We start from the raw sequence: 57671 nt of genomic DNA, 5'->3' as shown, positions 1-57671 counted from the left end.
TGCGCATTTACAGCGCCTTGTTAACTTTCCGCCCTGTCGATTATTACCTGGTGGCGTCGCATCGGCATGACGGTTTCCGGCAATTTACCGTTATTTACCCGCTTCAGGTTCCGGCGTGCGAAAACGAATACACACCTGCGTCCCGCCATTTTGCGGCTGCGAAAAGCCGAGCGTGCCGCCCAGTCGCTCCGCACGTTCGCGCATAATGTTCAGACCGTAGTGTCCTGGCGGTTCGCTGGCGTCGCCGATCCCAATGCCATTATCCCGAATATAGACCGTGTGCTCGCCATCCGGTGCAGTCACGCAACTGACCGTAATCACCGTCGCGTCGGCGTGTTTGATGGCGTTCAGCACCGCCTCACGCACGATCTGCAGCAGATGAACCTGCTTTTGCGCATCCAGCGCCAGGGACGAGAGGCGACAGTCCAGCTCCAGTTTCGCACGGGTCTGGCTTTGTAGCCCTTCGAGTGCCTCCTGCAAAGCCGCGGGAAGATTGGAGTGGTTCAGCGTCAGGCGGAAAGTGGTCAACAGCTCGCGGAGCTGGCGCCAGGCGTTGTTCAGCTCGCGTGAGAAGTCGGTGATGATGGTCTGCGCCGGGACGTTATCGTCCGGTACCGCACGCTTGAGCAGCGCCAGCTGAATGCGCAGGTAGGAGAGCACCTGCGCCAGCGAGTCGTGCAGTTCGCGGGCAATGGTGGCGCGCTCTTCCATCAGCAGCAACTGCTGGAAATGCTTTTGCGCCTGATTGAAATAGAGCCCGCGCCCAAGCATCGTCGCCACGTTTTTCATCAGCGGCTCCGGCACGATGTTTTCGCTCTGCCAGCGCAGCTCACCGAAGCGCGTCTCCTGCATAACTACCGGCAGGGTGAAGGTCTGCTGTTCCGCTTTTTTCACCCCTTCACACAGCTGCCAGTTGTCGCTGGCCTGCAGTTCCAGATAGCTCATTCCCGTATATTCCTGAACCATCTGGATGATATGGCGGAAACTATGGGGGTCTATCTGGCTGGTATTCAGCGCCTGAGAGCACTTGAACAGCATTTCGAGCTGCTGGTGGGCTTCGTTCAGGTGCCGGGTCTTCTCTTCGACCGTAATTTCCAGCGAGCGATAGTGTTTATGTAGCTCGGCGGACATATGGTTGAAGGTGCGCGAGAGCAGCCCCAGCTCGTTGGGCAGGTGCGTGTCCTCGGCCTGAATGTCGAAATTCCCCTGTTCCATTTTCTGGCTGGCGAACACCAGATGATTGAGCGGTGCGACCACCTCCCGGCGGATCCCGCGGAGGGTCATAACCACCAGCAGCAAAATCCCCACGCCGCCCGCCAGGGAAATAGCGACCACCAGCTGCATTTTATGTTCTGCATAGTGCTGAAGAGCCAGCACGAAGGTGTCTATACGCTCCACATATTGCTGAATATGGTCCTGATACCAGGTTTTATCTCCCGCTTCGAGATGGTCGTCCATCTCAGCCCACGCCAGCTGCAGCTGCTGATATCCCGTTTTCACCGACGCCGGTACATACCAGCGATCGAGTTCTTGCAGGACGGGCAAGTTCAGGGTGTTTTGCCAGTGGAGGCGGTGGGCGGAAAAATCAGCGCTGTTGCGCTCCAGATCGTAGCCGAGCCGGTAACTTTGCATGCGTAAAGAGCCTGCAATATTAATGGCTTCGGCATCGCGCAGACTGCTGGCAAGCGTCATCAACGCAATGCCGCTGGTCAGAACGGAGAGCAAAATAATGGAGATGAAAGCCCGGGCCAGGCTTCCTGATACAGGACGTTTAACGATCACAACTCGGCTTCCTGAATGTAACTGAAACGCAATTTCACCTGCGATGAAATAAATTGATCTGCCGCAGGGATGTCGTCATTAGTCCCATAACTTGGGCAAATGACCATTGCCTGGGACTATCGGGGTCGTCAATATTCTTATAAAAAATAGGGTTAATGCTACCAGAACAGGTGCCTTTATGAATCGTTTTATTATGGCCGATAACCTGCAATGTATTGGCTGTCACGCCTGCGAAGTCGCCTGCGTGATGGCGCACAATCATGAACAACATGTCTTAAGCCAGCGCCAGTTTATCCCGCGCATTACGGTGCTGAAAGAGGGGAAACGGCGCAGCGCGGTCACTTGTCATCACTGCGAAAACGCCCCCTGCGCGCAAAGCTGCCCCAATGGGGCGATCGGCAAAAGCCACGACAGCGTACAGGTGAATCAGCAAAAATGCATTGGTTGCAAAGCCTGTGTGGTCGCCTGTCCGTTTGGCACGATGGAGATCGTAGTCACACCCGTGTCCGAAGGACAGGTCAAAGCCACGGCGCACAAATGCGATTTGTGCCACGACAGGCCGCAGGGCCCGGCGTGCGTGGAGAATTGTCCGGCAGATGCCCTGACGCTGGTGACGCCAGACGTGCTGCATCGTCTGGCGAAAGCCCGCCGTTTGCGCGCTGCCTGCCAGGAAGCTCAGCCGTGGCACAGCGAGGCAACGCTGGTTGCGTCACCGCACACCAAAATCCAGCAAATGCAGGCACTCACGGCGCGCGGCGAGCCGGATAAGCTCAGCCCGCAGGCGCGTGCAGACAATTTCGATGAAATCTATCTGCCGTTTCGCGCAGAGCAGGCGCACCGCGAGGCGGCACGCTGCCTGAAATGCGGAGAGCACTCCATCTGCGAATGGACCTGTCCATTGCACAACCACATTCCACAATGGATCGAGCGCGTAAAAGCCGGGGATATCGACGCGGCGGTGGAACTGTCCCATCAGACCAACTGTTTGCCAGAAATCACCGGACGCGTCTGTCCGCAGGACCGGTTGTGCGAAGGGGCCTGCACGGTACGCGATGAATCCGGCGCGGTAACCATTGGCAATATCGAACGCTACATCTCTGACCAGGCGCTGGCGGCAGGCTGGCGGCCCGATTTGACCGGCGTCGCGCCCGTCGATAAGCGTATTGCGATTGTTGGCGCAGGCCCGGCGGGGCTGGCCTGTGCCGACGTGCTGATCCGCCACGGCGTGAGCGTCACGGTCTACGACAGGCACCCGGAGATCGGCGGATTACTCACCTTTGGCATTCCGGCGTTCAAACTGGATAAATCCCTGCTGGCACGGCGACGGGAGATTTTCACCGCAATGGGAATACAGTTCGAACTGAACTGTGAAGTGGGTAAAGACCTGCCAATGTCTCAGGTGCTCGGCGAATACGACGCGGTGTTTATCGGCGTGGGCACCTATCGCTCGATGAAAGCGGGCATTCCGCACGAAGATGCGCCGGGGGTGTACGACGCTTTACCTTTCCTGGTGGCGAATACCCGCCATCTGATGGGGCTGGCACCCTCAGCGTCCGAACCCTTTATCGATGTCACCGGATTAAACGTGGTGGTACTCGGCGGCGGGGATACGGCGATGGACTGCGTGCGCACCGCGCTGCGCCATCAGGCGGCAAAAGTAACCTGCGCCTATCGTCGGGATGAGGCCAACATGCCTGGCTCGAAAAAAGAGGTCAAGAACGCCAAAGAGGAGGGGGCGCACTTTGAATTCAACGTGCAGCCCGTCGAACTGGTTCTGGATGCGTCGGGCAAGGTGAACGGCATTCGCCTGCTGCGCACCCGGCTTGGTGAACCGGATGCGCAGGGGCGGCGGCGTCCGGTGCCTGTCGAGGGGAGCGAGTTTGTGATGCCTGCTGATGCGGTGATCATGGCGTTTGGCTTTAACCCGCACTCGATGCCGTGGCTACAGGCGCAGGGGGTGAACGTCGACGACTGGGGGCGTATCGTGGCGAGTGTGGACAGTCCCTATCGCTACCAGACCAGCCATCCGCAGATTTTTGCCGGCGGTGACGCGGTGCGCGGTGCTGATCTGGTGGTTACGGCGATGGCCGAAGGGCGTCACGCCGCACAAGGGATGATGGACTGGCTGCAAATCAAACGGCCAAACTCCCACTAATCAGCGGGGCGACAAAGCGGGCTTCTCGGCGTACTATGAATCACTCATTACGTCCTGGAGCCCGTATGAGCCTGAAAATTGAGATCATCAAAGATAAAATCCTCTCAGAAAATTATTTTGTCCTGCGCAACATTACCTACGATTTAACTCACCACGGCGACGTCGTCCGCCACAAGCGCGAAGTCTACGATCGCGGCAACGGTGCCACCATCCTGTTATACAGTCGTGAAAAGCAAACCGTCGTGCTGATCCGCCAGTTCCGCATCGCGACCTGGGTGAATGGCAACCCGGATGGACGCCTGATCGAAACCTGCGCTGGGCTGCTGGATAACGACGAACCCGAAGTCTGTATCCGCAAGGAAGCCATCGAAGAGACGGGCTTTGAAGTGGGAGACGTCACGAAGCTGTTTGAGCTGTACATGTCCCCCGGCGGCGTGACAGAGCTTATCCACTTCTTTATCGCCGAATACACCGACGCACAGCGCAGCAACGCGGGCGGCGGCGTTGAGGACGAAGCCATCGACGTGCTGGAAATTCCTTATACTCAGGCGCTGGAAATGGTAAAAACCGGTGAAATTCGTGATGGTAAGGCGTTGATACTGCTCCAGTATTTACAGCTGTCTGGCCTAATGTCTTGATTAATAAACTATCGCTAAATCATAATCCAGATAAATCTATCCGATAAATCCGATTGAGCAACCCCGGACAGAACACGAAGATACAGCCAGTTTTCGAGTTTCTGCTTCCGGGATTGTGCCTTCCATGCGTCACAGCATTCTTCTTTTTTTACTCCTCAGCATACTGCCTCTGCCACTGGTTTGGGCGGCGCCTGCACAGCAGTCGTTTTCTGACTGGCAGGTCACCTGCAACAACCAGAACTTTTGCGTCGCGCGCAATACCGGTGAGCATCAGGGGCTGGTGATGACGCTAAGCCGCAGCGCGGGGGCCAAAACGGATGCCAATCTGCGGATTGATCTGGGGGGGCTGGAAACGTCGCCGGTGAAAGAAGCGCCCATCGCGCCGCGTCTGCTGCTGGACGGTGCGCCGTTGACGCTGGATGCGCAGCGCTGGAAGTTGTCGCCGTGGCATCTGGTGACCGATGATACTGCGACTATCGCCGCGTTTCTGAAAACCATTCAGGAAGGGGAGGCGCTGACGCTTAAAGGCGGTAAACAGATTGTCTCTCTGGCCGGGCTGAAGGCGGCATTACTTTTTATTGATTCCCAGCAAAAGCGTGTGGGAAACGAAACCGCGTGGATTAAAAAGGGCGACGAACCGCCGCTGAGCGTGCCACCGGCTCCGGCGCTAAAAGAGGTCGCAGTGGTCAATCCGACGCCGACGCCCCTGACGCATGAAGAGCTGAACGATCTGCTAGATTACGGCAGCTGGCGCATGAACAACAGCCAGTGTTCGCTCGACCCTAACCGTCGCGAAGTGCGGGTAATGGCCTTAACGGATGACAAAGCGTTGCTGATGATAAGCTGCGAAGCGGGGGCCTACAACACGGTGGATCTGGCGTGGCTGGTGTCGCGTAAAAAGCCGTTTGCCGCCCGAACCGTGCGGCTGCGTCTGCCGTTTGTGTCGTCGAGCGAGAGCAGCGAGATGGAGCTGATGAATGCCCGCTTTGATGAGAAAACGCGTGAACTGACGACCCTGGCGTTAGGGCGAGGCATGGGCGACTGCGGTATCCAGACCCGCTGGCGTTTTGACGGCCAGCGTTTTCGTCTGGTGCGGTATGCCGAAGAGCCGAGCTGCGATAACTGGCATGGGCCAGATGCCTGGCCCACGTTGTGGATTACGCGCTAACCTGCTCGGTACGGTCTTACTGTCGTGCAGCAGCGCGCACTTCAGTAGGCACTACAGTACGCCGAGCGCCTTCTCGACCACGTTCTCAACCGTAAAGCCAAAGTACGGGAACAGCTTATCCGCGGGGGCCGATTCACCGTACCCCGTCATCCCGACGATAGCCCCTTTCAGGCCGACATATTTGTACCAGTAGTCGGCGATCCCCGCCTCCACCGCCACGCGCGCGGCGACGTTTGAAGGGAGCACGGATTCCCGGTAGGCCTCATCCTGCGCATCAAAAATATCCGTCGAAGGCAGAGACACCACGCGAACGGCGTGTCCTTCGGCGGTCAGCTTCTCTGCCGCTTTCACCGTGATTTCAATTTCCGAACCTGTCGCAATCAAAATCACATCCGGCTTACCGCCGCTGTCTTTCAGGATGTAACCCCCACGGGCGATATTTTTTACCTGCTCCGGCGTGCGCTCGATCTGCGCCAGATTCTGACGCGACAGGATCAGCGCCGTCGGCCCAGTGTGGCGCTCAACCGCCAGCTTCCAGCCGACAGCCGCTTCGACCTGATCGCAAGGCCGCCAGGTGCTGAAGTTTGGCGTCAGGCGCAGGCTAGCGAGCTGTTCAACCGCCTGGTGCGTCGGGCCGTCTTCCCCCAGACCGATAGAGTCGTGGGTGTAGACCATAATCTGCCGCGCTTTCATCAGCGCCGCCATACGCGCCGCATTACGGGCATACTCAACAAACATCAGGAAGGTGGCGGTGTAAGGGACAAATCCGCCGTGATGGGCGATACCATTCGCGATGGCCGTCATCCCGAACTCGCGCACGCCGTAGTGGATATAGTTTCCGGAGATATCCTCTTTCAGGGAGGTTGAGCCGGACCAGATCGTCAGGTTACTCGGGGCCAAGTCCGCCGAGCCGCCCAGCAGCTCCGGCAGGATCGGACCGATGACGTTAAGGGTATTTTGCGACGCTTTACGGGTGGCGATTTTCGCCGGATTGGCCTGGAGATCGTCAATCAGCGCCTGCGTTTTCGCTTCCCACTCGTCCGGCAGGCCGCCGCTCATGCGTCGTGAGAACTCAGCCGCCAAATCAGGATGCGCCTTTTTGTAAGCGCTGAATTTTTCATTCCACGCCTGCTGGGCTTTTTCGCCGTCCTCGCGTGCGTCCCAGGCTTTGTAAATCTCTTTCGGGATCTCAAAGGCCGGGTACTTCCAGCCCAGTTTCTGCCGCGTCAGCGCCACTTCCTCTTCACCCAGCGCCGCGCCGTGCGCCTCCTCTTTGCCCGCTTTGTTAGGCGAACCGAAGCCAATCACCGTACGGCAGATAATCAGCGACGGTTTGTCCTTCACGCTCTGGGCTTCGAGAATCGCTTTCTTGATCGCTTCCGGGTCGTGGCCGTCGATTTCATGCACCACATGCCAGTGATAGGCCTCGAAGCGTTTTGCCGTATCGTCGGTGAACCAGCCTTCGGTCTCCCCGTCGATGGAAATGCCGTTGTGATCGTAAAAACCGATCAGTTTGCCAAGCCCAAGCGTCCCCGCCAGCGAGCAGACCTCGTGGGAAATCCCCTCCATCAGACAGCCGTCGCCCATAAATACGTAGGTGAAGTGATCGACAATCTCATGATCCGGCTGGTTGAACTGCGCGCCCAGCGTACGTTCGGCAATCGCCAGCCCGACGGCGTTCGCCAGCCCCTGGCCGAGGGGGCCGGTGGTGGTTTCCACACCGGGCGTATAGCCCAGCTCCGGGTGGCCCGGCGTTTTAGAGTGCAACTGACGGAAGTTTTTCAGCTCTTCGAGCGGCAGGTCGTAGCCGGAAAGGTGCAGCAGGCTATACAACAGCATCGAGGCGTGACCGTTAGAGAGAATAAAGCGGTCGCGGTCATACCAGGTTGGGTCCGTCGGGTTGTGTTTCAGGAAGTCATTCCACAGCACTTCGGCGATATCGGCCATGCCCATCGGCGCGCCGGGGTGGCCAGAATTGGCTTTTTGTACCGCATCCATGCTGAGGGCGCGAATGGCATTGGCTAGCTCTTTACGGGACATAATTCACTCCATGGCATGATTAAAGTTTGGCGGCGAGAAGATCTTCCAGTTTGCGTTGGTCAACGGCGAAAAGGCGGATGCCTTCGGCCAGTTTATCCACGGCCATCGCGTCCTGATTATGTTCCCAGCGGAACTCGGCTTCGGTGAGCGGCTTCGGTTTTGGCAGGACGGTTGAGGTTGGGATGAGCTTACGCACCACCGGTTCTTCTTTTTCCTGCAGATCTTTCAGCAGATTAGGGGAGATGGTCAGACGGTCACAGCCTGCCAGCGCCAGGATCTGCTCGGTGCGACGGAAGCTGGCTCCCATCACGATGGTTTCATAGCGGTGCTGTTTGAAGTAATCGTAGATATTACGCACCGATTTCACGCCCGGATCTTCTTCCACCACGTACGGGTCCATTGGCTGTTTCGCCTGATACCAGTCGTATATACGGCCAACAAACGGCGAGACGAGGAACACGCCCGCTTCGGCGCAGGCACGTGCCTGGGCAAAGGAGAACAGCAGCGTCAGGTTGCAGTTGATCCCCTCTTTTTCCAGCACTTCGGCGGCGCGAATGCCCTCCCAGGTGGAGGCGAGTTTAATCAGAATGCGCGATTTATCGATATCCTGCTCCTGGTACAGCTCCACCAGGCGGCGCGCTTTGGCGATGCTCTTTTCTTTGTCGAACGACAGGCGTGCGTCCACTTCCGTCGAGACGCGTCCCGGGATGCTTTTCAGAATTTCCGCACCGATATTGACCGCCAGTTTGTCGCTGGCCTCCGCCACTTTCTGCTCCTGAGTTTTGCCGCGTTGTTTGCCGTAGTCGATGGCGTCATCGATCAGGTGGCTAAAGTGCGCAAGGCCGGCCGCCTTCAGCAGCAGTGACGGGTTGGTGGTCGCATCTTCCGGTTGATAGTGGCGGATGGACTCAATATCGCCGCTGTCGGCGACAACCGTGGTGAATTGTTTGATGCCGTCTAATTGATTCATGGAAATGACTCCTTAGAAATAACAGAGTTAAGCGAGTGCGTTCGTTCACACTTCTGCGAAATACATGACGTACTTAACAAAAAAGCATAGCAGACGGGGGAGGCATTGCTTTCGGGAGTGGGTAACATGGTTGTTATAAATTGATAACAAATTTTGCCCTGCGATGGTGAGAGTTTGGCTGCCTTCAAAGTTTGAACCGTCCGCAGGGGCGATACTATGCGCCACTCCAGGGTGAGCATCAGGAACGTGAGTACGCCACCCTTTTTGATCGATACGTGAAAGGAACAATAAGATGGATGATCAGTTAAGACAGAGTGCCCTCGATTTTCATCAATTCCCTGTACCGGGCAAAATCCAGGTTTCCCCCACTAAGCCACTCGCCACGCAGCGCGATCTGGCGCTGGCCTATTCACCCGGCGTTGCCGCGCCTTGCCTTGAGATCGAAAAAGATCCGTTAGCGGCCTACAAATACACCGCTCGCGGCAACCTGGTGGCGGTCATTTCCAACGGCACCGCGGTGCTCGGGCTTGGCAATATCGGGGCGCTGGCCGGTAAGCCGGTGATGGAAGGGAAGGGCGTACTGTTCAAGAAATTCGCCGGTATCGACGTGTTTGATATTGAAGTGGATGAGCTGGACCCGGACAAATTTATTAACGTTGTGGCCGCGCTGGAGCCAACCTTTGGCGGCATCAACCTTGAAGACATCAAAGCGCCGGAATGTTTCTACATTGAGCAGAAACTGCGTGAACGTATGAACATTCCCGTGTTCCACGATGACCAGCACGGCACGGCGATCATTAGCACGGCGGCCATTCTGAATGGACTCCGCGTGGTCGAGAAAAATCTCTCTGATGTGCGCATGGTCGTTTCCGGCGCGGGTGCGGCAGCGATTGCCTGTATGAACCTGCTGGTGGCGCTGGGCATGCAGAAACACAACATCGTGGTCTGCGATTCGAAAGGCGTTATCTATAAAGATCGCGAGCCGAACATGGCGGAAACCAAAGCCGCCTACGCGGTGGTGGATGACGGCAAACGCACGCTGGATGATGTGATTGAAGGAGCGGATATCTTCCTCGGCTGCTCTGGCCCGAAAGTGCTGACCCCGGAAATGGTCACGAAAATGGCGCGTGCACCTATGATCCTGGCGCTGGCAAACCCGGAGCCGGAAATCCTGCCGCCGCTGGCGAAATCCGTGCGTGAAGACGCCATTATCTGTACTGGCCGTTCCGACTATCCAAACCAGGTTAACAACGTGCTGTGCTTCCCGTTCATCTTCCGCGGTGCGCTGGACGTGGGAGCCACGGCGATTAACGAAGAGATGAAGCTCGCGGCTGTCCATGCGATTGCGGAGCTGGCCCATGCGGAGCAGAGCGAAGTGGTGGCTTCGGCGTATGGCGATCAGGATCTGAGCTTCGGCCCGGACTACATCATTCCGAAACCGTTCGACCCGCGTTTAATCGTCAAAATCGCCCCGGCCGTTGCCAAAGCAGCGATGGATTCCGGCGTGGCGACGCGCCCGATTGAGGACTTCGACGCTTATATCGATAAGCTGACCGAGTTTGTCTACAAAACGAACCTGTTCATGAAGCCAATCTTCTCGCAGGCGCGCGCCGACGCTAAACGCGTGGTGCTGGCCGAAGGCGAAGAGGCGCGGGTGCTGCATGCGACGCAGGAGCTGATCACCTTGGGGCTGGCGAAACCGATTCTGATTGGTCGTCCGAGCGTGATCGAAATGCGCATTCAGAAACTCGGTCTGCAGATCAAACCGGGTGTCGATTTTGAGATCGTGAACAACGAATCGGACCCGCGCTTCAAAGAGTACTGGAGCGAGTACTACAGCATTATGAAACGCCGGGGGATCACCCAAGAGCAGGCGCAGCGCGCAGTCATCAGCAACACCACCGTGATCGGGGCGATCATGGTTCATCGTGGTGAAGCTGACGCCCTGATCTGCGGGACGATTGGCGATTATCACGAGCACTTCAGCGTGGTGCAGGAGATCTTCGGCTATCGCGATGGCGTGCATACGGCGGGGGCGATGAATGCGCTGCTGCTGCCAAGCGGTAACACCTTTATTGCCGATACCTACGTCAACGACGATCCGACGCCGGAAGAGCTGGCGGAAATCACCGTGATGGCGGCAGAAACCGTTCGTCGTTTTGGTATCGAACCGAAAGTGGCGCTGCTGTCGCACTCTAACTTTGGCTCATCCAAATCCGCGGCGGCCTGCAAAATGCGCCAGACGCTGGAGCTGGTGCGTGAACGCGCGCCGGAGCTGATGATTGATGGTGAGATGCATGGCGATGCCGCGCTGGTTGAGAGTATCCGAAACGAGCGGATGCCGGACAGCCCACTGAAAGGCTCGGCGAACGTGCTGATTATGCCGAACGTGGAAGCGGCGCGTATCAGCTATAACCTGCTGCGTGTTTCCAGTTCTGAAGGGGTGACCGTGGGGCCGGTACTGATGGGCGTCGCAAAACCGGTACATGTGTTAACGCAGATTGCGTCCGTGCGTCGTATCGTCAACATGGTTGCGCTGGCGGTGGTCGAAGCACAGACGCAGCCGCTGTAAGCGCGGCGTCGTCTGTGCTGTCGAGTATTAAACCCACTCGCGGACTTTCAGAAACTCACTCAAGGCAGCCTCCGGGCTGCCTTCTTTTGGCTCGAAATTATACTCCCAGCGCACCAGCGGCGGCATCGACATCAGAATCGACTCCGTGCGCCCGCCGGTTTGTAGTCCAAACAGCGTGCCGCGATCCCACACCAGGTTGAATTCCACGTAACGCCCGCGACGATAAAGCTGGAACTCACGCTCGCGCACGCCGTAATCCATCCCTTTGCGCCGCTCGACAATCGGCAGGTACGCGTCCGTATAGCCTTCGCCAACCGCCTGCATAAAGCTGAACGCCGTATCAAAATCGGGCGCATTCAAATCGTCGAAGAATAATCCGCCAATCCCGCGCTGTTCGTTCCGGTGCTTGAGATAGAAATAGTCGTCGCACCACTTCTTGTACTTCGGATAAACCTCTTCGCCAAAGGGCTGACAAATATCGCGCGCAGTGCGGTGCCAGTGAACGGCGTCCTCTTCAAAGCCGTAGTAGGGCGTTAAATCGAAGCCGCCGCCAAACCACCACACCGGATCGGCACCCGGTTTCTCGGCGATGAAAAAGCGCACGTTGGCGTGGCTGGTGGGCACAAACGGGCTGTGCGGATGAACGACCAATGACACGCCCATGGCTTCAAAACTGCGTCCGGCCAGCTCCGGGCGATGCGCGGTGGCTGAGGCCGGCATGGCGTCACCGTGAACGTGAGAGAAGTTAACGCCTGCCTGCTCAAACACGCCGCCGTTACGCAGCACGCGGCTGCGCCCGCCGCCGCCAGCCTCGCGCTGCCAGTTGTCTTCCTGAAATTCGCCCCCGTCGACGGCGGCCAGTTTCTGGCAAATCTGATCCTGCAGTTGCAGCAGAAACGCTTTGACCTGCTGAGAGTTCGGTTTCATTTACGTCTCGTCGAATGCGCTTTTTGATTATCAAACCAGTTGAAGTAACTGATCACTCCGGAGGCGATGGCGTTGGCGATCTTCTGGCGAAATGCGGTGGTGCCGAGCAGACGCTCTTCTTCCGGGTTCGTGATGAACGATGTCTCGACCAGCACGGACGGAATTGACGGTGATTTCAGTACCACAAACGCCGCCTGTTCCGTGCCTTTACTGTGCAGGCGATGCACCGGTTTGATCTTCTTTAGAATATGCGACCCGAGCGTCAGGCTGTTTTTGATGGTGTCGGTTTGCACCAGATCGAACAATACCTGCTGCAGAAGATGGTCTTTATCGGTGGTTTTTTTACCCGCTACTTCATCCGCACGGTTCTCGCGATCGGATAAATATTTCGCCATGGCGCTACTCGCACCGCGGTTGGAGAGGGCAAACACCGACGCACCCGCGGCGCTCGGGTTGGTAAATCCATCGGCGTGAATCGACATAAACAGATCCGCGCCGTGCTGGTGGGCGATCTCAACGCGGTCATACAGCGGGATAAAGGTATCGCCGCTGCGCGTCAGCCGCGCGTCAATGCCGTTACTGCGCAGAATCGAGCGCACGTTTTTGGCGATCGCCAGCACCACATGTTTCTCTTTCGAGCCGTTGCGACCAATTGCGCCGGTGTCGATTCCGCCGTGTCCCGGATCGAGCATCACCACCCGTTTTGCCCCGGCTTTTTTTACCTTGGGCTTACTGTGTCCATTGCTGGTTTTCAGGGTGCTATCGTCTTTAGCCTGTGCCTGTGCGATGCCTGTTAACGTCAAGGCCGCCAGCCCCGCTTTGAGAACCTGACGACGCGATGTGAGTGTTTTTAAAGGTTTGAATGTGCTCATGCGGCCTGAATTGTAAAAAATTGGGGGTCCTGGTGTTATATCGTATCGCGTTTAGCGTGACGACAGTCCTTGTTGAGAATTGTTTTACTTTTCATTTCAATACGTGACAGAGTGACATTATGCCAAATTTTCGCACATTTTTCGCCGCTTATTGGCTATTGGCGGCGTTCGCGCCATAATCACTGTTTTTAAACCCAAAAAGGCGGTTAATACCATGGAGATACGCGTTTTTCGCCAGGAAGATTTCGAAGAGGTGATTACCCTTTGGGAACGCTGCGATCTGTTGCGTCCGTGGAACGATCCGGAAATGGATATCGAGCGTAAGGTCAATCACGACGTCAGCCTGTTCCTGGTCGCCGAAGTCAACGGTGAAGTGGTGGGGACGGTGATGGGCGGCTACGACGGCCACCGCGGCTCGGCCTATTACCTCGGCGTCCACCCGGAATATCGGGGTCGCGGCATCGCCAACGCGCTGCTCAACCGCCTGGAAAAGAAACTGATTGCCCGCGGCTGCCCTAAGATTCAGATCATGGTGCGCGAAGATAATGATGTGGTGTTGGGGATGTACGAGCGTCTTGGATATGAGCACGCCGATGTCCTGAATTTAGGGAAGCGCCTGATCGAAGATGAAGAATACTGAGTTTCACCCGGCCCACTACGACAGTCAGGGCCGCGTCAAATTGCCCTTATTATTCTGGTGTGTGCTGCTGCTTCAGGCGCGAACCTGGGTTTTGTTTGTGGTGGCGGGGGCGTCCCGCGATCAGGGAAGTTCGCTGCTGAATCTTTTTTATCCCGATCGCGATAACTTCTGGCTCGGGCTGTTGCCCGGCGTCCCGGCGGTGCTGGCCTTTTTACTCAGCGGACGGCGACAGCTTTTTCCGCGCATCTGGTACAGCCTGCGCTGGCTGTTGATTCTCGCCCAGGTGGTGTTGCTGTGCTGGCAGCCATTGCTGTGGTTTTACGGCGAGCCTCTCGGCGGAATCGGAATTGCGCTGGTCGTGGCGGATATTGTCGCGTTGCTGTGGCTGCTGACGCACCCGCGTCTGCGCGCCAGTTTCACGATAGAAAAAGATTAAAGGCACTTTTTATCGATGCCGGACTCCAACAAGCGTTGAATTAACAAGAAAGGACGTTTCAATGAAATCGCTGCGTTTAGTTTTATGCGCTTTGCCGCTGGTGTTAACCGGATGTTCAACGCTCTCGTCAATCTCCTCCATTAACTGGTCGGCGGCCTATCCGTGGAACTGGTTTGGCTCCTCATTCGAAGTGACTGAGAAGGGCGTCGGAAATATTAACGCGACAACGCCGCTGAATCAGGAAGCGATTGAATCCGCCTTAAGCAGTGATTACCGCCTGCGTAGCGGCATGAAAACGGAGAATGGTGCCATTGTGCACTACTTCGAAGCGCTGAAAGACGACAAGCTGGCGCTGATTATCAATGGCGATAAAGGCACGGTGAATCGCGTTGAAGTGCTGGACCGCGAAGTGGAGACTGACAGCGGCGTGAAAGTCGGTACACCATTTAGCGAGCTGTATCAGAAAGCATTCGGCAACTGTGAAAGCGCGGTTGCGGATGAGAAAGTCGCGGTGGAGTGTAAAGCCAAAGACAGCCAGCATATTCGCTATCTCTTCACCGGCGAGTGGAGCGGCCCGGAAGGGTTGATGCCTGCGGACGACACCCTCAAAAACTGGACCGTGAGCAAAATTATCTGGCAGCAGTAATTTGCGCCTGAACAAACCGCCTCGCTGAAATCCAGGTATAATAGCCGCCATCAATGCCACGAACGCGTGGCATCTTTTTTTTCAGGAGGAGCGATGTCTCAGGTTCAGAGTGGCATTTTGCCAGAACATTGCCGCGCGGCGATTTGGATTGAAGCCAATGTTAACGGGGATGTGGATGCCCTGCGTGCGGCCAGCAAAGTATTTGTCGATAAACTGGCCACCTTCCAGGCCAAATTCCCGGATGCGCACCTTGGCGCGGTGGTTGCCTTTGGCAACAACGTCTGGCGTCAGCTGAGCGGCGGCGAAGGCGCTGAAGAGCTGAAAGACTTTATCCCTTACGGGAAAGGCCTGGCGCCGGCTACCCAGTACGACGTGCTGATCCATATTTTGTCTCTGCGTCATGACGTCAATTTCTCCGTGGCTCAGGCGGCGGTGGAAGCCTTTGGTGACAGCATCAAGGTGCAGGAAGAGATTCATGGTTTCCGCTGGGTAGAAGAGCGCGATCTGAGCGGTTTCGTTGATGGTACCGAAAACCCGGCGGGCGAAGAGACGCGTCGCGAGGTGGCGGTAATCAAAGACGGCGTGGACGCAGGCGGCAGCTACGTGTTTGTGCAGCGCTGGGAACATAACCTCAAGCAGCTTAACCGCATGAGTGTTCACGACCAGGAGATGATGATTGGCCGTACCAAAGAGGCCAACGACGAGATCGACGGCGATGCCCGCCCGGTAACGTCTCACCTGACCCGTGTCGATCTGAAAGAAGACGGTAAAGGGCTGAAGATTGTGCGCCAGAGCCTGCCGTACGGAACGGCGAGCGGCACTCACGGCCTGTACTTCTGCGCCTACTGCGCGCGTCTGTACAACATCGAGCAGCAGCTTCTGAGCATGTTTGGGGACACCGATGGCAAGCGCGACGCAATGCTGCGCTTCACCAAACCGGTGACCGGCGGCTACTACTTCGCGCCATCCGTTGAGCGTCTGCTGGCTCTGTAATACTGTAGGCCGGGTAAGCGCATGCGCCACCCGGCACTCACCCTCACCCCTTATTCCCTTTTCTGCTGGTAAATCACCAAACGGTATATAAAACCGTTACTCCTTTCGTACTCGTTATAAATATTATGGCTATAAGAAAGAGCCATCCCATCAGGCTATTTTAGTTGTCAGTTTGGGCCCGGGCAGCGCTCAGAATCCTCACGCACACCGTGTATGCTCCGGTTCTTCCGCGCTGTCCATGCCCAACTGACTGCAACAATCACGCCTGATGGGATAGCTCTACGTCATCACATTTAGAAGGGTGCGCAATGGCCGTTACTGTACTGAAAAAGGGATATCTGGCGCTGGCAGCTTCGCTGTTGCTGGTCGCGCAGGCGCAGGCGACTGAGCTGCTTAACAGTTCCTATGATGTCTCCCGCGAACTGTTTGCCGCCCTGAACCCGCCGTTTGAACAACAGTGGGCGAAAGAAAACAACGGCGACAAGCTGATCATCAAGCAATCTCATGCTGGCTCTTCCAAGCAGGCGCTGGCGATTTTGCAGGGTCTGAAAGCCGATGTGGTGACCTACAACCAGATTACTGACGTGCAGATCCTGCATGACAAAGGCAACCTGATCCCGGCCGACTGGCAGAGCCGTCTGCCAAATAACAGCTCGCCGTTCTACTCGACCATGGCGTTCCTGGTGCGTAAGGGCAACCCGAAAAACATCCATGACTGGAACGATCTGGTGCGTTCAGACGTGAAGCTGATCTTCCCGAATCCAAAAACCTCCGGTAACGCGCGCTATACCTATCTGGCGGCCTGGGGTGCAGCCGACAAAGCGGACGGCGGCGATAAAGCCAAAACCGAGCAGTTTATGACTCAGTTCCTGAGAAACGTGGAAGTGTTCGATACCGGCGGTCGCGGTGCGACCACCACCTTCGTGGAACGCGGGCTGGGCGATGTGTTGATAAGCTTCGAATCGGAAGTGAATAACATCCGTAAACAGTACGAAGCGCAGGGCTTTGAAGTGGTGGTGCCGAAGGTCAATATCTTTGCTGAATTCCCGGTCGCGTGGGTGGACAAGAACGTCAAAGCCAACGGTACGGAGAAAGCGGCGAAGGCGTACCTGAACTATCTCTACAGCCCGCAGGCGCAAACCATCATCACCGACTATTACTATCGCGTGGCGAACCCGGACGTGATGAACAAGCTGAAAGACAAGTTCCCGCAGACCGATCTGTTCCGCGTAGAAGACCAGTTTGGCTCCTGGCCTGAGGTGATGAAAACCCACTTCACCACCGGTGGTGAGCTGGACAAACTGTTGGCGGCGGGGCGTAAGTGATGTTTGCAGTCTCCTCCAGACGTGTGCTGCCCGGCTTTACCTTAAGCCTCGGGACCAGCCTTCTGTTCGTCTGTCTGATTTTGTTGTTGCCGTTAAGTGCGCTGGTGATGCAGCTCTCTGAGATGAGCTGGGCCCAGTACTGGGAAGTGATCACTAACCCGCAGGTCGTGGCGGCGTATAAGGTCACGCTGCTGTCGGCGTTTGTGGCATCGATTTTCAACGGCGTATTCGGCCTGCTGATGGCGTGGATCTTAACTCGCTATCGTTTCCCCGGCCGCACGCTGCTGGACGCGCTGATGGATTTACCCTTCGCACTGCCGACGGCGGTGGCGGGTTTGACCCTCGCGTCGCTGTTTTCGGTGAACGGTTTTTACGGCCAGTGGCTGGCACAGTTTGACATCAAGGTGACCTATACCTGGCTTGGGATCGCGGTGGCGATGGCCTTTACCAGTATTCCGTTCGTGGTGCGTACCGTTCAGCCGGTTCTGGAAGAGCTTGGCCCGGAATATGAAGAGGCCGCGGAAACCCTCGGCGCGACGCGTATTCAGAGCTTCTGCAAAGTGGTGTTACCGGAGCTTTCTCCGGCGCTGCTGGCAGGCGTGGCGCTTTCGTTCACCCGCAGTCTCGGCGAATTTGGCGCAGTGATTTTCATCGCGGGCAACATCGCGTGGAAAACCGAAGTGACCTCGCTGATGATTTTTGTTCGTTTGCAGGAGTTTGACTATCCGGCGGCGAGCGCGATTGCCTCGGTGATCCTGGCCGCGTCGCTACTGCTGTTGTTCTCGATTAACACTCTGCAAAGTCGCTTTGGTCGGCGTGTGGTAGGTCACTGATGGCGGAAGTTACTCAATTGAAGCGCTACGACGCTCCTCGCATTAACTGGGGAAAATGGTTTCTGATTGGCACCGGCGTGCTGGTGTCGGCTTTTATTCTCGTTGTGCCGATGGTTTACATCTTCGTGCAGGCGTTCAGCAAAGGGATTATGCCCGCACTGCAGAATCTGGCCGACCCGGACATGCTGCACGCGATCTGGCTGACGGTGATGATCGCCCTGATTACCGTGCCGGTGAATCTGGTGTTCGGGATTTTGCTGGCGTGGCTGGTGACGCGGTTTAACTTCCCTGGCCGCCAGCTCCTGCTGACGCTGCTGGATATTCCCTTTGCCGTATCGCCGGTGGTTGCTGGTCTTATCTATCTCCTGTTCTACGGTTCTAACGGTCCGCTGGGCGGCTGGCTGGACGAGCACAACCTGCAAATCATGTTCGCCTGGCCGGGCATGGTGCTGGTGACGATTTTTGTGACCTGTCCGTTTGTGGTGCGTGAGCTGGTGCCGGTGATGTTGAGCCAGGGCAGCCACGAAGATGAAGCGGCGATCCTGCTGGGCGCGTCCGGCTGGCAGATGTTTAAGCGCGTGACGCTGCCGAACATCCGCTGGGCGTTGCTGTACGGCGTGGTGCTGACCAACGCGCGTGCGATTGGTGAGTTTGGCGCGGTGTCGGTGGTTTCCGGCTCCATTCGCGGTGAAACCCTGTCGCTGCCGCTACAGATTGAATTGCTGGAGCAGGACTATAACACCGTCGGTTCCTTTACCGCCGCAGCCCTGCTGACGCTGATGGCTATTTTGACCTTGTTTTTAAAGAGTGTGGTGCAGTGGCGTTTAGAGAATCAAGAGAAACGCCTGCAGCAGGAGGGAAATCATGAGCATTGAGATTGCCAATATTAAGAAGTCTTTCGGCCGCACCCAGGTGCTGAACGATATCTCGCTGGATATCCCTTCCGGACAGATGGTGGCGCTGCTTGGGCCGTCCGGCTCCGGTAAAACCACGTTGCTGCGTATTATTGCCGGTCTCGAGCATCAGACCAGCGGCCATATTCGCTTCCACGGAACCGATGTTAGCCGTCTGCATGCTCGCGATCGTAAAGTCGGTTTTGTGTTCCAGCATTACGCCCTGTTCCGCCATATGACGGTGTTCGATAACATCGCCTTTGGCCTGACCGTGCTGCCGCGTCGCGAGCGTCCGAATGCCGCGACGATCAAAGCGAAAGTGACCAAACTGCTGGAGATGGTGCAGCTGGCCCATCTCGCCGACCGTTATCCGGCACAGCTTTCCGGTGGGCAGAAACAGCGCGTGGCGCTGGCTCGTGCTCTGGCAGTTGAGCCGCAAATCCTGCTGCTCGACGAACCTTTTGGCGCGCTGGACGCGCAGGTGCGTAAAGAGCTGCGTCGCTGGCTGCGTCAGCTTCACGAGGAGCTGAAATTTACCAGCGTCTTTGTGACGCACGACCAGGAAGAGGCGATGGAAGTGGCCGATCGCGTGGTGGTGATGAGCCAGGGGAATATCGAACAAGTTGATGAGCCGGAACAGCTGTGGCGTGAGCCTGCGACCCGTTTCGTTCTGGAGTTTATGGGCGAAGTGAACCGCATGCAGGGCACTATTCGCGGTGGGCAGTTCCACGTCGGCGCCCACCGCTGGCCGCTGGGTTACACGCCTGCCCATCAGGGACCGGTCGATCTGTTCTTGCGCCCGTGGGAAGTGGACGTCAGTCGCCGCACCAGCCTCGATTCTCCATTGCCGGTGCAGGTGCTTGAGGCTAGCCCTAAAGGGCATTACACCCAATTAGTGGTACAACCCCTGGGCTGGTATACCGAGCCGTTGACGGTGGTAATGCGTGACGAAGAGGCGCCATCGCGGGGCGATCGCCTGTTTGTCGGCCTGCAGCATGCGCGTATCTATCACGGCAACGAGCGTATCGAGTCGCGCGAGGATCTTGCTCTGGCGGAGTCAGCCTGATAGGTTAAAGTGACGTGGTATTTGCCGGGTGGCGCTGCGCTTACCCGGCCTACAAAACGATCCCTGTAGGCCCGGTAAGCGAAAGCGCCACCGGGCTTTTTATTGGACAGAATTCGTGAACACATTAGAACAAACCATCGGCAACACCCCTCTGGTCAAGCTGCAACGCATGAATCCCGATAATGGCAGCGAAATCTGGGTCAAACTGGAGGGAAATAATCCTGCCGGTTCCGTTAAAGATCGCGCGGCATTGTCGATGATTGTTGAGGCGGAAAAGCGCGGAGAGATTACGCCCGGCGACGTGCTGATTGAAGCGACCAGCGGTAACACCGGCATTGCGCTGGCGATGATTGCGGCGCTGAAAGGCTATCACATGAAATTGCTGATGCCGGACAACATGAGCCAGGAGCGGCGTGCCGCAATGCGTGCGTATGGTGCTGAGCTGATCCTCGTCACCAAAGAGCAGGGGATGGAAGGGGCGCGCGATCTGGCTCTCGACATGGCCCAGCGCGGCGAAGGCACATTGCTGGACCAGTTTAATAATCCCGATAATCCTTACGCGCACTACACCACTACCGGGCCGGAGATCTGGCGCCAGACCGAAGGGCGCATCAGCCACTTCGTCTCCAGTATGGGCACCACGGGCACCATTACCGGCGTCTCCCGTTTTCTGCGCGAGCAGGAAAAACCGGTCACCATTGTGGGCCTGCAGCCGGAAGAGGGGAGCAGCATTCCGGGGATCCGCCGCTGGCCAGCGGAGTACATGCCGGGGATTTTTAATGCCCAGCTTGTGGACCAGGTGCTGGATATTCATCAGCGTGAAGCGGAAAATACCATGCGTGAACTGGCGGTGCGTGAAGGCATCTTCTGTGGCGTCAGTTCGGGTGGCGCGGTAGCCGGAGCATTGCGCGTGGCGCAGGCCTGTCCGGGCGCGGTTGTGGTGGCGATTATTTGCGACCGTGGTGACCGTTATCTGTCTACTGGCGTCTTTGGTGAAGAGAGTTATTCGCAGGGGGCGGGGATTTAAGCGTCATGGAGATGATTTTATTTCGGGATAAAACCCGTGCGCAGCAGACGGATATCGTCGCGGTGCAGTCGCAGGTGGTTTATGGCAGCGTGGGCAACAGCATTGCGGTGCCTAATATCAGACAACATCAGCTGACCGTGACAGCCGTTCCGACGGTGCTGTTCAGCAATACCCCGCATTACGACACCTTTTACGGCGGCGTGATCCCCGACGACTGGTTCAGCGGCTATCTGAAAGCCCTCGAAGAGCGCGATGTGTTGCGCGAGCTGAAAGCGGTGACCACGGGCTATATGGGCAGTGCCAGCCAGATTGCCATTCTGGCTGAGTGGCTGGTGGCCATCAAAGAAAAACACCCTGATTTGTTCGTGCTGGTCGATCCGGTCATTGGTGATATCGACAGCGGGATCTACGTGAAACCCGAAATTCCGCAAGCCTATCGCGAGCATTTACTGCCGCTGGCGCAGGGTATTACGCCGAACGTTTTTGAGCTTGAAGTATTGAGCGGTCAGCCATGCCGGACGCCGGAGAGCGCAATTACTGCTGCACAAAGTCTGCTATCTGACTCACTGAAGTGGGTGGCGATTACCAGTGCGCCGGTGGAATCTGATCCTGAAAATATTCACGTTGTGCTGGTGACGAAGGACGGTGTGACGGTGACGAATCATCCGCGCGTTGCAACCGACCTGAAAGGAACCGGGGATCTGTTCTGTTCTGAGCTGGTAAGCGGCATTGTGCAGGGCAGGGACGTCGCTGAAGCGATACGCCGTGCGGGCGACCGTGTGACAGAGGTGATGAAGTACACCCAGGAAAAAGGCTTTGATGAGCTTATCCTCCCCGCATAAACAAAAATGGCGCCCGAAGGCGCCATTTTTCTGTGCGGCAAGAATTACTTCTTGATGCGGATGACCGGAGTTTCACCCACGGTAACGCTGCCAGACAGTTTGATCAGTTCTTTGATTTCGTCCATGTTGGAGATAACAACCGGAGTCAGGGTAGACTTGGCTTTCTCTTCCAGCAGCGCCAGGTCGAATTCGATGACCGGATCGCCTACTTTCACACGCTGGCCTTCTTCAGCGATACGCTTGAAGCCTTCGCCTTTCAGCTCAACGGTGTCGATACCGAAGTGTACGAACAGTTCGATACCGCTATCAGATTCGATAGAGAACGCATGGTTGGTTTCAAAAATTTTACCGATGGTGCCGTCAACTGGCGCAACCATTTTGTTACCAGTTGGTTTGATAGCAATACCATCACCAACGATTTTTTCGGCAAAAACTACATCCGGCACGTCTTCGATATTGACGATTTCGCCAGACAACGGAGCAATAATCTCAATAGTTCCGGTGTCTTTCTTATCATCAGAAACCAGAGATTTCAGTTTATCGAACAAACCCATGATCTTCTCCTAAGCAGTAATTTGGGCCGCATCTCGTGGATTAGCAGATTGTTTTTTCTTCAATGAACTTGTTAACCAGCGTCATTAACTCGTCCGTTGTCGGTTGAGCAAGAGCCTGCTCTGCTAACACCTTCGCATCTTCGAAGTTCGTGTTACGGATAATCTTCTTAATGCGCGGGATGGAAATGGCGCTCATAGAGAATTCGTCCAGACCCATACCCAGCAACAGAAGTGTAGCACGTTCGTCGCCTGCAAGCTCACCACACATGCCAGTCCATTTACCTTCAGCATGAGAAGCATCAATAACTTGCTTGATTAGCGTGAGTACGGACGGTGACATTGGCTGGTAGAGATGTGAAATCATATCATTACCACGGTCAACTGCCAGGGTGTACTGCGTTAAATCATTGGTGCCGATACTAAAGAAGTCGACTTCTTTGGCCAAATGACGAGCAATCGTTGCTGCCGCTGGTGTTTCCACCATCACGCCCACTTCGATGGTTTCGTCAAAGGCTTTACCTTCGTCGCGCAGTTCCTGTTTGTAGATTTCGATCTCTTTCTTCAGTGCACGCACTTCTTCAACAGAGATGATCATTGGGAACATGATGCGCAGTTTACCGAAAGCGGAAGCACGCAGAATCGCACGAACCTGATCGCGAAGGATCTCTTTACGGTCCATGGCGATACGCACTGCACGCCAGCCCAGGAATGGGTTTTCTTCTTTCGGGAAGTTCATGTACGGCAGCTCTTTGTCGCCACCGATGTCCATGGTACGCACGATAACAGCCTGAGAGCCGCATGCTTCGGCAACCGCTTTGTATGCCGCAAACTGCTCTTCTTCAGTAGGCAGTGCGTCACGGTCCATGAACAGGAATTCTGTACGGTACAGACCAACACCTTCCGCGCCGTTGCGCTCAGCGCCATCAACGTCACGTACGGTACCGATGTTCGCGCACACTTCAACCTGATGTCCGTCCAGCGTGATGGCTGGCAGATCTTTCAGTTTAGCCAGTTCCGCTTTCTCAGTAGCAACTTGCTCCTGAACGGCACGCAGCTTTTCGATCTCTTCATTGGTTGGGTTGACGTAAACCAGATTGTTTACGGCATCCAGAATCAGATAGTCGTCGTTTTTCACCTGAGAGGTGACGCTACCGGTACCCACGATGGCAGGCAGTTCCAGAGAACGCGCCATGATAGAGGTGTGGGAGGTACGGCCACCGGCGTCGGTGATGAAACCCAGCACCTTGTTCAGGTTCAGCTGTGCGGTTTCAGACGGCGTCAAATCAGCGGCAACCAAGATAACTTCGTCCTGAATGGCGCTAAGGTCGATGATCGCCAGACCCAGGATGTTGCGCAGCAGGCGCTTACCGATATCACGTACGTCAGCCGCACGTTCTTTCAGGTATTCATCATCCAGTTCTTCGAGGGCAGTCGCCTGACCTTCGATAATTTCATGTGCAGCCGCGTCGGCCGTCATGCCCTTATCTTTAATCAGGGCTATGATTTCCTGCTCCAGCTCCTCATCTTCGAGCAGCATGATATGCCCTTCGAAGATGGCTTCTTTTTCTTCACCGAAAGTTTCGCCAGCTTTAGTTTTGATCGCTTCCAGTTGCGCTGATGCCTTGGCACGACCGCTCAGAAAACGTTCAACTTCCTGATCAACCTTGTCGGCAGAAATTTTTTTCCGGTCGATGACGATCTCGTCTTCTTTCAGCAGAAGTGCTTTGCCGAAAGCGATACCCGGGGATGCTAAAATGCCTGAAATCATAACCCTACCTTACTTGTGACTGATATTGAAAAGAACCCGTAACTTACTCGAGCTCAGCCATCAGTTTTACCAGATGCTCAACTGCTTTCTGCTCGTCTTCGCCTTCTGCGGAGATGGTCACGACGGTACCCTGAGTCAGGCCCAGAGTCTGCAGCTTGAACAGGCTTTTCGCGCTAGCGCTTTTGCCGTTGGAGGTCACAGTGATCTCAGAAGTGAAGCCTTTAGCTTCTTTAACAAACTGAGCAGCAGGGCGGGTGTGCAGACCGTTCGGAGCGGTAATGGTAACTTCTTGCTGGAACATTGTATTTCCCCAACTTATAGGTTTAGTGTTGTGGAACTAAAGTCTAGCCTGGAGGCTTAACTTTAGCCTGTCTTGTTAGCGCTGACGTTTCGCTCGTCATTAAACATTATGCAGTGAAAGCGAGACTTGAACCAAATCATAAAATCGATTCAGCTTCTGTATTTCCCACATTGATTAATTTCGCGCTTCAAAATAATTGTCAGGTTAAATACCAGACCCGACGGGGTGAATCAATGCCAGGAGGAGTAAAAGTTTGACGCAGGCCACAAAAAAGCACCCGTTTGGGTGCTTTTTTACGCGTTATTAACATGCTGGCATTACTGTTGCAGTTCTTTTTCTGTGAACAGATCGGCAAACAATGCAGTGCTTAAATAACGCTCACCCGAGGACGGTAGAATAACCACAATAGTCTTATTGGTAAAGGTTTCATCTTCCTGGAGCTTCAGGGCAGCAGCAACGGCCGCGCCGGAGGAGATACCGGCCAGAATACCTTCTTCGTCCATCAGGCGACGCGCCGTGGAGATCGCCTCTTCGTTGGTGATCGCAACGACTTTATCGATAAGCTTCAGATCCAGGTTACCCGGGATAAAGCCCGCGCCGATACCCTGAATTTTATGTGGACCGGGTTTGATCTCTTCGCCGGCCAGCGCCTGGGCGATAACCGGGGAGTCCGTAGGCTCAACGGCAACGGTGATCAGATCCTTTTTGCCTTTTGTGCCTTTAATATAGCGACTCACGCCGGTCAGCGTACCGCCGGTACCCACGCCTGAGATAAACACATCAACCTGACCGTCCGTATCTTCCCAGATTTCCGGACCGGTGGTTTTCTCGTGGATTTCCGGGTTTGCCGGGTTGCTGAACTGCTGCAGCAGCAGATATTTCGCCGGATCGCTGGCGACAATTTCTTCCGCTTTCTGAATGGCACCTTTCATGCCTTTCGCGCCTTCGGTCAGCACCAGATTCGCGCCCAGCGCTTTCAGCAGCTTACGGCGTTCGATGCTCATGGTTTCTGGCATTGTCAGGGTCAGTTTGTAACCGCGGGCAGCGGCGACGTAGGCCAGAGCGATCCCGGTGTTGCCGCTGGTCGGTTCAACCAGTTCGACGCCAGGCTTCAGAACACCGCGTTTTTCGGCATCCCAAATCATGTTTGCACCGATACGGCATTTTACGCTGAAGCTCGGGTTACGTGATTCTACCTTCGCCAGAATGCGTCCATTACCGATACGGTTCAGTCGAACCAGGGGCGTATGACCGATAGTCAGCGAGTTGTCTTCGTAAATCTTACTCATGGCCTGTCCTTAACTGTATGAAATTGGGATACCGTCCCAGCATACCTGTTGGATAAGTATGGGGAAGTAAGGAAATCGCATATCTATATGCTGCAAGGAAATAATGGCTATCAGTATGGAATAAGGATGGCATAAGCCACCCTTTGTTTACACAGTTTTGCATTACTTCCATAACGCGTGCTTAGCACGATAGCAATCTACCCACATCGCCGTGGCGCCGCAGACCGCGACGGGCATGATGAACAGGTTCAGGACAGGGATCATGGTGAAGAGACTAGTCAGGGCACCAAACTGCATATTGGTGACTTTTTGCGTGCGCAGGGCCGTGCGCATCTCTTTGAACGGCACTTTGTGGTTATCGAACGGGTAGTCGCAATACTGGATAGCCAGCATCCACGCGCTAAACAGGAACCACAGCACAGGCGCCACGGTCTGGCCAATTCCGGGAATAAAGTAAAGGATGAGCAGAACAATGGCGCGCGGCAGATACCAGGCAAATTTCTGCCATTCACGTTTCATGATACGCGGTACGTCTTTCATGATGCCAAGCACGCCGGTGTCTGGCGGCGTTGCGCCCGTCAGACGTGCTTCGAGCTGCTCCGCCAGCAGCCCGTTAAACGGCGCGGCTATCCAGTTGGCGATGGTCGAGAAGAAATAGCCAAAAACCAGCAGCACGGAGAGGACCACTATCGGCCACAGCAGATAGCTTAGCCACTGTAGCCAGTCAGGCACGTGGCTCATGATAGAGGGAACCCAGCTTTCGAGTTGGGTAAACAGCCACCAGAATGCGCCCCCCATCAGCAAAATGTTGATCAGTAGAGGCAGAATCACAAAGCGGCGGATCCCAGGCAGGGTGACCAGCTTCCATCCCTGAGAAAAATAGCCGATACCGCTGCGCGGAGTCGTTGTTGATGTCGAAACCATAACCAGGCTGTACTCCTTTTTTCACAACCAGTGGAATTACACGCCTATATTATCGGGTTGTGGACCAATAACCAGTTCGGAAATGTTCGAAAAAACAGCAAAAAGCACGATTTCGTTCATCTTTATGCTTTGAATGCTCTGCACGCACTTGCACTTGACGTAATCGGCAAATACTCTTAGTGAGTAAATGTTTGCCGTGGTGGCAAGGTGTTAGAACAACAGAGAATATAATGATGCAGGATTTGCGTCTGATATTAATCATTGTTGGCGCGATCGCCATACTCGCTTTACTGGTGCATGGTTTCTGGACCAGCCGTAAAGAACGCTCCTCGATGTTTCGCGATCGCCCACTGAAGCGCATGAAGTCCAGTCGTCACGACGATGATGGCGATGACGTCATTGACGATAACGACGACGAAGGCGTAGGTGAAGTGCGCGTTCATCGCGTCAATACTGCTGCGCCTGCCGCAGGCCATGGGGAGCATGAAGCACCTCGTCAGCCTCCGCAGCATCAGTATCAGCCGCCGTACGCGTCAGCTCAGCCGCGCCAGCCCGCGCCACAGCCTGTGGAAGAGCCGGTGCGTCAGCCGCAACCGCAAGCGCCTGTACAGCAACCCGTGCAGCAGCCGGTGCAGCCTCAGCCCGTTTCGCAACCCGTGCAACCGCCGCGTCCTGCTCAGCCGCTGACGCCAGAAATGCCGCCGCAGACTGTTCATACTCCACCTGCGCCGCAGCCGGAACCGGAGCCATTTGTTGAACCGGAACCGGTGATCGAAGAAGCGCCAGTGGTCGAAAAACCGCAGCGTAAGGAAACGGTCATCATCATGAACGTGGCCGCGCATCACGGAACTCAGCTCAATGGCGACGTGCTGCTCAACAGCATCCAGCAGGCGGGCTTCAAGTTTGGTGACATGAACATTTTCCATCGTCATCTTAGTCCGGACGGAAGTGGCCCTGCGCTGTTCAGTCTGGCGAATATGGTTAATCCGGGGACCTTTGATCCGGAAATGACCGGTGATTTCACCACGCCGGGCATCACAATCTTTATGCAGGTGCCGTCCTACGGCGACGAACTGCAAAACTTTAAGCTGATGCTGCAATCCGCCCAGCATATCGCCGATGAAGTCGGTGGCGTGGTACTCGACGACCAGCGTCGAATGATGACGCCGCAGAAACTGCGCGAATATCAGGATCGCATCCGCGAAGTAAAGGAAGCTAACGCGTAATCTCTGCGTTCTCTTCCACGTCTCCTCAACCCCCGCCTGTCGGGGGTTTTTCTCATTGATGGTGCGCTATGGACTCAATCGAACAAAAAATTACTCACCTAAGAACCACACTTCGCCATCATGAATACCTGTATCACGTGATGGACGCACCGGAGGTTCCGGATGCGGAGTATGACCGCCTGATGCGCGAACTGCGCGAGCTGGAAACAGAACATCCCGATCTCATCACCCCTGATTCACCGACGCAGCGCGTCGGCGCCGCTCCGCTGGCCTCTTTCAGCCAGGTGCGCCATGAAGTGCCGATGCTGTCGCTGGATAACGTCTTCGACGAAGAGAGCTTTCTCGCGTTTAACAAGCGCGTTCAGGACCGCCTGAAAAGCGCCGACGTTTTGACCTGGTGCTGCGAGCTGAAGCTCGACGGCCTGGCGGTGAGCATTCTTTATGAGAACGGCATTCTGGTGCGTGCCGCTACGCGCGGCGACGGCACCACGGGTGAGGACATCACCACTAACGTACGTACTATCCGCGCCATTCCGTTAAAGCTGCGCGGCGATAACATCCCGGCGCGTCTCGAAGTGCGCGGTGAAGTGTTCCTCCCGCAGGCGGGCTTTGAGAAGATTAACGATGAAGCGCGCCGCACCGGCGGCAAAGTCTTTGCTAACCCGCGTAATGCGGCTGCTGGCTCAATTCGCCAGCTAGATCCGCGCATCACGGCGAAGCGACCGCTGACATTCTTTTGCTACGGCGTGGGTATCCTTGACGGCGGCGAGCTGCCTGATACCCATTTGGGCCGTCTGCTGCAGTTTAAAGAGTGGGGCCTGCCAGTCAGCAATCGTGTGCAGCTCTGCAACTCACCGGAAGCGGTACTGGCGTTTTATCGTCAGGTCGAAGAGGACCGCCCGACGCTGGGGTTTGATATCGATGGCGTGGTCATCAAAGTGAACTCGCTGGCGCTTCAGGAACAATTAGGTTTTGTGGCGCGAGCGCCGCGCTGGGCGGTGGCGTTTAAATTCCCTGCTCAGGAGCAGATGACCTTCGTGCGCGACGTTGAGTTCCAGGTCGGGCGTACGGGTGCGATTACGCCGGTTGCACGTCTGGAGCCGGTTCAGGTTGCGGGCGTGCTGGTGAGCAATGCCACTTTGCATAACGCCGACGAGATCGCGCGCCTGGGTCTTCGGATTGGCGATAAAGTGGTGATTCGCCGCGCGGGGGATGTGATCCCGCAGGTGGTAAACGTCGTCGAGTCTGAGCGACCTGACGACACGCGCGCCATCGAATTCCCGGCCCACTGCCCGGTATGCGGTTCTGACGTCGAACGCGTGGAAGGCGAGGCAGTAACGCGCTGTACCGGCGGGTTAATTTGTGGGGCGCAGCGTAAAGAAGCGCTCAAGCATTTCGTCTCGCGCAGAGCGATGGACGTGGACGGGATGGGCGATAAGATTATCGATCAGCTAGTCGAGAAAGAGTACGTCCACACACCTGCGGATCTGTTCCGCCTGACGGCGGGCAAGCTGACCGGGCTGGATCGCATGGGGCCAAAATCGGCGCAAAACGTGGTCAATGCGCTGGAAAAAGCCAAAGAGACGACCTTTGCACGTTTCCTCTACGCGCTGGGTATCCGTGAAGTTGGTGAAGCGACAGCCGCCGGGCTGGCAGCCCATTTCGGCACCCTGGAGCAGCTTGAGAAAGCCTCGATTGAGGATCTGCAAAAAGTGCCGGACGTGGGTATCGTTGTTGCGACGCATGTCTTCAACTTCTTTGCGGAAGAGAGCAACCGTGAGGTGATAGGCAAGCTGCTGGAGGAGGGCATTCACTGGCCTGCCCCGGTGGTGGTTAACGCCGACGAAATCGACAGCCCCTTTGCTGGCAAAACCGTAGTACTCACCGGCAGTTTGAGTCAACTCTCCCGTGACGACGCCAAAGCGCGTCTGGTGGCGCTGGGGGCAAAAGTGGCGGGCAGCGTGTCGAAGAAAACGGATCTGGTGATTGCCGGCGAGGCGGCTGGCTCCAAGCTTGCGAAAGCACAAGAGCTGGGCATTGACGTCATTGACGAAGCGGAAATGCTGCGCCTGTTAGGAGAGTAACGTGGAGAAAGAACAGCTCATCGACATCGCCAACACCGAAATGCCGTTCGGGAAATACAAAGGCCGTCGATTGATTGATGTGCCGGAAGAGTATTTGCTGTGGTTCGCGCGAAAAGATGAATTTCCGGCCGGGCGACTGGGTGAGCTGATGGCGATTACGCTGCTCATCAAAACCGAAGGGCTGAGCCATCTGGTTCAGCCCCTCAAACGTCCTTAAGCTTTCGCGGCGCGGGTCTCTTCCTGCGCCAGCTTTTCCGTCTGGCGCTTGTAACGGCGCGCCATCACCGCACAGACCATCAGCTGGATCTGGTGGAAAATCATCAGCGGCAGCACCATCATCCCAATCACCGACGTCGGGAAGAGAATATTCGCCATCGGAATACCATTGGCGAGACTCTTCTTCGAGCCGCAGAACACGATGGTAATTTCATCCGCTTTATTGAAGCCAAACTTGCGGGCGGCAAAAGTATTCACCGCAATCACAATCGCCAGCAGAACGATGCTCACGAGCGCGATGAACAGAAGCGAGCCGATGCCAACTTTATGCCAGATGCCGTTCACCACGGCTTCGCCAAAGGCGGAGTAGACCACTAACAGGATGGAGGTCTGGTCGGTTTTGCCAATCCACTTTTTGTTTCTGGCGACGAAATCCCCCGTCCATGGGCGAGAAAGATGTCCCAGCACGAACGGCAGCAGCAGTTGCAGACAGATTTTCCCGACCTGCTCGAGATTGCCCTCTGCGCCGTGCATATTCATCAGCAGGCCCACCAACAGCGGTGACACAAAAATCCCCAACAGACTCGACGCAGAGGCGGAACAGACCGCCGCGGCGACGTTACCGCCGGCAAGCGAAGTAAATGCGATAGCTGACTGCACGGTCGCGGGCAGAATGCACAGATACAGGAAGCCAGTATAGAGAGCCGGATCGACGTTAACCGGCGCCCACCAGGCGAAAAGCACGCCCAGCACCGGGAACAAGATGAAGGTGCTGCACATCACCCACAGGTGCAACCGCCAGTGGCTCCCCCCGGCGATAATGGCCTCACGAGACAGCTTTGCGCCGTGCATAAAAAACAGCAGGGCGATAGCCGCAGTGGTCAGGCCTTCAATGAAGGGAACAAAACTGCCGCGAGCCGGGAAGAAAGAGGCGAGCAGAACGACAGCAATCAGCGTGAGGGTAAAGGGATCGAGAACACGAAACAGTTTCATAAATGCTCCTGAAATCAGATTTTGCTATTGTGCTTTGTTCCCTTTGAGAAATAAAATCGATTTATTGCATCCATTCATGAATTAAACAGATGAATTACTCTTTGCGTCAGCTTCGCGTTTTTGTCACCGTCGCACAGGCTCGCAGCTTTAGCCGCGCCGGAGAGATGATCGGCCTGAGTCAGTCGGCGGTTAGCCACAGTGTGAAAGAGCTGGAATCACAGACGGGTGTGCGCCTGCTTGATCGCACCACCCGCGAAGTGGTGCTCACCGAGGCGGGGCAACAGCTGGCTGCGCGTCTGGAACGGCTGCTGGATGAGCTCAACACCACCTTGCGCGATGTGGGCAGAGTGGGGCAGCAACTTTCCGGGACGGTGCGCGTCGCCGCCAGTCAGACCATTTCTGCGCATCTGATCCCACAATGTATCGCCGAAAGTAACCGTCGCTATCCCGATATCGATTTTGTACTTCACGACAGGCCGCAGCAATGGGTTCTGGAGAGTATCAGGCAAGGCGACGTCGATTTTGGGATTGTGATCGATCCCGGTCCGGTGACGGATCTGGAGTGCGAAGTGGTGCTGTCGGAGCCGTTTTTACTGCTGTGTCGCGACGATGACCCGCTGGCCGCAATGACACAAGTGACGTGGCAGGTATTGCAGGGGGCAAATCTGGTATTGCAGGATTATGCATCGGGAAGCCGTCCGCTGATTGACGCGGCGCTGGCACAGCAGCGGGTGAATGCGACGATCGTTCAGGAGATTGGTCATCCCGCCACGCTCTTTCCGATGGTGGAGGCCGGGATTGGGATCAGCGTGTTACCTGCGCTGGCCTTACCGCTGCCGCAGGGCAGCCGCTTAGTCGTGAAGCGTTTCACGCCCTGTATTGAACGTAAGCTGATGCTGGTGCGACGAAAAAATCGCTCGCTCTCTGGTGCGGCTCATGCGCTTTGGGAGGTGGTACGTATGCAGGCACAGCGGTTAATGGAGGCCCGCATACGCGATCCGTTATTTAACGCGCCGAACGATTAGACGTAGATATCGATCTGATGCTCTGCGGAAGGTGAGTTTACGCCTTCTGCTCTGGCCTGTTTTTGCTCTTGTTTTTTCTGGCTTTCTTCGGCCTGCTCACGCTGTAACTGCGCCAGCTGAGCCTGTAGCATTTTGATTTGCGACTGAAGAAGTTCCTGCTGCTTTTTCTTGTCTTCGGTACTGCCGCTGCCGTTCGCAACATCCTTCAGCTGCTGAGTCAGCTTAGTGATTTGCGACGTCAGACGACTGATTTGCGACGCGATATCGCTGCTGCCGGAGCTACCGCCGCCGCTGCTTGTGCTGCCTGTCTGCACTGATGGAGTTGATGCCTGGATTGTTGTCATTTTAAATCCTCTCGCCATAAAACAAGCATATCGGCATAAAAATCCATAGCTTGAGGGAACCTGCCAGATCTGGGAGGGGAGATGCGTGTAAAATAGCGCAGATAGCAAAAAGGCGCCTTTAGGGCGCCTTTCTACATTGGTGGGTCGTGCAGGATTCGAACCTGCGACCAATTGATTAAAAGTCAACTGCTCTACCAACTGAGCTAACGACCCGAATGGTGGGTGATGACGGGCTCGAACCGCCGACCCCCTCCGTGTAAAGGAGGTGCTCTACCAACTGAGCTAATCACCCATTTCGGTACTACTAAAACAAGATTTAAGAATGGTGGGCGATGACGGGCTCGAACCGCCGACCCCCTCCGTGTAAAGGAGATGCTCTACCAACTGAGCTAATCGCCCAATCTTAAATTCTTATCTACACTGCGGTATCTACGTAAAGTAGATGGTGGGTGATGACGGGCTCGAACCGCCGACCCCCTCCGTGTAAAGGAGGTGCTCTACCAACTGAGCTAATCACCCCCGCTGTGTGGAGTCGCATTATAGGGAGAGTTGAAAATGAGTCAACGCCTTTTCTAAAGATTTTGTTTGTTCGTCGTAAAATTAAACAAACGGATCACAAAATGTCCCGCGCAGCATGATTTCTAAACAAATTTCGCAAACCTGCATGTCAATCAGGCAACATCATTGAGGAATCGCCCCACAGTGATAGAATATTGCCCATTGTTTTTTTCCCAGCATTTGCCGGTCGTCGGCATCTTTATAACGTAAGGCCATTTCATGAAAATCAAAACTCGCTTCGCGCCGAGCCCGACAGGCTATCTGCACGTCGGTGGTGCCCGTACTGCTCTTTATTCCTGGCTTTTTGCACGTAACCACGGCGGTGAGTTCGTGCTGCGTATTGAAGACACCGATCTCGAGCGTTCCACACCGGAAGCTATCGAAGCCATCATGGATGGCATGAACTGGCTGAACCTGGAGTGGGATGAAGGCCCGTATTTCCAGACGAAACGTTTTGATCGCTATAACGCCGTCATTGATGAAATGCTGGTCGCAGGCACCGCGTATAAATGTTACTGCTCCAAAGAGCGTCTGGAAGCGCTGCGTGAAGAGCAAATGGCGAACGGCGATAAGCCTCGCTACGACGGCCGCTGCCGCCACAGCCATGAGCATCATGCTGCTGATGAGCCATGCGTAGTGCGTTTTGCTAACCCGCAGGAAGGCTCTGTGATCTTTGACGATCAGATCCGTGGCCCGATTGAGTTCAGCAATCAGGAGCTGGACGATCTGATTATTCGCCGTACCGACGGCTCACCGACCTACAACTTCTGCGTTGTAGTGGATGACTGGGATATGGAAATCACTCATGTTATCCGTGGTGAAGACCATATCAACAACACGCCACGTCAGATCAACATCCTGAAAGCGCTGAATGCGCCTGTGCCGGTTTATGCGCACGTGTCCATGATTAACGGTGACGACGGTAAAAAACTGTCCAAACGTCACGGTGCCGTGAGCGTGATGCAGTACCGTGATGATGGCTATCTGCCAGAAGCACTGCTGAACTACCTGGTGCGTCTGGGCTGGTCGAGCGGCGATCAGGAGATCTTTAGCCGTGAAGAGATGATCAAGCTGTTCTCCCTGAATGCCGTGAGCAAATCTGCCAGTGCGTTTAACACTGATAAACTGCTGTGGCTGAACCACCACTACATCAACACCATGCCAGCCGAGTACGTTGCGACCTATTTGCAGTGGCACATTGAGCAGGCAAATATTGATACCCGTACCGGTCCGGAACTGGCGGATCTGGTCAAACTGCTGGGTGAGCGCTGCAAAACCCTGAAAGAGATTGCGGAAAGCTGCCGTTATTTCTATGAAGAGTTTGACGAGTTTGATGCTGACGCCGCAAAAAAACACCTGCGTCCGGTTGCGCGTCAGCCGCTCGAAGTGGTGCGTGATAAGCTGGCGGCACTGACCGATTGGACCGCAGAAAACGTTCATCAAGCGATTCAGGCAACGGCCGATGAGCTGGAAGTGGGCATGGGTAAAGTCGGCATGCCACTGCGTGTGGCGGTGACCGGCGCGGGTCAGTCACCGGGCCTGGATGTTACTGTCCACGCTATTGGCAAAACCCGTAGCGTTGCGCGTATTAACAAAGCCCTGGGCTTTATTGCTGAGCGCGAAAGCCAGCAGTAATCACCCTGCAACAAACGAGCGGCAAAACGGCAGGTTATCCTGCCGTTTTTTTATGCCTCTTCTTCAGCAATACCGAGCCGGGTAAGGAATCCCTGAATACCTTCACGTGCCAGCAATACAGCGAGCCTCTCTTGTTCGAGTGGCGTCATGTTCTCAAGGGGAGCCGTCACCTGACGTAACAGGCTGGTCGTTTTCACCTCGCCATACTCAACGGACGCTTCAGCGAGCTGATAAATAGCCTGACGGCTACGCATCGCAGGGAGACTGATAAGGTGTTCACGTACGCGGGAATCGATATGGATGAGCCTGGCCCGGCCGCCTTTCACGCCGTTCAGCGCTTCCGTTTTCCATCCTTGTTTACGTATCCAACGGTTTACTGTTTGTTTGGCGACCCCGAGGCTATCAGCCAGCTCTTCCGTGGTCATCTTGCTCCGTAATCTTTTCATATCAACTCTGGTCGCGTATCCCTAAACGTTGTAGCAATCCGGTAATCCCATCCCGCAGTAGTAAAGTGGTTAGCTGCTTTTGCTCATCCGGTGTCATTTCATTGGCCAGGGTCAGCAGGAGAGAAGTGAGCGAACTCGTGTCGGACACGTTTTCAGCGGGCTGAGAGTCTTCACTAATGCGAGATGCGCTGCGGATAAACTCGCGCACCTTTTCATTAACGTGGACCAGACGCGCTTTACCGCCCTGAACACCTGGCTTTGGTGATGTTTTCCAACCCTCTTTTCGTACCCATTTATTGATGGTCTGTCGGCTATAACCAGTGAGCCGGGATAACTCCTCTGGCGTCATTCGTTCCTTGATCATGCAATTACCTGAATATTAGTAGGGTTAATGAGTGCTTCATGTTATAGCACCCTTTTATGCGAAAACGTGACAGGTTTAACTACTGGCTGCGAGCAGCTTCGCAATGTGATTCATTTGCCTGATTTTTCGACGATTGAAAGGGAAGGACTGATTTTGCCGTTGACACTCTGCGGTGGAATTCATATTATGCCGCCCGTCAACACGACAGCTTTACGTTGGGGCTATAGCTCAGCTGGGAGAGCGCTTGCATGGCATGCAAGAGGTCAGCGGTTCGATCCCGCTTAGCTCCACCAAATTTTTATCCAGGAGAATTTGGAACGTAAAGAACTGTGGGGCTATAGCTCAGCTGGGAGAGCGCTTGCATGGCATGCAAGAGGTCAGCGGTTCGATCCCGCTTAGCTCCACCAAAATTCAGACCCTCGCCGAAAGGCGGGGGTTTTTTTATGCGTTTGTTATCAACTCCTGCCTTTTTTGTTGCCACACGTGTATGTTTACCTCTCAGACCTTTATCGAAATCAATAAATCGGAGCATTTAAACCCGGAAACTTGATTCGCTCAATTAATAAACTTACCATTCATTCAGCCAATTATTCGCCTGGGAAATAGCGCCTTGCTAAGAATGAAAAGTCACCTACGTAATAATTTACAATTATTTATGCTAGCGCAAATCTTGTGCCTGGTGATTGTTCCTTTTTCTCGCTACATTTCCCCGAAAACCTTTCTGGATGGTCATTACGTCTATTTAGCCTGGCTGCCGTTGAGCGTGATGCTGGCAGTGATCTTCTTGTTTGGCCGTCACGCTATTCTTCCCATTATTTTCAGTTTTGCGTTAACGAATTTTTATCAGTTTCAGTTAACGATACTTCAGCAGGTCATTATCCTCTTCTGTCAGACGGCGTCGGTGTTTGCAGCCTGCGCCGTGGTGCGCGTCCTGCTGGGCAGGCGCTGGCGATTCGGGCTACCTAACCAGCATATCGGGATACGCATTTTCTGGCTGGGATTCGCCATTCCTCTCGGCATAAAAGTGTCGATGTACTTAGCGGGTTATTTCTTTGATTTCCCGCTTTCCATTTCAAACTTCTTTGGCGATGGGACACCAATTTATAACATTGTGGATATACAGAGCCTGTTTTGTGCCAGCCTGATATTTACGATGATGTTCTATTACCCCTTAAGAATGATAATTAATCCCCGCTATGCCCGTACCTTCTGGTTACGAAGCATTAAGCCGTATCTTATTCAAAATAATCCCGTATTTGCATTACTCTGGCTGATGAGTTTGTCGCTGGTGATGCTGATCTTGTGCGCGCCGATTGAAGAAAACTATATCTCCGGGTATCTGGTCCCCCTCATATTTATTCTTTTTACCGTCGCGATTAGTCGGATGAGCTATGCGCTTGTTTCCCTGAGCTGGGCAATTTCCGTTTTCTTGCTGCTGACCTATAACAAAAACTTTCTGAATGGCGTGCAGAACGGCTACGCGCTGGCATTTGTCCTGTCGGTCCTAATCTCTTTCGCAATTTGTTTGATGTACATGTCGCGAATCTATCATCGCAGTGAATGGCTGAAGCAAGGCTGGCACGAAAGGGCGCTAACCGATCCGCTCACAGGTTTAGCCAATATGCGCGCCCTGGAAGACTATTTGCAGCACTATCCGGATGCCAAAATCTGCTGTCTGCGTATGGGAAATCTGGGGTTTCTTAGTCGCCATTACGGGATGTTGATGCGCATTTACTGTAAGCGAGCCATTACCTCGTCAGTTCAGCCGTTACTGCAGGCGAACGAAAAATTCTTCCAGCTGCCGGGCAGTGAATTGATTCTGGTGCTGTCAGGCCCGGACACCGGAGAGCGTCTCCAGCACATCGTCGATCGGCTGAACAGCCGCAAGATTTACTGGAACAATACCGGGCTGGACATCGAGTTTGGTGCAGCCTGGGGAGAGCTGGAAGGGCAGGATGGCGAAAACCTTCACCATACGCTGGGGCAACTGAGCTGGCTCTCAGAGCAATCCTGCGTCACGCACAGAGTGCTGGCGCTGACGAATAGCATTGAGAGAGTTTCAGGGCAAACGACGGAGCGCGTCTTAATGCTGAGCAGGGTAAAACGGGCGCTGGAGGAGGGGGGCGTGCGTCTGTATGCTCAGCCCATCCAGAATGCAGCGGGTGAGGGCTACCACGAAATTCTCACCCGACTGGAGAGCGACGGCGAAATCATTACCCCCGATCGTTTCATCCCGCTGATTGCCCAGTTCAACCTGAGCCATCGTTTTGACCTCTGCGTGGTGGAAAAGGTGCTGATCTGGCTGAGCACCCATGCCACGCTGCCAAACAGTGCGCGTTTTTCTGTCAATCTGATGCCGATGACGCTCAATCAAAAAGACGTCGCTGCCGAAATCATTGCCCTGTTTGAGCGCTACGCCATCGCGCCGCAGGCGGTCATTCTGGAAGTCACGGAAGAGCAGGCCTTCTCGGATTCAGAATTCAGCATCCAGAATATCCAGCAGATGCGCGAGTATGGTTTTAAAATTGCGATTGATGATTTTGGTACAGGATACGCTAACTACGAACGGCTAAAACGCCTGCAGGCTGACATCATCAAAATCGACGGATGTTTCGTAAAAGATATCTGTACTGACAGCATGGATGCGACGATTGTGGCGTCGATTTGCAATCTGGCGAAGACCAAGTCCCTGTATGTGGTGGCCGAATTTGTTGAAACACCGGCGCAACGACAGCTGTTGCTTGAGATCGGGGTCGATTATCTGCAGGGGTATTTGATTGGGAAACCGCAGCCGCTTGCCGAACTGGAGGCGTAAAAAAGCCGGGGGCATAAACCCCCGGCTTTTTTAATGCTGATTACAGTACCAGTGCAGCGATAGACGCAGACAGTACGCTCACCAGCGTTGAACCGTAAACCAGTTTCAGGCCGAAGCGTGAAACCACGTTACCTTGCTCTTCGTTCAGACCTTTAATCGCACCAGCGATGATGCCGATGGATGAGAAGTTAGCGAAGGAAACCAGGAACACAGACAGAATGCCTTCTGCGCGCGGAGAGAGCGTGCTGGCAATTTTCTGCAGATCCATCATGGCAACGAATTCGTTGGAAACCAGTTTGGTGGCCATGATACTGCCCACCTGCAGCGCTTCGTGAGCCGGAACACCCATCACCCATGCAACAGGGTAGAAGATGTAGCCCAGAATGCCCTGGAAGGAGATACCCAGCACAGCGGCGAACAGGGCGTTCAGTGCAGCGATCAGGGCGATGAAGCCGATCAGCATTGCGGCTACGATAATCGCCACTTTGAAGCCTGCCAGAATGTATTCGCCCAGCATTTCGAAGAAGCTCTGGCCTTCGTGCAGGTTAGACATCTGGATATTTTCTTCGCTGGCGTCAACGCGGTACGGGTTGATCAGTGACAGCACGATAAAGGTGCTGAACATGTTCAGAACCAGCGCAGCCACCACGTATTTTGGTTCCAGCATTGTCATGTATGCGCCCACGATAGACATGGATACAGTAGACATTGCGGTAGCCGCCATGGTGTACATGCGGTTGCGTGACATTTTGCCGAGGATATCTTTATACGCGATAAAGTTCTCGGACTGACCCAGAATCAGGGAGCTGACTGCGTTGAAAGATTCCAGTTTACCCATGCCGTTGACTTTGGATAACAGGAAACCGATCGCGCGAATCACAACCGGCAGAACGCGGATGTGCTGCAGGATACCGATCAGCGCAGAGATAAAGACAATTGGGCAAAGCACTTTCAGGAAGAAGAACGCCAGGCCTTGATCGTTCATGCTGCCGAAGACAAAGTTCGTCCCTTCGTTAGCAAATCCGAGCAGTTTTTCGAACATTTCGGAGAAGCCTTTCACGAAGCCCAGGCCTACGTTGGAGTTCAGGAAGAACCACGCAAGTAAAACTTCAATGACGAGCAGCTGTACAACATAACGAATACGAATGTTTTTGCGGTCTGTGCTGACCAGCAATGCAAGTGCAGTAACGACAACAAGTGCCAGGACAAAATGAAGGACGCGGTCCATATTTGCTCCAAATATGAGGCAGGTTTAATTTCCGTGCACATTCTATGTAACAAGCACAAAGAAAACGAGATCAAGACCACACTATAGTTACATCCTGTGACGAGTCTCAAAAATAGTGATCAACCATACATTTCCGTTATGTTATGTAAGTGAGTGAAAAGTTACGTTTGTGTGCTACGCTTCACAAATGACTGTGCGATTTCACGCTCTGTGAGATCGTTTCATTGCATCCGCCCTACCTATCGTTCAGAGCTATCAGAGAAATCACTATAAACCTTCTAAATGATCTTGATAATCATTCTCATTTTGATAGCATGAAACATAGCAAAGGCTATATTTCCAGAGGCAGAAATGACAAACAGTCGCGTAGAGGGTAGCAGTGGCAGAGCAGCGCGCAAGCTGAGGTTTGCGTTAATGGGACCTGCGTTCATCGCTGCCATTGGCTATATCGATCCAGGTAATTTTGCGACCAACATTCAGGCCGGGGCGAGCTTTGGTTACAAATTGCTGTGGGTGGTGGTCTGGGCAAACCTGATGGCGATGCTCATTCAGGTGCTCTCCGCAAAACTGGGGATCGCGACGGGGAAAAATCTCGCTGAACAGATCCGCGATCATTATCCGCGTCCGGTAGTGTGGTTTTACTGGGTGCAGGCCGAAATTATCGCCATGGCCACCGATCTGGCAGAATTTATCGGCGCGGCCATCGGCTTTAAACTGATATTGGGCGTGTCGCTACTCCAGGGGGCGGTGCTCACCGGGATCGCCACTTTCCTGATTTTAATGCTGCAGCGCCGTGGTCAAAAACCGCTGGAGCTGGTGATTGGCGGCTTGCTGCTGTTTGTCGCCGCGGCCTATATTGTCGAGCTGATCTTCTCCCAGCCAAATCTGGCGCAGCTGGGTAAAGGCATGATTATTCCTACTCTGCCAACGTCAGAAGCGGTCTTCCTCGCGGCAGGCGTACTGGGTGCGACCATTATGCCGCACGTGATTTATCTGCACTCCTCGCTGACGCAGCACGCCCACGAGGGCTCACGCCGGGAGCGTTATTCGGCAACCAAATGGGATGTCGGTATTGCGATGACCATCGCCGGGTTTGTGAATCTGGCGATGATGGCGACGGCAGCGGCGGCTTTCCATTTCAGTGGCCACACCGGTATCGCCGATCTCGATCAGGCTTATCTGACGCTCGAACCGCTTCTCAGCCACGCGGCGGCAACTATTTTTGGTCTGAGCCTGGTTGCAGCGGGCCTCTCGTCAACGGTGGTCGGGACGCTGGCAGGGCAGGTGGTCATGCAGGGGTTTGTGCGTTTTCATATTCCCCTGTGGGTACGCCGCTCCGTGACGATGATGCCGTCGTTTATTGTGATCCTGATGGGGCTGGACCCAACGCGTATTCTGGTGATGAGCCAGGTGCTGTTGAGCTTCGGTATCGCGCTGGCGCTGGTACCGCTGCTAATCTTTACCAGTAACCAGACGTTAATGGGCGATCTGGTGAATACCCGGCTGGTCAAACGTATCGGCTGGGTTATCGTGGTGCTGGTGGTGGCCCTGAACCTGTGGCTGCTGATTGGGACCGCGCTGGGGCTATAAATTATCAGAGATGAAAAAAGGAGCCAGTTGGCTCCTTTTTGTATTGAGTGATGTGTACTTAGTGATGATGACCACCGTGTCCGTGGCCGCGTCCATGACCCGGTCGGCCACGACGATCGTCCCGGTCGCTCCAGCCTTCGCGGTAGCCGCGTTCATAGGCTTTGCGATTGTCCCAGCCACGGTGACGGCCATTATCGTGCCTCCACCAGCGGTCTTTTCGCCATTCATAGTTGCGGTGCCAGTAATCACGGTCGCGCCAGCCACCGCCGTCCCAGTAGTTACCATAATTGTCACGATCGCCAATTTGTAATTTTACTGATGGCAACAGGGTGATTTCGCCCGCATTAGCGACCAGCGGTGCTGAAGCCATTAATACAGCTGCAAGAATCAGTGACCTGAACATTCTCTTCTCCTTCACGATCGGGGCCGTAGACGGCCTGTTAACGCAATATTACGGGGCCGTAAAGCCCCGTTTAATCGCCTCAACTCCTAATTCATGGAGGGGAGCACTTTTTGCTAAAAACGGGTTTATTTTGACCGGCTCAGGATCGCGTCAATCGCATTCAGCTCGTCAGCGGTAAAGTGGAGATTTTTCAGCGTGCCGACCGCATCTTCGATTTGCGCCGTTTTGCTGGCGCCAATCAGTACCGTGGTAACTGCGTCATGGCGTAGCACCCAGGCGAGCGACATCTGCGAGAGTTTTTGGCCCCGGCTTTCGGCCAGCGCGTTCAGCTCGCGAACCTGGCTGATTTTCTCTTCGGTGATCTGATCCGGGTTCAGGAACCGGCTGCCGCTGGCGGCGCGTGAATCCGCTGGAATCCCATTCAGATAACGGTCCGTCAGTTGCCCCCCGGCCAGCGGAGAGAACGGAATACAGCCGACTCCTTTTTCCTGCAGTACGGACAGCAGCCCTTGTTCAGGCGCACGCTCAAACATCGAGTATTTAGGCTGGTGGATCAGGCACGGCGTGCCGAGATCGTCCAGGATCTCAATCGCCTGTCGCGCCAGTTCTGCCGGATAATTCGACAAGCCGACATACAGCGCTTTTCCCTGACGCACGACGTGGTCGAGGGCTCTCATCGTCTCTCGTAGCGGTGTTTCCGGGTCCGGACGGTGGTGATAGAAGATATCCACGTATTCCAGCCCCATACGTTTCAGGCTCTGATCGAGGCTGGCAATCAGGTACTTACGCGAGCCCCAGTCACCGTAGGGACCGTCCCACATGGTGTATCCCGCTTTCGTCGAGAGAATTAATTCGTCGCGGTAAGGCTGAAAATCCTCCCGAAAAATGCGACCAAAGTTTGATTCTGCGGAGCCGGGAGGTGGGCCATAGTTATTGGCCAGATCGAAGTGGGTGATGCCAAGCTCAAAGGCCCGCTGTAAAAGTTGACGACTGGTGTCAATTAAGGTGGTATCGCCAAAGTTATGCCATAAGCCGAGTGAAATGGCGGGCAGCTTCAGACCGCTCTGGCCGCAACGACGATACTGCATTGACTGATAACGCATTTTATCCGCATCAAAAACCATGCTCAGACCCTCTTACCGGAAATAATCCATCAGTGTATACGTTTACACTCATGCGCAGTAAATCAGATTACACCGCCATTTTCCGTAAAACATTCTTTCCAGTGCCTTCTTTCTGCCATTCCTGGACAGTCATCACGCTTCTTTAATACTCAAAGTGAGGTCAACGTCAGAAGGACACCTGTTATGCGAACCCCCTATTGCGTCGCCGATTACCTGCTGGAACGACTAAAACACTGCGGCGCTGAACATCTGTTCGGCGTGCCAGGCGACTACAATTTGCAGTTTCTCGACCATGTTATCGACAGCCCCGACATCCGCTGGGTGGGCTGTGCCAACGAATTAAACGCCGCCTATGCCGCCGATGGCTACGCTCGCTGCAAGGGCTTTTCCGCACTGCTCACCACCTTTGGCGTGGGGGAGTTAAGCGCCATGAATGGCGTTGCCGGCAGCTTTGCGGAGTATGTGCCGGTACTGCATATCGTGGGCGCGCCGGGGAGTGCCGCCCAGCAAAAAGGTGAATTGCTGCACCACACGCTGGGCGACGGAGAATTCCGCCATTTCTATCGGATGAGTGAGCCGGTGACCGTGGCGCAGGCCATACTCACGGAGCAAAATGCCTGCTATGAAATCGATCGCGTGTTGTCGATCATGCTGCGGGAACGTCGCCCGGGGTACCTGATGTTGCCTGCAGACGTGGCAAAAAAACCGGCCACACCGCCTGTAAACGCTCTCATTGAGCGCACCTCTCACGCCGACAGCGCCTGTCTTAAAGCCTTCCGCGATGCGGCGGAAGCACGCATCGCTGGTAGCAAACGAACCGCATTGTTGGCCGATTTCCTGGTACTGCGTTACGGCCTGAAAGCGCCGCTGCAGAAATGGGTGAATGACACCCCGATGGCCCACGCCACCATGCTGATGGGCAAAGGGATCTTTGACGAACGTCAGCCCGGTTTTTACGGCACCTACAGCGGCTCGGCGAGCGCGGAGGGGGTGAGAGAGGCGATTGAAGAGGCCGAGACTGTCATCTGCGTCGGCACGCGTTTCACCGATACGCTGACAGCCGGATTTACCCACAATCTTCCTGCGGCCCGCACTATCGAAGTTCAGCCGCACGCTGCCCGCGTGGGCGAGAGATGGTTCACCGGGATTCCGATGAGCAAAGCGGTCGAGATCTTATCCGCGCTGTGTAAACAGCACGTCAAAGATCACGCCGCGCCGTCTCGCCAGGCGCCGCTCGAACATCACTATCATGAGGGCACGCTCACGCAGGATAATTTCTGGCACACGCTGCAAACCTTCATTCGCCCCGGCGACATTATTCTCGCCGACCAGGGCACCTCCGCGTTTGGTGCGGCAGCGCTGCGCTTGCCTACAGATGTAAACTTTATCGTTCAGCCGCTGTGGGGGTCGATTGGTTATACGCTGGCGGCTGCTTTCGGCGCGCAAACGGCGTGTCCGGACCGGCGGGTGATCGTCCTGACCGGCGACGGCGCGGCGCAGCTGACCATTCAGGAGATGGGTTCGATGCTGCGCGATAATCAGCATCCGGTGATTCTGGTGCTCAACAACGAAGGCTACACCGTTGAGCGGGCGATCCACGGGCCGAAACAGCGCTATAACGATATCGCGCTGTGGAACTGGACGCAGCTCCCGCAAGCCCTGAGCCAGAATGGTCAGGCTGAGTGCTGGCGGGTGAGCGAAACGGTCCAGCTGGCGGAGATCCTTGAGAAGGTCGCGCACAGCGAAAAATTGTCGCTGATCGAAGTGATGCTACCTAAAGAAGATATTCCTCCGCTGTTGAGCGCCATCACACAGGCACTGGAGGCGCGAAATAACGCCTGACTATTTCTTGGGCCGCCAGGCCATCAGCATCGGTTTGCCCGCCAGCAAGAGCCAGGCGGGCAACATCACAATGCAAAGCAACGGCAGCAGATTGGTATCCGGCACCACGACCACCGCCATAAACAGGCTTAGCCAGGCATCGCGCGTGACTACCAGTACAAACCCCAGAATCGAGCAGGAAACGGTAATTGCCGCCGGAACTGCATCGACGTGCTCATGCAGCATCAGGCCCAATGCCACGGCGATAAACACCGCCGGGAAGATCCTCCCACCGCGAAAGCCGCACGCGGCGGCCACGACCACCGCAGCCAGCTTCACTACGGCAAACAGGAAATAGTCTGACACGCTAAACACCTGGCTGAACGCCATCTGCTGCATCTCGTCCAGCCCCTTAAACAGGGTAATCGGCCCGCCAATTGCCCCCAGAATGCCGAGCAAAAAACCGCCCACGCCCAGAATCAGCACCGGGTGTTTCAGCTTGTGCACCAGCAGGTGCAGACGTGGCAGGCACCAGACGGCGACCATACCCAGCGCGATGGCGATGGCGGCAACAATCGCGCCGCTGAAAATATCGGCCAGCTGCATGTGTCCGTAGTGGGGGATAGGCAGCGAAAAGTGAGGCTGGAAGAACAGGCTGGTGGTCAGTGCCCCGGCGGCGGCGGCCATCAGTGGGGCGAAAAGGCGATCCCACAGCGGCACGTCGTTATCGGAGCTCAGCGTTTGAGAAAAAATCAGCGCGGCGGCAACGGGGGTGCCAAACAATGCACCGATGGTTCCCGCTGACGCCAGTATGGTCCAGTCCAGCGCGCCGACGCGCGGCAGGATGCGTGCGCCGAGGTACACCGCAAGGGCGATATTCACCGCCATAATGGGATGTTCCGGCCCGAGGCTCACGCCGCCCGCGAGGCCAATCACCAGCGCAAGAATCAGGCCCGGCAGCGCCATCGGATTGACCGGTGCACCGATCAGCGGCTCCAGCGCCGGATCGGGACCGGCATGTCCTGGGCTAAAGCGAATCACCAGACCGACGGCAAGCCCGGTCAGGGTTAACATCAGGATGATCCACGCCGGAGAACTCACATCAACACCCAGCTGCCCCGGAAGCGTAGACCACAATAACGTCTGCAGCACCGAGGCGATTTTCATCACCACGATTAACACCAGACTCGACGCAATACCAATAATCAGCGCAGGTATTGCTAACAGCAGCATGGTTCTGGCGCGCGGATGGAGCATGATGATTTCCTTGTACAAAAATAATTAGCATGACTTTGCACAATCAGGTTGACGGCAATAGTGCAAAAGGTGCTGAAACGGTAAAGTTATTCTGTGACGAAGATCGATAATCCTGGGCCACTCGCCTTCAGGCCGTTGTTGTTATCACGCCTTGAACTTACAGTGTTCCAAAGATTTATTCTGACTTTAGCGGAGCAGTAGAAGAATGACAAAATATGCTTTAGTAGGCGATGTGGGCGGCACCAATGCCCGGCTGGCGCTATGCGATATTAATACCGGTGAAATCTCTCAGGCAAAGGCCTATTCAGGGCTGGATTATCCAAGCCTCGAAGCGGTAGTTCGCGTCTATCTGGATGAGCGTCAGGTCAGCGTCGAGGATGGCTGTATCGCCATTGCCTGCCCGATTACCGGTGACTGGGTGGCGATGACCAACCACACCTGGGCCTTTTCCATTGCCGAGATGAAAAAGAATCTCGGTTTCGCCCATCTGGAAATTATTAACGATTTTACGGCCGTTTCCATGGCGATCCCGATGCTCAAGCCTGAACATCTGATTCAGTTCGGCGGGGCCGAGCCGGTCGAAGGTAAGCCGATTGCCGTTTACGGTGCAGGGACCGGGCTGGGCGTTTCGCACCTGGTTCACGTCGATAAACGCTGGGTGAGCCTGCCGGGCGAGGGCGGTCACGTTGACTTTGCGCCAAACAGCGAAGAAGAGGGCATCATTTTGCAGGAACTGCGCGCCGAGCTGGGGCACGTCTCCGCCGAACGTGTGCTCTCCGGTCCTGGGCTGGTTTATCTTTATCGTGCGATTGTGAAATCCGACGGGCGTCTGCCTGAAAACCTGCAGCCGAAAGATGTCACCGAGCGCGCGCTGGCCGATAGCTGCACCGACTGTCGTCGTGCGCTGTCGCTGTTCTGCGTGATCATGGGGCGCTTTGGCGGCAACCTGGCGCTGAATCTCGGCACCTTTGGCGGTGTCTATATCGCCGGTGGAATAGTGCCGCGCTTCCTCGAGTTCTTTAAAGCGTCTGGTTTCCGCGGCGGTTTTGAAGATAAAGGGCGTTTCAAAGCGTACGTGCAGGATATCCCCGTTTTCCTGATCGTGCATGACAACCCAGGCCTGCTGGGTTCCGGCGCGCATCTGCGTCAAACGCTGGGGCAGTATCTCTGATTACCTCTCGCCGCCCTCTTCTTTCTGGAGAGGGCGTTAAAAATGCATTAACTGCCTGAACTCTTTCACCTTGCTGCGACTCACCGGCACCTGAAAATCCAGATCCTTCAGCCGTAAAATATAGGTATTGTTAAACCAGGGTTCGATTTCGCGGATCTTATTGAGATTGACGCAGAACGAACGGTGGCAGCGGAAAAAGTGCGAGGCGGGGAGTTTGGCGCAAAACTCGGTGATGTTCATCGGCATGACAAATGAATCCCGGCGGGTATAAACAAACGTCATTTTTTCGTGCGCTTCCGCGTAATAAATATCATCCATTGGCGTGACGATAATCCGCTCATCCTTGATGAGATTCAGGGTGTCATTTTCGCGCGTGGCGGCGGGCGCAGGGCTGACTGCCGGGCTGTTTTGCTGCTGCCAGGCCAGCTCCAATTTTTGCAGCATGCTGACAATGCGCGACTCCTGATAGGGCTTCAAAATGTAGTCGAACGCTTCCAGCTCAAAGGCTTCTACAGCATGTTCTTTCCACGCGGTGACAAACACAATAAACGGCTTATGGGCGAACTGATTGATATTTTGCGCCAGCAGCACGCCGTCCAACGACGGGATATTGATGTCCAGAAAAATGGCGTCAACGCGGTTATGCTGCAAAAACTTCAGCACGTCCAGCCCATCCTCAAAGGTGCCCACGATCTCCATCTGGCTGTGTTCTTTTATTAGCCAGCTTAATTCTTGTTGGGCGAGGATTTCATCTTCCACAATGATGACTTTCATCGGTCACTCCGTTTAAGGCAACAACAGCGTCTGGGTATGAACGGGAAGCCGTTCATTAGGGACGTAAAAAGCGATTTCCGTGCCAGGCTCCAGGCGACGGATATGCAGCCCTTCGCCGTAAAGTAATTTTACGCGGTGATGCACATTCAGCAGACCAATTTTATTGCCTGGCATTTCGTTCGATTCCACGCGCGCAATCACGTTGGGATCGATGCCGTGGCCGGTATCGCGCACCGCCACCCGCACGCGATTCCCGCACTCTTCCACGCTAATGGTTACCACGCCTTTGCCTTTACACGGCTGGATGCCGTGAACGATGGCGTTCTCCACCAGCGGCTGGATAAGCAGGCTTGGGATCACGCAGTGCACCTCTTCATCGATATCGTAGATAACCGTGAGCTTATCGCCAAAGCGCGCCTGCTCAATCGCGATGTAATCTTTAATCTGGTACAGCTCTTTTTTGATGTCGATCTGCTCATCGTCTTTCAGCTCAATGTTGTAGCGCAGATAGCGCGACAAATTAAAAATCAGCTGACGGGCGGTGTCCGGATTCATGCGAATCGACGAAGAGATGGCGTTCAGGGCGTTAAACAGAAAATGGGGATTGATCTTACTTTGCAGCGCGCGCAGCTCTGCCTTATTTGCCATTTCCCGCAGTTGCTCAGCGCGCGACACCTCCAGTTGAGTGGAGATAATCTGCGACAGGCCAATCGCCATCTCCTGTAAGGAAGAGGTGATCTGGTGCGCGTGGCAGTAGTAAATTTTCAGCGTGCCGGTCACCACGCCTTTCTCCCACAGTGGAATGACCAGCATGGAGTGAATTTCAGGCGTCCGATGCGCCTCATCATTGTTTTTAATGATGATTTTACCGTTATTAAGCGCCTGGCGCGTGGTCGGGCTGATGGTATCGTCATTATCGCGGTAGTTATCTTCACCCACGCCGACATAGGCCAGAACGTGATCGATATTGGTGATGGCGACCGCATCAGCGTGGATATCGCGGCGAATAATATCGCAGACCTGACGCAGCGACTCCGCGTTGACATGGCGGAACAGCGGCAGCGTTTTATTGGCAATATCGAGCGCCAGCTTTGCCTGGCGTGCGGCGCTGGCCTCTTTTTCCCCCTCAACGCTCTGCACCAGCAGGACGATAAAGCCAATACAGACGCTGCCGAGAATCATCGGAATGCCGATTTTGGAGACGATATCCAGCCCCAGCTCAACCGTGGGCGCCCAGGCCACCACGAGGATCATGGTGAGGGTTTCGCACAGCATCCCGGCGGCGATCCCTGCTCGCCAGTGCTGTTTTTTCGGGATTTTACGGTTGATCCAGCCGGACAACGCGCCTGCGATAATGCTGGTGATAAAGCAGGGGATTGCCGTGACGCCACCGATATCAATCAGATAGCGGTGCGTACCGGCAATAATGCCGGTGATAATCCCCACCCACGGGCCAAACAGAATACCGCCCGACATGACGGCGATAATACGCACGTTGACCAGCGAACCTTCCACCCGAACGCCGGACCAGGTGCTGAACAGGGCAAACAAAGAGAAGATTGCCGTGACGGCCAGCAGCTCTTTCGGTGAGTGAGCGGATTTGTGCAGAAGCTCGCGAAAGAGCCGGATGCGGATCAGAAAGAAGAGACAAATCAGCATTAATGCCGCACGATCGAAGACCGCCAGCAGCATATTGAATATTTCGTGCACGAGTGAACCTGGGAAAACGGGAAAAATCTATGATAGGAAACCTTGCGCACAATGACCAGACATCCCTCTGATTTCTCAAATGGGGAAAAGCCCTCCATTTCAAAGGGGATTGCACTTTTTTGCCTGGATACGTCGTGGGTTAGCCATCAGCGGCAGGCTGCTTGTAACTCCATTGATATCATTGAGTTAAAAAATGGTATCACTTACACGGTTTTGTCGAATCGACTTCCGCTTTTAGCCGAAACACCCTTCCTGTTTTAAGGGGCGCATTATTTTTTCACTCTCCTCTCGACAGCCGGTTTTGAATCAGGCTATTTTCTAAGCACGCCACATTCGTGGCAGCGTCGCTCGGACGGTCCGGGCGCTAACGTGAATCTGAGGAATCTATGGCTGAATTCAGTCCTGAACGCCGTTTTACGCGTATCGATCGTCTCCCCCCTTATGTTTTTAATATCACTGCTGAACTGAAAATGGCTGCGCGTCGGCGCGGCGAAGACATTATCGATTTCAGCATGGGTAACCCTGACGGGCCAACGCCGCCGCACATCGTTGAAAAACTGTGCACCGTGGCGCAGCGCCCGGATACACACGGCTATTCCACCTCTCGCGGGATTCCGCGTTTGCGTCGGGCAATCTCCCGCTGGTATCAGGATCGCTATCATGTGGATATCGATCCCGAAAGCGAAGCCATCGTTACCATTGGTTCGAAAGAGGGGCTGGCGCACCTGATGCTGGCGACGCTCGATCACGGTGATACGGTGCTGGTGCCCAACCCGAGCTATCCAATCCATATTTATGGTGCGGTGATCGCAGGGGCACAGGTTCGCTCCGTGCCGCTGGTGGAGGGCGTCGACTTTTTCAACGAACTGGAACGCGCAATTCGTGAGAGCTACCCGAAACCGAAAATGATGATCCTCGGATTCCCGTCGAACCCAACGGCGCAGTGCGTCGAGCTGGAGTTCTTCGAGAAAGTGGTCGCGCTGGCGAAGCGCTATGATGTGCTGGTGGTGCACGATCTGGCGTACGCCGATATCGTTTTTGACGGCTGGAAAGCGCCTTCCATAATGCAGGTGCCAGGTGCGCGCGACGTGGCCGTTGAGTTCTTCACCCTGTCAAAAAGCTACAACATGGCAGGCTGGCGTATCGGCTTTATGGTTGGCAATAAAACGCTGGTCAACGCGCTGGCGCGTATCAAAAGCTATCATGACTACGGCACCTTTACGCCGTTGCAGGTCGCGGCGATTGCTGCCCTGGAAGGCGATCAGCAGTGCGTGCATAACATAGCCGCGCAGTACAAACGCCGCCGCGATGTGCTGGTGAAAGGCCTGCACGAAGCTGGCTGGATGGTTGAGGTGCCGAAAGCCTCTATGTACGTCTGGGCCAAAATCCCCGAGCACTATGCAGCAATGGGGTCGCTGGAGTTTGCCAAAAAGATGCTGCAGGATGCAAAAGTCTGCGTCTCGCCGGGCATTGGTTTCGGTGACTATGGCGATACCCATGTTCGCTTCGCTCTTATCGAAAACAGCGACCGTATTCGTCAGGCGGTGAGAGGCATTAAAAGCATGTTCCGCGCCGACGGGTTATTGCCGGTGGAAAAGAAGAGTTCGACTGAATCTGACTAGGCGGATTTTGCATAAAAAAACAGGAGCCAATGGCTCCTGTTTTTTTAACTGTATTTTCTTCGCTCAGATCATCAGGGCAAAGGTTCCGGCCCACACTAAAACAATCACCGAAATGCCCATAAAGAAATATTTCACGTTCATCGCTCCGCGCATCAATAGATACGCCATAAAAAAACAGAGTCCAACTGAGTATAGAGAGCTGAAATCAGACCAGGCCGGAAATAAGAATTATCCCGCTACGTCGATGACACCAGCCCAGAATTCTGTGCGTTCCTATTGCCAGACGGCGCTAATGTACGCCTAAATATGGGGGGTGACAAGAGGCATTTTTTTGTATCATTTCCGTAACTTACGAGTGTCGTGGAACGGCGACAGTATAATTTCGCAGCGTAATAAAACAGGTTGAGCGAAGGTGAGAATGGAAAGTAACGGCGGGTGATTACAGGTGACTGAAAAGGTTAGTTTCTTAGGGAAACTAACCTGATAAAGAGACTAGATATAGAGCGAGGTTTCGCCGACAGGGCGGGTCTTAAAGCGGCGATGCACCCACAGATACTGCTCCGGTGCGCGCATGATTTCGCTTTCGATCACTTTATTAATGTACGTCGCGGCTTCGCGCTCATCCTGTGGGTAATTATGCAGCTCAGGAGAGATAAACAGACGATAGCCAGACTTATCGGCTTTTCTGACCATGGTCACCGTCAGCATCGGCGCACCAGAAAGACGCGAGATAACGAATGTCCCGTTCGTGGTGGCGACATCTTTCACCGCGAAGAACGGGGCGAAACTGCTGCCTTTACGCCCATAATCCTGATCGGGCGCAAACCATACCGCTTCCCCTTTCTTCAGGGCATTCACCAGCCCACGCAGGTTGTTGCGGCTGATCATCGCTTTGTTTGAGCGCATACGGCCACGCGTCTGTACCCATTCCATCAGTAAATTGTTGTGCGGGCGATAGGTCGCCATCATGGGCTGGCAAAGACCCATCACGCGGCCACCCAGTTCCAGCGACATAAAATGCACGCCGATCACCATGACGCCACGATTTTGTGCCTGAACCTGTTTCAGGTTTTCCAGGCCTTCAACGTCGAACCATTTACGCACGCGCTCGTCCGGCCAGAACCAGGCCATACCGGTCTCCAGCAGCGCCATTCCGATGGATTTGAAGTTTTCAGCGATCAGCTTCTCGCGCTGTTCGACACTGTAATCAGGAAAACAAAGCTCAAGGTTTCTGCGGGCAATAGACTCCCGACGCTTCAGAAAAACACGGGAAGCGCTGCCTAAACTTGAGCCAAGAATTTGTATAGCGGGGTAGGGCAATTGAACGAGCACCCAAAGCAGGCCAAGGCCAAACCATGTGAGCCAGTAACGTGGGTGTAAAAATGCACTTTCGAATTTGCATTGAGACAAAGTAGTGAACCTATGTGAAGCCAGAGAAGGTAGCGCGAACATTGCGTTACAACGTGCTGATTTAGACCGTAGTTTTGGATTATCGTTGCAGGCCTTACCCAACTTTACGGCGCTGCCAGACCACTTTCGGTACAAGGCGGGCTGCGTAGATTAGCACCCTTATACGCGCTTTTCTATGACTTGTTTTTACTGGAAAAAGGCCGAATCAGGAATCGTTTCAGTTAAGTGTATCTCATGGGGGAAAAGCCGTGGCGGTGGATATTTCATGAGTGGAGCGTGCATTGATCTGGGCAGGAAAGTGTCCCCTGCAGGAATCGAACCTGCAACTAGCCCTTAGGAGGGGCTCGTTATATCCATTTAACTAAGGGGACGAAGCGGCACGAGTATAGCCTCATTTACACAGGGCGTTAAGCTCGATACCGCCTGACTGCTTAAAGTGTCGCCATTTAGTCGATTTTTTTTGGTTTCTCGTCCTTGTTTTGTCGAGCTTTTTCCTTTTCCTTCAGCTCGGCCTTACGCTTGTTGGACATGTCGTTGCGGATTTGCGCATGGCTCAACAGGGCGAAAATAAAGGTCCCGCCGCAGATATTTCCTGCCAGTGTCGGCAGCGCGAACGGCCAGAAGAAATCACTCCAATGCTGGGTGCCGTTAAACACCAGATACAGCACCTCCACCGTACCAACGACAATGTGGGTAGTGTCGCCTAGTGCGATAAGCCAGGTCATCAAGATGATTACCACGATTTTGGCCGCACCCGCAGAGGGGAACATCCAGACCATAGTGGCAATGATCCAGCCTGAGATAATGGCGTTGGCGAACATCTCAGCCGGAGTATTTTTCATCACGTCCATACCGATTTTAATGAATGCATCCCGGGTGGGTTCATCAAATATCGGCATATATTCGAACGCCCAGGCTGCCACGCCAGTGCCGATAATATTCCCCAGCAGGACCACGCCCCACAGGCGCATCAGAAGGCCGAAATTTCCCCATGTCGGTTTTTGCATCACCGGCAGCACCGCCGTCACGGTGTTTTCCGTGAACAGCTGCTGACGCGCCATAATGACGATGACAAAACCAAAGGTGTAACCAAGGTTTTCAAGCAGGAATCCACCCGGAACCCCCTCCAGCTGCACGTGAAAGATCCCCTTTGCCAGCAGGGAGGCCCCCATCGATAACCCGGCGGCGATGGCTGACCAGAACAGCGCCATCGCATCGCGCTCAAGCTCTTTTTCACCGTCCTGACGGATATGCTCGTGGATAGCCATCGCCCGTGAGGGGAGATGGTCTTCATCGACTTCGATTTTGCCACCCCGCTGTTTTTCTTCACTTTCCACTTCCAGCTCATCAGTATGTTTATCAATTTTTTCTGCGTTTAGTTCATCCATCTGGGGCGTCTCGCTTCGTTGTCATTACCATAATCGTAGCGGTTTTCCGGATAATGCCCGTGGGGAAGCTCTTATTTTTCCGGCAATGGCAATAAAGGCGATACATCACCTTCAGACACAAGATAAAATTGCCGACGAAAAGAAATGATAAAGCAGGCTATGCTGAGATCAGAGTGATGGCAGATGATTGCCTTTCACTGTGTGCGTAGACATCCCGAAACGTGCTGTTACAATCACTTGCACGACTATTCATAGAGCGCCAGGCGCTCTGTCGCGGATGGCAGTCAACGATAGCCATACTAACAGGGAGAAATATATGAAATTTCGGCTGTCGGCGCTTGCGCTGGGCACGACGTTGCTCGTGGGCTGTGCCAGCTCTGGAGAGCAAACGGGGCGCTCCGATCCTTTAGAAGGATTCAACCGATCCATGTATAGCTTTAACTACAACGTGCTGGACCCGTATCTGGTCCGCCCGGTTGCTGTGGCATGGCGTGATTACGTTCCGCAACCTGCTCGTAATGGTTTGAGCAATTTCACCAGTAACCTGGAAGAACCCGCTGTGATGGTGAACTTCTTCCTGCAGGGCGACCCGTATCAGGGGATGGTACACTTCACTCGTTTCTTCCTGAACAGCTTGTTAGGGATGGGTGGCTTTATTGATGTGGCGGGAATGGCTAATCCGAAGCTGCAGCGTGAACAGCCGCACCGTTTTGGTAGCACGCTGGGCAGTTATGGCGTGGGCTATGGTCCGTATATGCATCTGCCATTCTACGGCAGCTTTACCGTTCGTGACGAAGGTGGCGATATGGTCGATACCCTCTATCCGGTGCTGTCATGGCTGACCTGGCCGCTGTCCATTGGTAAATGGACCGTGGAAGGGATTGAGACGCGCGCTCAGTTGCTGGATTCCGACGGCCTGCTGCGTCAGTCTTCCGATCCGTACATTATGGTGCGTGAAGCCTACTTCCAGAATCACGACTTTATTGCCAACGGCGGTAAGCTGAAACCGGAAGACAATCCAAACGCCAAAGCTATCGAGAATGAACTTTCAGAGATAGATAAAGAATAAATAAAAAAAGGTGAGCAAATGCTCACCTTTTTTAATGCCGACGCGATTAGAACGCGTAGTTGAAGTTGGTACCGAACAGCCAGGCTTTACCTTCAGATTTAAAGGTGTACGCAGCAGGGCCTTCACCCTCGGTGAAGCTGACGTTCTGACCGTGCATATAAGAAACACCCACATCGATAGACGCATCGTCGTTAAACGCATAAGTCATACCGGCGCTCAGCCACAGACGGTCCTGATCCGGGATAGAAATGGAGCGTTTGTCCGCAGGAACCGGGCTGTCATCGAACGCGATACCGGTACGGAAGGTCCAGTTCTTATCGTAGTAGTAGGTCGTACCCAGCGCGATACGATAAGCATCTTTGAAGCTTTCATCTTTATAGAACAGCGTCTGACCGTCGTTGCCAGTGGCTTTCAGCTCCTGGAACTGACTCCAGCTGGTGTAGGTCAGGCTGTAGTGGACAGCCCACTGCGGTGCCACGCGGTTATAACCAGACACTTCCCACATTTCTGGCAGGTTCAGCGTCAGCGCGCCACTCTGGGTTCTGCCGCCGGTGCCCGCTGGCAGACCGGTCAGGCCCATGCTGGCGAAGATGTTGCTCAGGTTCGGGTCAATGGAGCTTTTATAGTCGCCGTCGAAGTCGATTTTCACTTCAGAACGGTAGGTCAGACCCCAACGGTTGTTTTTATCCAGCTCATAAAGGATACCGGCATTCCAGCCGAAGCCCCACTCGTCGCCCTTAAGATATGCAATCTGGTCGTCCGGGGAGTTAATACCGTCCAGCATGGATGGAGGCACCCTACCTTGCAGCTGGCCTGCCAGCAGTGGACCGAGTGAACCCGCATAGCGCTCGATTTTGGCTTTCGCGTAAACCGCATCAAAGCCCACACCGAAGCTCCAGTTGCTGTCCAGACGATACGCGCCGCTCAGATTGAGGTTGATGGTTTGCAGGTCAGTCTTACCGCCATAAATGCCGGCCGCGTAGCTGTCGTTAAACTCTGTTGCCAGACCATAGTTGGATGTGACGGATGCGCCCCAGCCAAATTGATCGTTGATTGGCATAACAAAGTGCATGTTAGGTACCCACGCCACGGGCGCGATGTTGTCCTGGTTAGCACTCTGTCCGGTTAAATTGGATTTCCCGGTAACGTTCACATCAGGATCAATATAAACGGCACCCATTGAGAAGGTCGGGCGATCAAACATAGTGATCAGCGCCGGGTTACGGCTCACGTTGCCTGCGTCATCGGCAATCGCACCTTCCCCAGAATATGCACGGCCAAGGCCAGAGGAAGAAAATTCGTTAAGCTGGAAGCCCGCTGACCAGGCGGAGGTTGATACGATTGCCACTGCGACTGCCAGCGCAGTCTTTTTGAACAGGGTTTTCTGGCTCATGACCATAACCTCATTGAGTTATTTTTATGCAATATATGTTACATAGAGTAACAGGAGCGCGAAGTGTAGGGTCTGCGGTAACACTTAGAAATCAGACCAGTGGCGAGAGTATAGGTCGGACCAGATGGGATGTTGCAAGTATGTTTCTGAAGTTTTTCAAAGATGTTTTTTGAAACGAGATCTCTGTGGCAAAAATGCGACCACCGGCACTCAGCAGAAAGGGTGATTTTTGCGTTAGATCATTTTTTAGTGTGATAACGGTCACTTATCCCCGTTTGCGCCATTAACGGCTGGAGAGACCCACGGCCAGGGCGTAAAATACCAGCAACGTGTTTATCTCGCGCCGTGCGCGAATGCAGAGGAACTTGAGCTATGAGTAAATGCAGTGCTGATGAAACCCCGGTTTGCTGCTGTATGGATGTCGGTACCATTATGGATAACACCGATTGCACCGCGTCTTACAGCCGCGTATTTAGCAAACGTTCGGATGCAGAAGAAACCTTAGCCGCGCTCACCAAACGCGCGCGCGACGTGGAATCCGATCCCTGTGAAATCAAATCCACCCTCACGGAAGTGGACGGTGGCGTGAAGCTTGATATCGATTTCATCTTTGCGTGTGAAGCTGAAACCCTGATTTTCCAGCTCGGTCTGCGTTAATTTCTCCGTAAAGTTGCCGGGTGATTTTTTTACTTACCCGACCTGCAGTTTCGTAGTCCGGGTAAGGCACAGACGCGACCCGCAAAAAATACCTCAAATGCCCCTGTCACCCAGGGGCATTTTCTTTTCTTCTCTGTGTCTTAGCTCGCACTTTTTCGCTTCCCCGATTGGCTCTATGTAAAAAAATGGTTAAAACTGTTATCAGGTCAGACCACTTTGCGCTTATGTCATTTACAGGGGACTTTTATGAGTCAGGCACTACCGCTCGTCACCCGCCAGGGTGACCGCATTGCCATTGTCAGCGGATTACGTACTCCGTTTGCACGTCAGGCGACGGCATTTCACGGAATACCGGCTGTCGATCTGGGGAAAATGGTAGTGGGGGAGATGCTGGCTCGCAGCGAAATACCCCCAGAGGTCATCGAACAACTGGTTTTTGGCCAGGTCGTCCAGATGCCGGAAGCACCCAATATCGCTCGCGAAATCGTGCTCGGCACGGGAATGAACGTCCATACCGATGCCTACAGCGTCAGTCGCGCCTGTGCGACCAGTTTCCAGGCCGTCGCTAACGTAGCGGAAAGCCTGATGACCGGCACCATTCGCGCCGGTATTGCAGGCGGGGCCGACTCCTCTTCCGTTCTGCCGATTGGCGTCAGTAAAAAGCTGGCCCGTGTGCTGGTGGACGTC

51 protein-coding genes and 7 tRNA genes (1 of these 58 cut by a window edge) are annotated in these 57671 nt (G+C 54.7%); 29 read left to right on the top strand and 29 right to left on the bottom strand.

Annotation, left to right across the window (positions count from 1 at the left end; genetic code table 11):
• Positions 1–90: 90 nt before the first annotated feature.
• Positions 91–1782: a nitrate/nitrite two-component system sensor histidine kinase NarQ gene (narQ, locus tag ABIE11_RS07510; protein WP_429184220.1), complete on the bottom strand. Its 1692-nt coding sequence runs from the start codon at positions 1780–1782 to the stop codon at positions 91–93.
• A gap of 178 nt (positions 1783–1960) precedes the next feature.
• On the opposite strand from narQ, the gene aegA reads away from it, so the two are divergent.
• The 3 genes from aegA to ABIE11_RS07495 all read left to right on the top strand — a co-directional run bounded on the left by aegA (position 1961) and on the right by ABIE11_RS07495 (position 5743).
• Positions 1961–3937: a formate-dependent uric acid utilization protein AegA gene (aegA, locus tag ABIE11_RS07505; RefSeq protein WP_429184219.1), complete on the top strand. Its 1977-nt coding sequence runs from the start codon at positions 1961–1963 to the stop codon at positions 3935–3937.
• 65 nt (positions 3938–4002) lie between these two features.
• Positions 4003–4575, top strand: coding sequence for a GDP-mannose pyrophosphatase NudK (gene nudK, locus ABIE11_RS07500; protein WP_107703148.1), 573 nt, complete (start codon positions 4003–4005; stop codon positions 4573–4575).
• Between the two features lie 124 nt (positions 4576–4699).
• The gene (locus ABIE11_RS07495) at positions 4700–5743 is read left to right on the top strand and encodes a DUF1176 domain-containing protein (RefSeq protein ID WP_429184218.1); all 1044 of its coding nucleotides are present in this window, start codon (positions 4700–4702) and stop codon (positions 5741–5743) included.
• A 51-nt stretch (positions 5744–5794) separates the two neighbouring features.
• Here ABIE11_RS07495 and tkt read toward each other — a convergent pair whose 3' ends face one another.
• The gene (gene tkt / locus ABIE11_RS07490; protein ID WP_107703150.1) at positions 5795–7783 is read right to left on the bottom strand and encodes a transketolase; all 1989 of its coding nucleotides are present in this window, start codon (positions 7781–7783) and stop codon (positions 5795–5797) included.
• Between the two features lie 19 nt (positions 7784–7802).
• Positions 7803–8753 (bottom strand): transaldolase, encoded by a 951-nt coding sequence (gene tal, locus ABIE11_RS07485; protein ID WP_100779362.1) that lies wholly within the window; start codon positions 8751–8753, stop codon positions 7803–7805.
• Positions 8754–9045: 292 nt separating this feature from the next.
• On the opposite strand from tal, the gene maeB reads away from it, so the two are divergent.
• On the top strand, positions 9046–11325 hold the full coding sequence (maeB, locus tag ABIE11_RS07480) for an NADP-dependent oxaloacetate-decarboxylating malate dehydrogenase (protein WP_102104951.1): 2280 nt from the start codon (positions 9046–9048) through the stop codon (positions 11323–11325).
• Between the two features lie 27 nt (positions 11326–11352).
• Here the strand turns inward: maeB and hemF are convergent, their stop codons facing one another.
• Together hemF and amiA are read right to left on the bottom strand one after the other, a co-directional pair.
• A complete protein-coding gene (gene hemF / locus ABIE11_RS07475; RefSeq protein ID WP_319417979.1) occupies positions 11353–12252 on the bottom strand; it encodes an oxygen-dependent coproporphyrinogen oxidase in 900 nt (299 codons plus the stop codon).
• Positions 12249–13124 carry an N-acetylmuramoyl-L-alanine amidase AmiA gene (gene amiA, locus ABIE11_RS07470; RefSeq protein WP_102104949.1) on the bottom strand — a complete coding sequence of 292 codons (876 nt, stop codon included), beginning with the start codon at positions 13122–13124 and terminating at the stop codon, positions 12249–12251. Before amiA ends, hemF begins: the two co-directional genes overlap by 4 nt.
• A gap of 214 nt (positions 13125–13338) precedes the next feature.
• Between amiA and ABIE11_RS07465 the strand changes: the two genes are divergently transcribed.
• From ABIE11_RS07465 to pdxK, 10 genes are all read left to right on the top strand, one after another.
• Entirely contained in the window at positions 13339–13764 is a 426-nt protein-coding gene (locus ABIE11_RS07465; protein WP_047624910.1) for a GNAT family acetyltransferase, read from the top strand.
• Entirely contained in the window at positions 13751–14200 is a 450-nt protein-coding gene (locus ABIE11_RS07460) for a DUF2919 domain-containing protein (protein WP_429184217.1), read from the top strand. The genes ABIE11_RS07465 and ABIE11_RS07460 overlap by 14 nt, the downstream gene beginning before the upstream one ends.
• Before the next feature lie 61 nt (positions 14201–14261).
• On the top strand, positions 14262–14846 hold the full coding sequence (locus tag ABIE11_RS07455; protein ID WP_429184216.1) for an RpoE-regulated lipoprotein: 585 nt from the start codon (positions 14262–14264) through the stop codon (positions 14844–14846).
• A gap of 93 nt (positions 14847–14939) precedes the next feature.
• Entirely contained in the window at positions 14940–15839 is a 900-nt protein-coding gene (locus ABIE11_RS07450; RefSeq protein WP_102104946.1) for a Dyp-type peroxidase, read from the top strand.
• Between the two features lie 308 nt (positions 15840–16147).
• Complete coding sequence (locus tag ABIE11_RS07445) at positions 16148–17164, top strand: sulfate ABC transporter substrate-binding protein (protein ID WP_429184215.1); 1017 nt, start codon at positions 16148–16150, stop codon at positions 17162–17164.
• Positions 17164–17997: a sulfate/thiosulfate ABC transporter permease CysT gene (gene cysT, locus ABIE11_RS07440; protein ID WP_100779371.1), complete on the top strand. Its 834-nt coding sequence runs from the start codon at positions 17164–17166 to the stop codon at positions 17995–17997. Before ABIE11_RS07445 ends, cysT begins: the two co-directional genes overlap by 1 nt.
• A complete protein-coding gene (cysW, locus tag ABIE11_RS07435) occupies positions 17997–18872 on the top strand; it encodes a sulfate/thiosulfate ABC transporter permease CysW (protein WP_100779372.1) in 876 nt (291 codons plus the stop codon). The genes cysT and cysW overlap by 1 nt, the downstream gene beginning before the upstream one ends.
• Positions 18862–19956 carry a sulfate/thiosulfate ABC transporter ATP-binding protein CysA gene (gene cysA, locus ABIE11_RS07430; RefSeq protein ID WP_100779373.1) on the top strand — a complete coding sequence of 365 codons (1095 nt, stop codon included), beginning with the start codon at positions 18862–18864 and terminating at the stop codon, positions 19954–19956. Before cysW ends, cysA begins: the two co-directional genes overlap by 11 nt.
• Before the next feature lie 115 nt (positions 19957–20071).
• Positions 20072–20983, top strand: coding sequence for a cysteine synthase CysM (gene cysM / locus ABIE11_RS07425; RefSeq protein ID WP_102104944.1), 912 nt, complete (start codon positions 20072–20074; stop codon positions 20981–20983).
• 5 nt (positions 20984–20988) lie between these two features.
• Positions 20989–21825 (top strand): pyridoxine/pyridoxal/pyridoxamine kinase, encoded by an 837-nt coding sequence (gene pdxK / locus ABIE11_RS07420; RefSeq protein WP_123427138.1) that lies wholly within the window; start codon positions 20989–20991, stop codon positions 21823–21825.
• Positions 21826–21869: 44 nt separating this feature from the next.
• Here the strand turns inward: pdxK and crr are convergent, their stop codons facing one another.
• The 5 genes from crr to cysZ form a co-directional block, all read right to left on the bottom strand.
• A complete protein-coding gene (crr, locus tag ABIE11_RS07415; RefSeq protein WP_049841435.1) occupies positions 21870–22379 on the bottom strand; it encodes a PTS glucose transporter subunit IIA in 510 nt (169 codons plus the stop codon).
• Positions 22380–22419: 40 nt separating this feature from the next.
• On the bottom strand, positions 22420–24147 hold the full coding sequence (ptsI, locus tag ABIE11_RS07410) for a phosphoenolpyruvate-protein phosphotransferase PtsI (RefSeq protein ID WP_100779376.1): 1728 nt from the start codon (positions 24145–24147) through the stop codon (positions 22420–22422).
• 43 nt (positions 24148–24190) lie between these two features.
• Positions 24191–24448, bottom strand: coding sequence for a phosphocarrier protein Hpr (gene ptsH, locus ABIE11_RS07405; RefSeq protein WP_000487600.1), 258 nt, complete (start codon positions 24446–24448; stop codon positions 24191–24193).
• Between the two features lie 317 nt (positions 24449–24765).
• Complete coding sequence (gene cysK / locus ABIE11_RS07400) at positions 24766–25737, bottom strand: cysteine synthase A (protein WP_102104941.1); 972 nt, start codon at positions 25735–25737, stop codon at positions 24766–24768.
• A 162-nt stretch (positions 25738–25899) separates the two neighbouring features.
• The gene (cysZ, locus tag ABIE11_RS07395; protein ID WP_100779378.1) at positions 25900–26661 is read right to left on the bottom strand and encodes a sulfate transporter CysZ; all 762 of its coding nucleotides are present in this window, start codon (positions 26659–26661) and stop codon (positions 25900–25902) included.
• 230 nt (positions 26662–26891) lie between these two features.
• On the opposite strand from cysZ, the gene zipA reads away from it, so the two are divergent.
• From zipA to ABIE11_RS07380, 3 genes are all read left to right on the top strand, one after another.
• A complete protein-coding gene (gene zipA, locus ABIE11_RS07390) occupies positions 26892–27887 on the top strand; it encodes a cell division protein ZipA (protein ID WP_100779379.1) in 996 nt (331 codons plus the stop codon).
• Positions 27888–27955: 68 nt separating this feature from the next.
• Positions 27956–29971, top strand: a complete 2016-nt coding sequence (ligA, locus tag ABIE11_RS07385; protein ID WP_429184214.1) for an NAD-dependent DNA ligase LigA — start codon at positions 27956–27958, stop codon at positions 29969–29971.
• A gap of 1 nt (position 29972) precedes the next feature.
• Positions 29973–30188, top strand: a complete 216-nt coding sequence (locus ABIE11_RS07380) for a DUF3820 family protein (RefSeq protein WP_100779381.1) — start codon at positions 29973–29975, stop codon at positions 30186–30188.
• On the opposite strand, the gene ABIE11_RS07375 is transcribed toward ABIE11_RS07380, so the two are convergent.
• Positions 30185–31180 (bottom strand): bile acid:sodium symporter family protein, encoded by a 996-nt coding sequence (locus ABIE11_RS07375; protein WP_100779382.1) that lies wholly within the window; start codon positions 31178–31180, stop codon positions 30185–30187. The two genes, ABIE11_RS07380 and ABIE11_RS07375, sit on opposite strands and share 4 nt — an antisense overlap.
• 89 nt (positions 31181–31269) lie before the next feature.
• On the opposite strand from ABIE11_RS07375, the gene ABIE11_RS07370 reads away from it, so the two are divergent.
• Positions 31270–32205 (top strand): LysR substrate-binding domain-containing protein, encoded by a 936-nt coding sequence (locus tag ABIE11_RS07370; RefSeq protein WP_429184213.1) that lies wholly within the window; start codon positions 31270–31272, stop codon positions 32203–32205.
• Here the strand turns inward: ABIE11_RS07370 and ABIE11_RS07365 are convergent.
• From ABIE11_RS07365 to ABIE11_RS07345, 5 genes are all read right to left on the bottom strand, one after another.
• Positions 32202–32549 (bottom strand): FlxA-like family protein, encoded by a 348-nt coding sequence (locus tag ABIE11_RS07365; RefSeq protein WP_100779384.1) that lies wholly within the window; start codon positions 32547–32549, stop codon positions 32202–32204. The two genes, ABIE11_RS07370 and ABIE11_RS07365, sit on opposite strands and share 4 nt — an antisense overlap.
• A 137-nt stretch (positions 32550–32686) precedes the next feature.
• Positions 32687–32762 (bottom strand) — tRNA-Lys (locus ABIE11_RS07360).
• Between the two features lie 3 nt (positions 32763–32765).
• Positions 32766–32841: transfer RNA gene (locus ABIE11_RS07355), tRNA-Val, on the bottom strand.
• 31 nt (positions 32842–32872) lie between these two features.
• Positions 32873–32948, bottom strand: a tRNA-Val gene (locus tag ABIE11_RS07350).
• Positions 32949–32992: 44 nt separating this feature from the next.
• Positions 32993–33068, bottom strand: a tRNA-Val gene (locus ABIE11_RS07345).
• 258 nt (positions 33069–33326) lie between these two features.
• On the opposite strand from ABIE11_RS07345, the gene gltX reads away from it, so the two are divergent.
• Complete coding sequence (gene gltX, locus ABIE11_RS07340) at positions 33327–34742, top strand: glutamate--tRNA ligase (protein ID WP_100779385.1); 1416 nt, start codon at positions 33327–33329, stop codon at positions 34740–34742.
• Between the two features lie 50 nt (positions 34743–34792).
• Here the strand turns inward: gltX and ABIE11_RS07335 are convergent, their stop codons facing one another.
• Together ABIE11_RS07335 and ABIE11_RS07330 are read right to left on the bottom strand one after the other, a co-directional pair.
• Positions 34793–35188 carry a YfeC-like transcriptional regulator gene (locus ABIE11_RS07335; RefSeq protein WP_100779386.1) on the bottom strand — a complete coding sequence of 132 codons (396 nt, stop codon included), beginning with the start codon at positions 35186–35188 and terminating at the stop codon, positions 34793–34795.
• A gap of 1 nt (position 35189) precedes the next feature.
• Positions 35190–35552, bottom strand: a complete 363-nt coding sequence (locus tag ABIE11_RS07330) for a YfeC-like transcriptional regulator (RefSeq protein WP_312154782.1) — start codon at positions 35550–35552, stop codon at positions 35190–35192.
• Positions 35553–35769: 217 nt separating this feature from the next.
• On the opposite strand from ABIE11_RS07330, the gene ABIE11_RS07325 reads away from it, so the two are divergent.
• The 3 genes from ABIE11_RS07325 to ABIE11_RS07315 all read left to right on the top strand — a co-directional run bounded on the left by ABIE11_RS07325 (position 35770) and on the right by ABIE11_RS07315 (position 38367).
• Positions 35770–35845: transfer RNA gene (locus ABIE11_RS07325), tRNA-Ala, on the top strand.
• A gap of 38 nt (positions 35846–35883) precedes the next feature.
• Positions 35884–35959, top strand: a tRNA-Ala gene (locus ABIE11_RS07320).
• Positions 35960–36171: 212 nt separating this feature from the next.
• Positions 36172–38367, top strand: coding sequence for an EAL domain-containing protein (locus ABIE11_RS07315; RefSeq protein WP_429184212.1), 2196 nt, complete (start codon positions 36172–36174; stop codon positions 38365–38367).
• A gap of 40 nt (positions 38368–38407) precedes the next feature.
• Here the strand turns inward: ABIE11_RS07315 and nupC are convergent, their stop codons facing one another.
• Complete coding sequence (gene nupC, locus ABIE11_RS07310) at positions 38408–39595, bottom strand: nucleoside permease NupC (protein ID WP_100779389.1); 1188 nt, start codon at positions 39593–39595, stop codon at positions 38408–38410.
• Between the two features lie 351 nt (positions 39596–39946).
• On the opposite strand from nupC, the gene ABIE11_RS07305 reads away from it, so the two are divergent.
• Positions 39947–41185 (top strand): Nramp family divalent metal transporter, encoded by a 1239-nt coding sequence (locus ABIE11_RS07305; protein ID WP_100779390.1) that lies wholly within the window; start codon positions 39947–39949, stop codon positions 41183–41185.
• Between the two features lie 58 nt (positions 41186–41243).
• Here ABIE11_RS07305 and ypeC read toward each other — a convergent pair whose 3' ends face one another.
• Together ypeC and mgrA are read right to left on the bottom strand one after the other, a co-directional pair.
• Entirely contained in the window at positions 41244–41588 is a 345-nt protein-coding gene (gene ypeC / locus ABIE11_RS07300) for a DUF2502 domain-containing protein YpeC (protein ID WP_100779391.1), read from the bottom strand.
• 125 nt (positions 41589–41713) lie between these two features.
• Complete coding sequence (mgrA, locus tag ABIE11_RS07295) at positions 41714–42712, bottom strand: L-glyceraldehyde 3-phosphate reductase (RefSeq protein ID WP_429184211.1); 999 nt, start codon at positions 42710–42712, stop codon at positions 41714–41716.
• Between the two features lie 183 nt (positions 42713–42895).
• Here mgrA and ipdC point away from each other — a divergent pair, with 183 nt between their 5' ends.
• Entirely contained in the window at positions 42896–44554 is a 1659-nt protein-coding gene (ipdC, locus tag ABIE11_RS07290) for an indolepyruvate decarboxylase (RefSeq protein ID WP_429184210.1), read from the top strand.
• Here ipdC and ABIE11_RS07285 read toward each other — a convergent pair whose 3' ends face one another.
• Complete coding sequence (locus tag ABIE11_RS07285) at positions 44555–45790, bottom strand: ion channel protein (RefSeq protein WP_100779395.1); 1236 nt, start codon at positions 45788–45790, stop codon at positions 44555–44557.
• A gap of 205 nt (positions 45791–45995) precedes the next feature.
• Between ABIE11_RS07285 and glk the strand changes: the two genes are divergently transcribed.
• The gene (gene glk / locus ABIE11_RS07280; RefSeq protein WP_123427158.1) at positions 45996–46961 is read left to right on the top strand and encodes a glucokinase; all 966 of its coding nucleotides are present in this window, start codon (positions 45996–45998) and stop codon (positions 46959–46961) included.
• A gap of 36 nt (positions 46962–46997) precedes the next feature.
• Here glk and ABIE11_RS07275 read toward each other — a convergent pair whose 3' ends face one another.
• Complete coding sequence (locus ABIE11_RS07275; protein WP_100779397.1) at positions 46998–47735, bottom strand: LytR/AlgR family response regulator transcription factor; 738 nt, start codon at positions 47733–47735, stop codon at positions 46998–47000.
• A gap of 12 nt (positions 47736–47747) precedes the next feature.
• Complete coding sequence (locus ABIE11_RS07270; protein WP_102104932.1) at positions 47748–49445, bottom strand: sensor histidine kinase; 1698 nt, start codon at positions 49443–49445, stop codon at positions 47748–47750.
• A 386-nt stretch (positions 49446–49831) separates the two neighbouring features.
• Between ABIE11_RS07270 and alaC the strand changes: the two genes are divergently transcribed.
• The gene (alaC, locus tag ABIE11_RS07265; RefSeq protein ID WP_429184209.1) at positions 49832–51067 is read left to right on the top strand and encodes an alanine transaminase; all 1236 of its coding nucleotides are present in this window, start codon (positions 49832–49834) and stop codon (positions 51065–51067) included.
• A gap of 63 nt (positions 51068–51130) precedes the next feature.
• Here alaC and ypdK read toward each other — a convergent pair whose 3' ends face one another.
• The 4 genes from ypdK to ABIE11_RS07245 all read right to left on the bottom strand — a co-directional run bounded on the left by ypdK (position 51131) and on the right by ABIE11_RS07245 (position 53865).
• Complete coding sequence (gene ypdK, locus ABIE11_RS07260) at positions 51131–51202, bottom strand: membrane protein YpdK (protein ID WP_099458937.1); 72 nt, start codon at positions 51200–51202, stop codon at positions 51131–51133.
• A gap of 357 nt (positions 51203–51559) precedes the next feature.
• Complete coding sequence (gene lpxP, locus ABIE11_RS07255) at positions 51560–52519, bottom strand: kdo(2)-lipid IV(A) palmitoleoyltransferase (protein WP_100779400.1); 960 nt, start codon at positions 52517–52519, stop codon at positions 51560–51562.
• Positions 52520–52776: 257 nt separating this feature from the next.
• Positions 52777–52848: transfer RNA gene (locus ABIE11_RS07250), tRNA-Arg, on the bottom strand.
• Positions 52849–52923: 75 nt separating this feature from the next.
• A complete protein-coding gene (locus ABIE11_RS07245) occupies positions 52924–53865 on the bottom strand; it encodes a formate/nitrite transporter family protein (protein ID WP_429184208.1) in 942 nt (313 codons plus the stop codon).
• Between the two features lie 316 nt (positions 53866–54181).
• Between ABIE11_RS07245 and mlaA the strand changes: the two genes are divergently transcribed.
• Positions 54182–54934: a phospholipid-binding lipoprotein MlaA gene (gene mlaA / locus ABIE11_RS07240; RefSeq protein WP_429184207.1), complete on the top strand. Its 753-nt coding sequence runs from the start codon at positions 54182–54184 to the stop codon at positions 54932–54934.
• Positions 54935–54980: 46 nt separating this feature from the next.
• On the opposite strand, the gene fadL is transcribed toward mlaA, so the two are convergent.
• A complete protein-coding gene (gene fadL, locus ABIE11_RS07235; protein ID WP_429184206.1) occupies positions 54981–56327 on the bottom strand; it encodes a long-chain fatty acid transporter FadL in 1347 nt (448 codons plus the stop codon).
• Positions 56328–56699: 372 nt separating this feature from the next.
• Between fadL and ABIE11_RS07230 the strand changes: the two genes are divergently transcribed.
• On the top strand, positions 56700–56984 hold the full coding sequence (locus ABIE11_RS07230) for a YfcZ/YiiS family protein (protein WP_107703168.1): 285 nt from the start codon (positions 56700–56702) through the stop codon (positions 56982–56984).
• Between the two features lie 246 nt (positions 56985–57230).
• Positions 57231–57671: the 5' end (the start) of an acetyl-CoA C-acyltransferase FadI gene (gene fadI / locus ABIE11_RS07225; RefSeq protein WP_429184205.1), read on the top strand. It continues 870 nt past the right edge of the window; only the first 441 of its 1311 coding nucleotides appear in the window; its start codon is at positions 57231–57233; its stop codon lies off the right edge, out of view.

Source organism: Lelliottia sp. 489 (genome assembly GCF_050435885.1).
Taxonomy (GTDB): domain Bacteria; phylum Pseudomonadota; class Gammaproteobacteria; order Enterobacterales; family Enterobacteriaceae; genus Enterobacter; species Enterobacter nimipressuralis.
The sequence above is the reverse complement of the archived record's forward strand: the minus strand, read 5'-3'. Positions and strand labels throughout refer to the sequence as shown.

What these genes read in the sequence shown, in the direction of transcription:
- crr (WP_049841435.1), bottom strand. Translation starts at nt 22,379, where the DNA reads ATGGGTTTGTTCGATAAACTGAAATCTCTGGTTTCTGATGATAAGAAA.
- fadL (WP_429184206.1), bottom strand. Translation starts at nt 56,327, where the DNA reads ATGAGCCAGAAAACCCTGTTCAAAAAGACTGCGCTGGCAGTCGCAGTG.
- ABIE11_RS07305 (WP_100779390.1), top strand. Translation starts at nt 39,947, where the DNA reads ATGACAAACAGTCGCGTAGAGGGTAGCAGTGGCAGAGCAGCGCGCAAG.
- pdxK (WP_123427138.1), top strand. Translation starts at nt 20,989, where the DNA reads ATGGAGATGATTTTATTTCGGGATAAAACCCGTGCGCAGCAGACGGAT.
- ABIE11_RS07460 (WP_429184217.1), top strand. Translation starts at nt 13,751, where the DNA reads ATGAAGAATACTGAGTTTCACCCGGCCCACTACGACAGTCAGGGCCGC.
- ABIE11_RS07445 (WP_429184215.1), top strand. Translation starts at nt 16,148, where the DNA reads ATGGCCGTTACTGTACTGAAAAAGGGATATCTGGCGCTGGCAGCTTCG.
- mgrA (WP_429184211.1), bottom strand. Translation starts at nt 42,712, where the DNA reads ATGGTTTTTGATGCGGATAAAATGCGTTATCAGTCAATGCAGTATCGT.
- ABIE11_RS07330 (WP_312154782.1), bottom strand. Translation starts at nt 35,552, where the DNA reads ATGATCAAGGAACGAATGACGCCAGAGGAGTTATCCCGGCTCACTGGT.
- ABIE11_RS07315 (WP_429184212.1), top strand. Translation starts at nt 36,172, where the DNA reads ATGAAAAGTCACCTACGTAATAATTTACAATTATTTATGCTAGCGCAA.
- nupC (WP_100779389.1), bottom strand. Translation starts at nt 39,595, where the DNA reads ATGGACCGCGTCCTTCATTTTGTCCTGGCACTTGTTGTCGTTACTGCA.
- ABIE11_RS07285 (WP_100779395.1), bottom strand. Translation starts at nt 45,790, where the DNA reads ATGCTCCATCCGCGCGCCAGAACCATGCTGCTGTTAGCAATACCTGCG.
- hemF (WP_319417979.1), bottom strand. Translation starts at nt 12,252, where the DNA reads ATGAAACCGAACTCTCAGCAGGTCAAAGCGTTTCTGCTGCAACTGCAG.
- ABIE11_RS07375 (WP_100779382.1), bottom strand. Translation starts at nt 31,180, where the DNA reads ATGAAACTGTTTCGTGTTCTCGATCCCTTTACCCTCACGCTGATTGCT.
- tal (WP_100779362.1), bottom strand. Translation starts at nt 8,753, where the DNA reads ATGAATCAATTAGACGGCATCAAACAATTCACCACGGTTGTCGCCGAC.
- ABIE11_RS07450 (WP_102104946.1), top strand. Translation starts at nt 14,940, where the DNA reads ATGTCTCAGGTTCAGAGTGGCATTTTGCCAGAACATTGCCGCGCGGCG.
- cysZ (WP_100779378.1), bottom strand. Translation starts at nt 26,661, where the DNA reads ATGGTTTCGACATCAACAACGACTCCGCGCAGCGGTATCGGCTATTTT.
- ABIE11_RS07495 (WP_429184218.1), top strand. Translation starts at nt 4,700, where the DNA reads ATGCGTCACAGCATTCTTCTTTTTTTACTCCTCAGCATACTGCCTCTG.
- alaC (WP_429184209.1), top strand. Translation starts at nt 49,832, where the DNA reads ATGGCTGAATTCAGTCCTGAACGCCGTTTTACGCGTATCGATCGTCTC.
- ABIE11_RS07465 (WP_047624910.1), top strand. Translation starts at nt 13,339, where the DNA reads ATGGAGATACGCGTTTTTCGCCAGGAAGATTTCGAAGAGGTGATTACC.
- ABIE11_RS07230 (WP_107703168.1), top strand. Translation starts at nt 56,700, where the DNA reads ATGAGTAAATGCAGTGCTGATGAAACCCCGGTTTGCTGCTGTATGGAT.
- amiA (WP_102104949.1), bottom strand. Translation starts at nt 13,124, where the DNA reads ATGAGCACATTCAAACCTTTAAAAACACTCACATCGCGTCGTCAGGTT.
- mlaA (WP_429184207.1), top strand. Translation starts at nt 54,182, where the DNA reads ATGAAATTTCGGCTGTCGGCGCTTGCGCTGGGCACGACGTTGCTCGTG.
- tkt (WP_107703150.1), bottom strand. Translation starts at nt 7,783, where the DNA reads ATGTCCCGTAAAGAGCTAGCCAATGCCATTCGCGCCCTCAGCATGGAT.
- cysT (WP_100779371.1), top strand. Translation starts at nt 17,164, where the DNA reads ATGTTTGCAGTCTCCTCCAGACGTGTGCTGCCCGGCTTTACCTTAAGC.
- cysA (WP_100779373.1), top strand. Translation starts at nt 18,862, where the DNA reads ATGAGCATTGAGATTGCCAATATTAAGAAGTCTTTCGGCCGCACCCAG.
- lpxP (WP_100779400.1), bottom strand. Translation starts at nt 52,519, where the DNA reads ATGTTCGCGCTACCTTCTCTGGCTTCACATAGGTTCACTACTTTGTCT.
- nudK (WP_107703148.1), top strand. Translation starts at nt 4,003, where the DNA reads ATGAGCCTGAAAATTGAGATCATCAAAGATAAAATCCTCTCAGAAAAT.
- ligA (WP_429184214.1), top strand. Translation starts at nt 27,956, where the DNA reads ATGGACTCAATCGAACAAAAAATTACTCACCTAAGAACCACACTTCGC.
- ptsH (WP_000487600.1), bottom strand. Translation starts at nt 24,448, where the DNA reads ATGTTCCAGCAAGAAGTTACCATTACCGCTCCGAACGGTCTGCACACC.
- ABIE11_RS07455 (WP_429184216.1), top strand. Translation starts at nt 14,262, where the DNA reads ATGAAATCGCTGCGTTTAGTTTTATGCGCTTTGCCGCTGGTGTTAACC.
- cysW (WP_100779372.1), top strand. Translation starts at nt 17,997, where the DNA reads ATGGCGGAAGTTACTCAATTGAAGCGCTACGACGCTCCTCGCATTAAC.
- ABIE11_RS07245 (WP_429184208.1), bottom strand. Translation starts at nt 53,865, where the DNA reads ATGGATGAACTAAACGCAGAAAAAATTGATAAACATACTGATGAGCTG.
- zipA (WP_100779379.1), top strand. Translation starts at nt 26,892, where the DNA reads ATGATGCAGGATTTGCGTCTGATATTAATCATTGTTGGCGCGATCGCC.
- aegA (WP_429184219.1), top strand. Translation starts at nt 1,961, where the DNA reads ATGAATCGTTTTATTATGGCCGATAACCTGCAATGTATTGGCTGTCAC.
- ABIE11_RS07370 (WP_429184213.1), top strand. Translation starts at nt 31,270, where the DNA reads ATGAATTACTCTTTGCGTCAGCTTCGCGTTTTTGTCACCGTCGCACAG.
- ABIE11_RS07275 (WP_100779397.1), bottom strand. Translation starts at nt 47,735, where the DNA reads ATGAAAGTCATCATTGTGGAAGATGAAATCCTCGCCCAACAAGAATTA.
- ypeC (WP_100779391.1), bottom strand. Translation starts at nt 41,588, where the DNA reads ATGTTCAGGTCACTGATTCTTGCAGCTGTATTAATGGCTTCAGCACCG.
- ptsI (WP_100779376.1), bottom strand. Translation starts at nt 24,147, where the DNA reads ATGATTTCAGGCATTTTAGCATCCCCGGGTATCGCTTTCGGCAAAGCA.
- glk (WP_123427158.1), top strand. Translation starts at nt 45,996, where the DNA reads ATGACAAAATATGCTTTAGTAGGCGATGTGGGCGGCACCAATGCCCGG.
- ABIE11_RS07365 (WP_100779384.1), bottom strand. Translation starts at nt 32,549, where the DNA reads ATGACAACAATCCAGGCATCAACTCCATCAGTGCAGACAGGCAGCACA.
- gltX (WP_100779385.1), top strand. Translation starts at nt 33,327, where the DNA reads ATGAAAATCAAAACTCGCTTCGCGCCGAGCCCGACAGGCTATCTGCAC.
- maeB (WP_102104951.1), top strand. Translation starts at nt 9,046, where the DNA reads ATGGATGATCAGTTAAGACAGAGTGCCCTCGATTTTCATCAATTCCCT.
- ABIE11_RS07335 (WP_100779386.1), bottom strand. Translation starts at nt 35,188, where the DNA reads ATGAAAAGATTACGGAGCAAGATGACCACGGAAGAGCTGGCTGATAGC.
- cysK (WP_102104941.1), bottom strand. Translation starts at nt 25,737, where the DNA reads ATGAGTAAGATTTACGAAGACAACTCGCTGACTATCGGTCATACGCCC.
- ipdC (WP_429184210.1), top strand. Translation starts at nt 42,896, where the DNA reads ATGCGAACCCCCTATTGCGTCGCCGATTACCTGCTGGAACGACTAAAA.